Source organism: Ruegeria sp. D6, assembly GCF_056534365.1.
Genome location: NZ_JBQFPH010000002.1, coordinates 569,760 through 622,074, shown reverse-complemented (window position 1 = coordinate 622,074; position 52,315 = coordinate 569,760). Strand labels below are relative to the sequence as shown.

General features: G+C 59.6%; 71 protein-coding genes (2 of these 71 only partly in view). 40 read left to right on the top strand and 31 right to left on the bottom strand.

Annotated elements, in window-relative coordinates:
• From rimM to ACR0A1_RS10560, 10 genes are all read right to left on the bottom strand, one after another.
• Positions 1–389, bottom strand: the 5' portion of a protein-coding gene (gene rimM, locus ACR0A1_RS10605; protein WP_480867391.1) for a ribosome maturation factor RimM. Its footprint begins 115 nt before the window's first position; the window shows 389 of its 504 coding nt (coding positions 1–389); its start codon is at positions 387–389; its stop codon lies beyond the left edge, outside the window.
• Entirely contained in the window at positions 382–528 is a 147-nt protein-coding gene (locus tag ACR0A1_RS10600) for a hypothetical protein (protein WP_170392664.1), read from the bottom strand. The genes rimM and ACR0A1_RS10600 overlap by 8 nt, the downstream gene beginning before the upstream one ends.
• Before the next feature lie 2 nt (positions 529–530).
• A complete protein-coding gene (gene bluB / locus ACR0A1_RS10595; RefSeq protein ID WP_170402403.1) occupies positions 531–1,166 on the bottom strand; it encodes a 5,6-dimethylbenzimidazole synthase in 636 nt (211 codons plus the stop codon).
• 12 nt (positions 1,167–1,178) lie between these two features.
• Positions 1,179–1,568 carry a 30S ribosomal protein S16 gene (rpsP, locus tag ACR0A1_RS10590; RefSeq protein WP_010437590.1) on the bottom strand — a complete coding sequence of 130 codons (390 nt, stop codon included), beginning with the start codon at positions 1,566–1,568 and terminating at the stop codon, positions 1,179–1,181.
• 42 nt (positions 1,569–1,610) lie between these two features.
• Positions 1,611–1,907 carry a chorismate mutase gene (locus ACR0A1_RS10585; RefSeq protein ID WP_170392662.1) on the bottom strand — a complete coding sequence of 99 codons (297 nt, stop codon included), beginning with the start codon at positions 1,905–1,907 and terminating at the stop codon, positions 1,611–1,613.
• Positions 1,904–2,443 carry a GNAT family N-acetyltransferase gene (locus tag ACR0A1_RS10580; protein WP_170513361.1) on the bottom strand — a complete coding sequence of 180 codons (540 nt, stop codon included), beginning with the start codon at positions 2,441–2,443 and terminating at the stop codon, positions 1,904–1,906. Before ACR0A1_RS10580 ends, ACR0A1_RS10585 begins: the two co-directional genes overlap by 4 nt.
• Positions 2,440–2,991, bottom strand: a complete 552-nt coding sequence (locus ACR0A1_RS10575) for a GNAT family N-acetyltransferase (protein WP_170625087.1) — start codon at positions 2,989–2,991, stop codon at positions 2,440–2,442. Before ACR0A1_RS10575 ends, ACR0A1_RS10580 begins: the two co-directional genes overlap by 4 nt.
• Complete coding sequence (locus ACR0A1_RS10570; protein ID WP_170513367.1) at positions 2,988–3,500, bottom strand: GNAT family N-acetyltransferase; 513 nt, start codon at positions 3,498–3,500, stop codon at positions 2,988–2,990. Before ACR0A1_RS10570 ends, ACR0A1_RS10575 begins: the two co-directional genes overlap by 4 nt.
• A 41-nt stretch (positions 3,501–3,541) precedes the next feature.
• On the bottom strand, positions 3,542–5,050 hold the full coding sequence (gene ffh / locus ACR0A1_RS10565; protein WP_480867387.1) for a signal recognition particle protein: 1,509 nt from the start codon (positions 5,048–5,050) through the stop codon (positions 3,542–3,544).
• Positions 5,051–5,210: 160 nt separating this feature from the next.
• Entirely contained in the window at positions 5,211–5,729 is a 519-nt protein-coding gene (locus ACR0A1_RS10560; RefSeq protein WP_170392657.1) for a hypothetical protein, read from the bottom strand.
• A gap of 89 nt (positions 5,730–5,818) precedes the next feature.
• Here ACR0A1_RS10560 and ACR0A1_RS10555 point away from each other — a divergent pair, with 89 nt between their 5' ends.
• The gene (locus ACR0A1_RS10555; protein ID WP_480587635.1) at positions 5,819–6,349 is read left to right on the top strand and encodes a prolyl-tRNA synthetase associated domain-containing protein; all 531 of its coding nucleotides are present in this window, start codon (positions 5,819–5,821) and stop codon (positions 6,347–6,349) included.
• On the opposite strand, the gene ACR0A1_RS10550 is transcribed toward ACR0A1_RS10555, so the two are convergent.
• The gene (locus tag ACR0A1_RS10550) at positions 6,350–7,090 is read right to left on the bottom strand and encodes an aspartate/glutamate racemase family protein (protein ID WP_480616295.1); all 741 of its coding nucleotides are present in this window, start codon (positions 7,088–7,090) and stop codon (positions 6,350–6,352) included.
• Positions 7,091–7,154: 64 nt separating this feature from the next.
• Entirely contained in the window at positions 7,155–7,736 is a 582-nt protein-coding gene (locus ACR0A1_RS10545) for an NAD(P)H-dependent oxidoreductase (protein WP_170648517.1), read from the bottom strand.
• Positions 7,737–7,856: 120 nt separating this feature from the next.
• Between ACR0A1_RS10545 and ACR0A1_RS10540 the strand changes: the two genes are divergently transcribed.
• The 4 genes from ACR0A1_RS10540 to ACR0A1_RS10525 all read left to right on the top strand — a co-directional run bounded on the left by ACR0A1_RS10540 (position 7,857) and on the right by ACR0A1_RS10525 (position 10,474).
• Positions 7,857–8,735 carry a LysR family transcriptional regulator gene (locus ACR0A1_RS10540; protein WP_480867384.1) on the top strand — a complete coding sequence of 293 codons (879 nt, stop codon included), beginning with the start codon at positions 7,857–7,859 and terminating at the stop codon, positions 8,733–8,735.
• Positions 8,732–9,643 carry a DMT family transporter gene (locus tag ACR0A1_RS10535; protein ID WP_170392652.1) on the top strand — a complete coding sequence of 304 codons (912 nt, stop codon included), beginning with the start codon at positions 8,732–8,734 and terminating at the stop codon, positions 9,641–9,643. The genes ACR0A1_RS10540 and ACR0A1_RS10535 overlap by 4 nt, the downstream gene beginning before the upstream one ends.
• 57 nt (positions 9,644–9,700) lie before the next feature.
• Complete coding sequence (locus tag ACR0A1_RS10530) at positions 9,701–9,979, top strand: hypothetical protein (RefSeq protein WP_170625091.1); 279 nt, start codon at positions 9,701–9,703, stop codon at positions 9,977–9,979.
• Positions 9,980–10,060: 81 nt separating this feature from the next.
• Entirely contained in the window at positions 10,061–10,474 is a 414-nt protein-coding gene (locus ACR0A1_RS10525; RefSeq protein ID WP_170402365.1) for a universal stress protein, read from the top strand.
• On the opposite strand, the gene ACR0A1_RS10520 is transcribed toward ACR0A1_RS10525, so the two are convergent.
• Positions 10,471–10,803 (bottom strand): ArsR/SmtB family transcription factor, encoded by a 333-nt coding sequence (locus tag ACR0A1_RS10520; protein ID WP_170392649.1) that lies wholly within the window; start codon positions 10,801–10,803, stop codon positions 10,471–10,473. The genes ACR0A1_RS10525 and ACR0A1_RS10520 overlap by 4 nt on opposite strands.
• A 231-nt stretch (positions 10,804–11,034) precedes the next feature.
• Here ACR0A1_RS10520 and ACR0A1_RS10515 point away from each other — a divergent pair, with 231 nt between their 5' ends.
• The 5 genes from ACR0A1_RS10515 to ACR0A1_RS10495 all read left to right on the top strand — a co-directional run bounded on the left by ACR0A1_RS10515 (position 11,035) and on the right by ACR0A1_RS10495 (position 13,605).
• The gene (locus ACR0A1_RS10515; protein WP_170392648.1) at positions 11,035–11,367 is read left to right on the top strand and encodes an AtpZ/AtpI family protein; all 333 of its coding nucleotides are present in this window, start codon (positions 11,035–11,037) and stop codon (positions 11,365–11,367) included.
• A gap of 2 nt (positions 11,368–11,369) precedes the next feature.
• Positions 11,370–12,128: a F0F1 ATP synthase subunit A gene (locus tag ACR0A1_RS10510; RefSeq protein ID WP_480867380.1), complete on the top strand. Its 759-nt coding sequence runs from the start codon at positions 11,370–11,372 to the stop codon at positions 12,126–12,128.
• 48 nt (positions 12,129–12,176) lie between these two features.
• Positions 12,177–12,401, top strand: a complete 225-nt coding sequence (locus tag ACR0A1_RS10505; RefSeq protein WP_005981269.1) for a F0F1 ATP synthase subunit C — start codon at positions 12,177–12,179, stop codon at positions 12,399–12,401.
• 86 nt (positions 12,402–12,487) lie between these two features.
• Positions 12,488–13,039: a F0F1 ATP synthase subunit B' gene (locus ACR0A1_RS10500; RefSeq protein ID WP_170513389.1), complete on the top strand. Its 552-nt coding sequence runs from the start codon at positions 12,488–12,490 to the stop codon at positions 13,037–13,039.
• A 5-nt stretch (positions 13,040–13,044) separates the two neighbouring features.
• Entirely contained in the window at positions 13,045–13,605 is a 561-nt protein-coding gene (locus tag ACR0A1_RS10495; RefSeq protein ID WP_170392645.1) for a F0F1 ATP synthase subunit B, read from the top strand.
• Between the two features lie 81 nt (positions 13,606–13,686).
• Here the strand turns inward: ACR0A1_RS10495 and ACR0A1_RS10490 are convergent, their stop codons facing one another.
• Positions 13,687–14,457: a FadR/GntR family transcriptional regulator gene (locus ACR0A1_RS10490; protein WP_170392644.1), complete on the bottom strand. Its 771-nt coding sequence runs from the start codon at positions 14,455–14,457 to the stop codon at positions 13,687–13,689.
• A gap of 151 nt (positions 14,458–14,608) precedes the next feature.
• Between ACR0A1_RS10490 and ACR0A1_RS10485 the strand changes: the two genes are divergently transcribed.
• The 5 genes from ACR0A1_RS10485 to ACR0A1_RS10465 all read left to right on the top strand — a co-directional run bounded on the left by ACR0A1_RS10485 (position 14,609) and on the right by ACR0A1_RS10465 (position 21,170).
• Positions 14,609–15,802 carry an aminotransferase-like domain-containing protein gene (locus tag ACR0A1_RS10485; RefSeq protein ID WP_170625092.1) on the top strand — a complete coding sequence of 398 codons (1,194 nt, stop codon included), beginning with the start codon at positions 14,609–14,611 and terminating at the stop codon, positions 15,800–15,802.
• Between the two features lie 45 nt (positions 15,803–15,847).
• Positions 15,848–16,243 carry a hypothetical protein gene (locus ACR0A1_RS10480; RefSeq protein WP_170625093.1) on the top strand — a complete coding sequence of 132 codons (396 nt, stop codon included), beginning with the start codon at positions 15,848–15,850 and terminating at the stop codon, positions 16,241–16,243.
• 141 nt (positions 16,244–16,384) lie between these two features.
• Entirely contained in the window at positions 16,385–19,840 is a 3,456-nt protein-coding gene (locus tag ACR0A1_RS10475; RefSeq protein WP_480867378.1) for a chromosome segregation SMC family protein, read from the top strand.
• Positions 19,841–19,893: 53 nt separating this feature from the next.
• Entirely contained in the window at positions 19,894–20,247 is a 354-nt protein-coding gene (locus ACR0A1_RS10470; RefSeq protein ID WP_170625094.1) for a hypothetical protein, read from the top strand.
• 125 nt (positions 20,248–20,372) lie between these two features.
• The gene (locus tag ACR0A1_RS10465) at positions 20,373–21,170 is read left to right on the top strand and encodes a class II glutamine amidotransferase (RefSeq protein WP_480867376.1); all 798 of its coding nucleotides are present in this window, start codon (positions 20,373–20,375) and stop codon (positions 21,168–21,170) included.
• A 10-nt stretch (positions 21,171–21,180) separates the two neighbouring features.
• Here ACR0A1_RS10465 and ACR0A1_RS10460 read toward each other — a convergent pair whose 3' ends face one another.
• Genes ACR0A1_RS10460 through cobD form a run of 3 tightly spaced genes read right to left on the bottom strand, consistent with a single transcriptional unit; the run spans position 21,181 to position 24,239 of the window.
• A complete protein-coding gene (locus ACR0A1_RS10460) occupies positions 21,181–22,344 on the bottom strand; it encodes a lytic murein transglycosylase (RefSeq protein WP_170392638.1) in 1,164 nt (387 codons plus the stop codon).
• Positions 22,345–22,356: 12 nt separating this feature from the next.
• Positions 22,357–23,277: an adenosylcobinamide-phosphate synthase CbiB gene (gene cbiB / locus ACR0A1_RS10455; RefSeq protein WP_480867374.1), complete on the bottom strand. Its 921-nt coding sequence runs from the start codon at positions 23,275–23,277 to the stop codon at positions 22,357–22,359.
• Positions 23,274–24,239, bottom strand: a complete 966-nt coding sequence (gene cobD, locus ACR0A1_RS10450; RefSeq protein ID WP_480867372.1) for a threonine-phosphate decarboxylase CobD — start codon at positions 24,237–24,239, stop codon at positions 23,274–23,276. Before cobD ends, cbiB begins: the two co-directional genes overlap by 4 nt.
• A 181-nt stretch (positions 24,240–24,420) precedes the next feature.
• Between cobD and ACR0A1_RS10445 the strand changes: the two genes are divergently transcribed.
• A complete protein-coding gene (locus ACR0A1_RS10445) occupies positions 24,421–24,783 on the top strand; it encodes a response regulator transcription factor (protein ID WP_008756687.1) in 363 nt (120 codons plus the stop codon).
• Here ACR0A1_RS10445 and ACR0A1_RS10440 read toward each other — a convergent pair.
• Entirely contained in the window at positions 24,765–25,754 is a 990-nt protein-coding gene (locus ACR0A1_RS10440; protein ID WP_170597432.1) for a glutathione S-transferase family protein, read from the bottom strand. The two genes, ACR0A1_RS10445 and ACR0A1_RS10440, sit on opposite strands and share 19 nt — an antisense overlap.
• A 212-nt stretch (positions 25,755–25,966) precedes the next feature.
• Between ACR0A1_RS10440 and ACR0A1_RS10435 the strand changes: the two genes are divergently transcribed.
• Entirely contained in the window at positions 25,967–26,320 is a 354-nt protein-coding gene (locus tag ACR0A1_RS10435) for a hypothetical protein (RefSeq protein WP_170392635.1), read from the top strand.
• 91 nt (positions 26,321–26,411) lie between these two features.
• Here ACR0A1_RS10435 and ACR0A1_RS10430 read toward each other — a convergent pair whose 3' ends face one another.
• Both ACR0A1_RS10430 and ACR0A1_RS10425 read right to left on the bottom strand, forming a co-directional pair.
• A complete protein-coding gene (locus ACR0A1_RS10430) occupies positions 26,412–27,110 on the bottom strand; it encodes a fumarylacetoacetate hydrolase family protein (RefSeq protein WP_480814761.1) in 699 nt (232 codons plus the stop codon).
• Positions 27,111–27,138: 28 nt separating this feature from the next.
• On the bottom strand, positions 27,139–28,311 hold the full coding sequence (locus ACR0A1_RS10425) for a MalY/PatB family protein (RefSeq protein WP_480867369.1): 1,173 nt from the start codon (positions 28,309–28,311) through the stop codon (positions 27,139–27,141).
• A gap of 94 nt (positions 28,312–28,405) precedes the next feature.
• Here ACR0A1_RS10425 and def (ACR0A1_RS10420) point away from each other — a divergent pair, with 94 nt between their 5' ends.
• From def (ACR0A1_RS10420) to speB, 6 genes are all read left to right on the top strand, one after another.
• Positions 28,406–28,924, top strand: coding sequence for a peptide deformylase (gene def / locus ACR0A1_RS10420; RefSeq protein WP_170392632.1), 519 nt, complete (start codon positions 28,406–28,408; stop codon positions 28,922–28,924).
• A complete protein-coding gene (gene def, locus ACR0A1_RS10415) occupies positions 28,921–29,415 on the top strand; it encodes a peptide deformylase (protein WP_170513416.1) in 495 nt (164 codons plus the stop codon). The genes def (ACR0A1_RS10420) and def (ACR0A1_RS10415) overlap by 4 nt, the downstream gene beginning before the upstream one ends.
• Positions 29,416–29,438: 23 nt before the next feature.
• Positions 29,439–30,353 carry a methionyl-tRNA formyltransferase gene (gene fmt / locus ACR0A1_RS10410; RefSeq protein WP_480867366.1) on the top strand — a complete coding sequence of 305 codons (915 nt, stop codon included), beginning with the start codon at positions 29,439–29,441 and terminating at the stop codon, positions 30,351–30,353.
• 6 nt (positions 30,354–30,359) lie between these two features.
• Positions 30,360–30,596 carry a hypothetical protein gene (locus ACR0A1_RS10405; protein ID WP_170392629.1) on the top strand — a complete coding sequence of 79 codons (237 nt, stop codon included), beginning with the start codon at positions 30,360–30,362 and terminating at the stop codon, positions 30,594–30,596.
• A 1-nt stretch (position 30,597) separates the two neighbouring features.
• Positions 30,598–30,834 carry a GlsB/YeaQ/YmgE family stress response membrane protein gene (locus ACR0A1_RS10400; protein WP_170392628.1) on the top strand — a complete coding sequence of 79 codons (237 nt, stop codon included), beginning with the start codon at positions 30,598–30,600 and terminating at the stop codon, positions 30,832–30,834.
• A 62-nt stretch (positions 30,835–30,896) separates the two neighbouring features.
• Entirely contained in the window at positions 30,897–31,718 is an 822-nt protein-coding gene (speB, locus tag ACR0A1_RS10395; RefSeq protein ID WP_480867364.1) for an agmatinase, read from the top strand.
• On the opposite strand, the gene ACR0A1_RS10390 is transcribed toward speB, so the two are convergent.
• The 7 genes from ACR0A1_RS10390 to ACR0A1_RS10360 all read right to left on the bottom strand — a co-directional run bounded on the left by ACR0A1_RS10390 (position 31,715) and on the right by ACR0A1_RS10360 (position 36,180).
• The gene (locus tag ACR0A1_RS10390; RefSeq protein ID WP_170392626.1) at positions 31,715–32,314 is read right to left on the bottom strand and encodes a COG3904 family protein; all 600 of its coding nucleotides are present in this window, start codon (positions 32,312–32,314) and stop codon (positions 31,715–31,717) included. The two genes, speB and ACR0A1_RS10390, sit on opposite strands and share 4 nt — an antisense overlap.
• A 24-nt stretch (positions 32,315–32,338) precedes the next feature.
• On the bottom strand, positions 32,339–32,962 hold the full coding sequence (locus tag ACR0A1_RS10385) for a trimeric intracellular cation channel family protein (protein WP_170392625.1): 624 nt from the start codon (positions 32,960–32,962) through the stop codon (positions 32,339–32,341).
• Positions 32,959–33,426 carry a ribonuclease HI gene (rnhA, locus tag ACR0A1_RS10380; protein ID WP_170402325.1) on the bottom strand — a complete coding sequence of 156 codons (468 nt, stop codon included), beginning with the start codon at positions 33,424–33,426 and terminating at the stop codon, positions 32,959–32,961. The genes ACR0A1_RS10385 and rnhA overlap by 4 nt, the downstream gene beginning before the upstream one ends.
• Complete coding sequence (locus ACR0A1_RS10375) at positions 33,419–34,006, bottom strand: class I SAM-dependent methyltransferase (protein WP_170402322.1); 588 nt, start codon at positions 34,004–34,006, stop codon at positions 33,419–33,421. Before ACR0A1_RS10375 ends, rnhA begins: the two co-directional genes overlap by 8 nt.
• Complete coding sequence (locus tag ACR0A1_RS10370; protein ID WP_170402319.1) at positions 34,003–34,455, bottom strand: DUF3429 domain-containing protein; 453 nt, start codon at positions 34,453–34,455, stop codon at positions 34,003–34,005. The genes ACR0A1_RS10375 and ACR0A1_RS10370 overlap by 4 nt, the downstream gene beginning before the upstream one ends.
• The gene (gene ispH, locus ACR0A1_RS10365; protein WP_170402316.1) at positions 34,452–35,402 is read right to left on the bottom strand and encodes a 4-hydroxy-3-methylbut-2-enyl diphosphate reductase; all 951 of its coding nucleotides are present in this window, start codon (positions 35,400–35,402) and stop codon (positions 34,452–34,454) included. The genes ACR0A1_RS10370 and ispH overlap by 4 nt, the downstream gene beginning before the upstream one ends.
• A gap of 202 nt (positions 35,403–35,604) precedes the next feature.
• On the bottom strand, positions 35,605–36,180 hold the full coding sequence (locus ACR0A1_RS10360; RefSeq protein WP_039541714.1) for a LabA-like NYN domain-containing protein: 576 nt from the start codon (positions 36,178–36,180) through the stop codon (positions 35,605–35,607).
• Between the two features lie 126 nt (positions 36,181–36,306).
• Here ACR0A1_RS10360 and folK point away from each other — a divergent pair, with 126 nt between their 5' ends.
• The 15 genes from folK to ACR0A1_RS10285 all read left to right on the top strand — a co-directional run bounded on the left by folK (position 36,307) and on the right by ACR0A1_RS10285 (position 47,327).
• Positions 36,307–36,888: a 2-amino-4-hydroxy-6-hydroxymethyldihydropteridine diphosphokinase gene (folK, locus tag ACR0A1_RS10355; protein ID WP_480867360.1), complete on the top strand. Its 582-nt coding sequence runs from the start codon at positions 36,307–36,309 to the stop codon at positions 36,886–36,888.
• Positions 36,889–36,982: 94 nt separating this feature from the next.
• On the top strand, positions 36,983–37,336 hold the full coding sequence (rpoZ, locus tag ACR0A1_RS10350; protein WP_010437681.1) for a DNA-directed RNA polymerase subunit omega: 354 nt from the start codon (positions 36,983–36,985) through the stop codon (positions 37,334–37,336).
• A 25-nt stretch (positions 37,337–37,361) separates the two neighbouring features.
• Positions 37,362–39,494 carry a RelA/SpoT family protein gene (locus ACR0A1_RS10345; RefSeq protein WP_170392619.1) on the top strand — a complete coding sequence of 711 codons (2,133 nt, stop codon included), beginning with the start codon at positions 37,362–37,364 and terminating at the stop codon, positions 39,492–39,494.
• A 16-nt stretch (positions 39,495–39,510) separates the two neighbouring features.
• Entirely contained in the window at positions 39,511–40,209 is a 699-nt protein-coding gene (locus ACR0A1_RS10340; protein WP_170392618.1) for a DUF2062 domain-containing protein, read from the top strand.
• Positions 40,202–40,948: a pyridoxine 5'-phosphate synthase gene (locus tag ACR0A1_RS10335; RefSeq protein ID WP_170392617.1), complete on the top strand. Its 747-nt coding sequence runs from the start codon at positions 40,202–40,204 to the stop codon at positions 40,946–40,948. The genes ACR0A1_RS10340 and ACR0A1_RS10335 overlap by 8 nt, the downstream gene beginning before the upstream one ends.
• Positions 40,945–41,568 (top strand): LysE family translocator, encoded by a 624-nt coding sequence (locus ACR0A1_RS10330; RefSeq protein ID WP_170425202.1) that lies wholly within the window; start codon positions 40,945–40,947, stop codon positions 41,566–41,568. The genes ACR0A1_RS10335 and ACR0A1_RS10330 overlap by 4 nt, the downstream gene beginning before the upstream one ends.
• 16 nt (positions 41,569–41,584) lie before the next feature.
• Complete coding sequence (locus ACR0A1_RS10325; protein ID WP_170636242.1) at positions 41,585–41,911, top strand: Dabb family protein; 327 nt, start codon at positions 41,585–41,587, stop codon at positions 41,909–41,911.
• Positions 41,912–41,927: 16 nt separating this feature from the next.
• Positions 41,928–42,905: an NADPH:quinone reductase gene (locus ACR0A1_RS10320; protein ID WP_480867356.1), complete on the top strand. Its 978-nt coding sequence runs from the start codon at positions 41,928–41,930 to the stop codon at positions 42,903–42,905.
• 1 nt (position 42,906) lies between these two features.
• Complete coding sequence (acpS, locus tag ACR0A1_RS10315; protein ID WP_170392613.1) at positions 42,907–43,326, top strand: holo-ACP synthase; 420 nt, start codon at positions 42,907–42,909, stop codon at positions 43,324–43,326.
• Positions 43,327–43,385: 59 nt separating this feature from the next.
• Positions 43,386–44,225: a signal peptidase I gene (gene lepB / locus ACR0A1_RS10310; protein WP_170508480.1), complete on the top strand. Its 840-nt coding sequence runs from the start codon at positions 43,386–43,388 to the stop codon at positions 44,223–44,225.
• Positions 44,222–44,899 carry a ribonuclease III gene (gene rnc, locus ACR0A1_RS10305; protein ID WP_170402298.1) on the top strand — a complete coding sequence of 226 codons (678 nt, stop codon included), beginning with the start codon at positions 44,222–44,224 and terminating at the stop codon, positions 44,897–44,899. Before lepB ends, rnc begins: the two co-directional genes overlap by 4 nt.
• Before the next feature lie 19 nt (positions 44,900–44,918).
• Positions 44,919–45,431, top strand: coding sequence for an N-acetyltransferase family protein (locus ACR0A1_RS10300; RefSeq protein ID WP_480867353.1), 513 nt, complete (start codon positions 44,919–44,921; stop codon positions 45,429–45,431).
• A gap of 168 nt (positions 45,432–45,599) precedes the next feature.
• Positions 45,600–46,508: a GTPase Era gene (gene era, locus ACR0A1_RS10295; protein ID WP_170392609.1), complete on the top strand. Its 909-nt coding sequence runs from the start codon at positions 45,600–45,602 to the stop codon at positions 46,506–46,508.
• A 55-nt stretch (positions 46,509–46,563) separates the two neighbouring features.
• Entirely contained in the window at positions 46,564–46,893 is a 330-nt protein-coding gene (locus ACR0A1_RS10290) for a DUF1491 family protein (RefSeq protein WP_170402292.1), read from the top strand.
• A gap of 110 nt (positions 46,894–47,003) precedes the next feature.
• On the top strand, positions 47,004–47,327 hold the full coding sequence (locus tag ACR0A1_RS10285; RefSeq protein WP_170392607.1) for a SemiSWEET transporter: 324 nt from the start codon (positions 47,004–47,006) through the stop codon (positions 47,325–47,327).
• Positions 47,328–47,336: 9 nt separating this feature from the next.
• On the opposite strand, the gene ACR0A1_RS10280 is transcribed toward ACR0A1_RS10285, so the two are convergent.
• Positions 47,337–47,726, bottom strand: a complete 390-nt coding sequence (locus ACR0A1_RS10280; RefSeq protein ID WP_170402289.1) for a VOC family protein — start codon at positions 47,724–47,726, stop codon at positions 47,337–47,339.
• Between the two features lie 168 nt (positions 47,727–47,894).
• Between ACR0A1_RS10280 and recO the strand changes: the two genes are divergently transcribed.
• A complete protein-coding gene (gene recO, locus ACR0A1_RS10275; RefSeq protein WP_170392605.1) occupies positions 47,895–48,620 on the top strand; it encodes a DNA repair protein RecO in 726 nt (241 codons plus the stop codon).
• Here the strand turns inward: recO and ACR0A1_RS10270 are convergent.
• The 3 genes from ACR0A1_RS10270 to ACR0A1_RS10260 all read right to left on the bottom strand — a co-directional run bounded on the left by ACR0A1_RS10270 (position 48,604) and on the right by ACR0A1_RS10260 (position 51,459).
• Positions 48,604–48,996, bottom strand: a complete 393-nt coding sequence (locus ACR0A1_RS10270; RefSeq protein WP_170513456.1) for an META domain-containing protein — start codon at positions 48,994–48,996, stop codon at positions 48,604–48,606. The genes recO and ACR0A1_RS10270 overlap by 17 nt on opposite strands.
• A gap of 12 nt (positions 48,997–49,008) precedes the next feature.
• Entirely contained in the window at positions 49,009–49,551 is a 543-nt protein-coding gene (locus ACR0A1_RS10265; protein WP_223116928.1) for a hypothetical protein, read from the bottom strand.
• 216 nt (positions 49,552–49,767) lie between these two features.
• On the bottom strand, positions 49,768–51,459 hold the full coding sequence (locus tag ACR0A1_RS10260; RefSeq protein WP_480867349.1) for an acyl-CoA dehydrogenase family protein: 1,692 nt from the start codon (positions 51,457–51,459) through the stop codon (positions 49,768–49,770).
• A 144-nt stretch (positions 51,460–51,603) separates the two neighbouring features.
• On the opposite strand from ACR0A1_RS10260, the gene ACR0A1_RS10255 reads away from it, so the two are divergent.
• Positions 51,604–52,315: the 5' portion of a sulfite exporter TauE/SafE family protein gene (locus ACR0A1_RS10255; protein WP_170392601.1), read on the top strand. Its footprint extends 53 nt past the window's final position; 712 of the gene's 765 nt are visible here — the first part of the coding sequence; the start codon lies at positions 51,604–51,606; the stop codon falls past the right edge of the window.

Genomic DNA, 52,315 nt, shown 5'->3' with positions numbered 1-52,315 from the left:
AGTTCCAACAGATCCGCCGCACCGTGATTTTGCACCGATTTCACTCGGCCCAGCAGCGTGCCGCCGGTGTCATAAACCTCAAGCCCGATAAGGTCGGTGTGGTAAAACTCATCATCCGGCAGCGACGGCAATTGATCGCGCCGCGCATAAAGGCGCAGACCGTTCAGCGCATCCGCCGCTTCCTTGGTCTCAATGCCACCCAGCCGGGCGGCAAAGCCGTTCTTGATCGCGCGGGTCAGGACTACGGGATAGCGCTCTTTACCTTCTTCGTCTGTCAGCGGCGAATAGCCTTCGATATCCTCGGGGACGGCGCAGAAACTTTTCAGCCGCACCTCGCCGCGCACCCCATACGAGCCCGCGATGCTGCCTACGCAGATCAGATCACTCATTTCGACCATCCGTCACACATAGCCCGTCCCGCCATTGTCCGATCACCTCGCACGCCTCGCGCTGGTTCGAGCGTTCGAAGAATACGCCCACAATAAATGCGATCGCCAGCAGGATGGGAAGACGTAACAATCCGAACATGACTAACGCACCTCGATCGGCAGAGAGGTGTCTCTGCATTCCCAGCCGACCTGCTCCAGTTCCGGCGTATCGGATTGGGCCTCGGGCCAGCCCAAGCAGAAATATCCGATCAACCGCCAGTCCTCGGGGACATCCAGATCGCGCACCATCTGGTCCGGGTCGAGGATCGAGACCCAGCCCAGGCCCAAGCCTTCTGCCCGCAAGGCGAGCCAGAAGAGCGTGATGGCAGAGACGACGGAATAACGCCGCATTTCGGGCATAGTGCCTGCGCCGAGACCTTGACCTTTGTCGGTGGCATCGTCGCAAAACACGGCCAGCTGCACCGGAGCTTCTTTCATCCCGGACAGTTTCAGCTGGCTGTACAGCTGCGCCTTTTCGCCGGAATACCCGCTCAGCGCCCGCTCGTTGGCCGCTTGGAAATTCTTCAGCGCCGCGTCGCGCGCGGCCTGACTTTCGATGCGGATCACGCGCCAGGGTTCGCTGAGCCCAACAGAAGGGGCCAGTCGAAACGCGTCGAGGCAGCGCGTAAGCACTGCCTCGTCAATTGCATCGGTGCGAAACCGGCGCACATCACGCCGGAGCCGCATCAACAGATCGAACTGCGTACGAAAATCGTCGGAAAAGGCTTGATCCTGCACGCGCCTGACTGCTTATTCTTCTGCAGCAGCTTCTTCAGCCGGTGCTGCAGCCGCTTCGGCAGCTTCAGCAGCCTTGGCAGCTTTCTCTTCCGCGCGTTCCTGAGCTTTCTTGCCCGGAGTACCCTTGTTGGGGTTGTTGCGCTCGGCCTTGTCACGGGCGCCGGCAGCTTCCAGCATACGTGCGATCCGGTCGGTGGGCTGTGCGCCCTGATCCAGCCAGTACTGGATGCGCTCCATGTTCATTTTCACGCGCTCTTCGCTGTCTTTCGGCAGCAGCGGGTTGTAGGTGCCCAGTTTTTCGATGAAACGGCCATCGCGCGGCATACGGCTGTCAGCCGCAACAATGCGATAAAAGGGACGCTTTTTCGAGCCGCCGCGGGCGAGACGAATTTTCATTGCCATGGTGGTATCTCCTTTGAATGGCGTATCCGGTAATAGACCGGCTTAGTTCTGGTGTTTCTTGTGGTGTCGGATGACTTCCTGAATGATGAAATTCAGAAAAGCCTTGGCGAAATCGGGGTCCAGATCGGCCTCTTTCGCCAGGTCTTCTAACCGTGCGATCTGCGCAGCCTCGCGCGACGGATCGGACGGGGGAAGGTCGTGTGCGGCCTTGAGCTTGCCAACGGCCTGCGTGTGCTTGAACCGCTCGCCCAGCGTATAGACCAGGATCGCATCCAGCCGGTCGATGCTTTCGCGATGGTCTTTCAACAGCGCAGCAGCCTGTGTCACGGGGTTGTTCATTGGCCGGTCCTTTCGGTGGTCAAATCAATCTGCGGATGACGCCAGATCTGAGCGTGCTTGCCCAAAAGCTCGGCTCTCTCAATCTCCAGCGTTGCGCCCAGCCGTTCGGCCAGCGCGCGCGAGCGATCATTGGCATGGGCGATGTAAGAAATCACACCGTTCAGCCCCTGATGCCGCGCTGCATAGTCGCGTGCAGCCGCGGCGGCCTCAAAGCCCAGACCTTTGCCTTCGGCCTCTGCCATCAGCGTCCAGCCCAGCTCGGGCTCCGCCCAGCCGGGTACGTAGATCATGCCTGCCCATCCCACGAATGCGCCGCTGGCCTTTTCAGTCAGATGCCACAGACCATAACCGCGCAGCGCCCAATGACCCAATCTGTTCGAAAGAGAGCTCCAGCTTCCAAGCGCGTCCTTGGGACCACCAACCATATGGCTGCGCTCGGTCGCGTAGAACGCGGTCATCGCAGGAAGATCGTCCAGATGCGGCGCGCGAAGGATCAGGCGATCGGTTTCGACGGTGGGTATAGTGAACGAGGTCATGCATATGCCTCCACGCCACCATTTACCAGATCGGCAGGCGCAGAATGACGCCAGACCTGCATCGCCCCGAAAGCCGGGTGTTCGAACATATATTCAAACTGCGCGCCCAGCCGTTTCGCGACAGCCTTGCTGCCCAGATTATCCGGATCGATCAGCGAGATTGCGGTTTCCCAGCCCAGCACGTCATAGGCATGTGCGCGTGCAGCCAGTGCCGCTTCGGTCGCATAACCCTTGCCGGTGGCGTGGTTCATCAGGGTCCAGCCAATTTCGGGCTCGGGCCAGCCGTGAGGGTTCCACAAGCCAACATGGCCTACATAGGTGCCGGTGTCTTTTTCCTCGACACCCCAGAAGCCATAACCACGCATCGCCCAGTGGCCTAACAGCATCGCAACAGCGCGCCATGTCTCATCCGGGCGTTTCGGGCCGCCGACGAATTTCGAGGCGTCGCTGGCAAAAAACTCTGCCTCAGCCTCAAAATCGGCCTCGCAAGGGGCCCGCATGATCAGGCGTTCGGTTTCCAGCGTTGGTATGGCCATGGCAAGTGTCATGCCTGCACCTCGCCGTATCGCCAGACATGCTGGGTTGGGCCAAAGGCGCTTTCGGCAACGGCGTCGCGCGTTGCACCCAGACGCTGTGCCAATGCGTTCGAACGCGTGTTAGATTGCGAAACGTAACTTACGAACTGGCCGGATCCGAGCAGATCAAGCCCAAAATCGCGAACGGCGCTGCACGCTTCGGTCGCGTAACCTTGCATGCGGAACTTGCTATCGAACATATAGCCAAGCTCGGGCTCGTGGTCGTCCCATTCGAGGCCCAGAATGACGAAGCCAATGACCTGATCGTCGTCCTTTAGCGAGACCGTGAACAGGCCATGCCCATGCAAAAGCCAGCCCGATGTGTAGTAGGAAAACTCAGTCCAGGCGTCCTGTTCGGTATCGCCAAAGCTGTCCTTGCAGATCGATGTCCACACCGGCAGGTCGTCCAGAGTGGGTGCACGCAGAACCAGCCGCCGGGTCTCAATGACCGGCAGGGCCGCGCGATACTGCGCTGCTGCCATCGCCGCCTTTCCGGACGGGGGCTGGGTGCAGCGTGCTGACGTCACTTTTTCTTTCCAAAACCGCTCAACCCCGGGGGCAGGCCCATGCCGCCACCCAGTCCGGGCAGACCGCCGGGCATCTTACCGCCCATCGCTTTGGCGGCTTGTTCCAGCGCCTTGGGGTCCATGCCCGCAGCCATTTCCTCAGGCGAGGGGCCGCCTTTGCCGAACATGCCTTTCATGGCCTGTTTCAGCATCTTGCCTTTGCCCATCTTGCCCATCTTTTTCATCATGTCGGACATCTGCCGGTGCATCTTGAGCAGCTTGTTGAGGTCGCTGACCTCCATACCCGAACCGGCGGCGATGCGTTTCTTGCGGCTGGCTTGCAGCAGTTGCGGGTTGGCGCGTTCGCGTTTGGTCATCGACTGGATCAGCGCGATTTGCTGGCGCAGGATTTTATCGTCCAGACCGGCCTGATCCATCTGCTTGGCCATCTTGTTCATGCCCGGCATCATGCCCATCATGCCCTGCATGCCGCCCATCTGGATCATCTGCTCCAGCTGCATTTTCAGGTCGTTCATATTGAACTGACCTTTGACCATGCGCTTCATCATGCGCTCGGTCTGTTCCATCTCCATCGTTTCCTGGGCTTTTTCGACCAGAGCAACGATGTCGCCCATGCCCAGAATACGCCCCGCGATCCGGTCCGGCTCGAAGGTTTCGAGCGCGTCCATCTTCTCGCCCAGACCAACAAAGCGGATCGGCTTGCCGGTGACTGCGCGCATCGACAGCGCCGCACCGCCACGTCCGTCACCGTCCATACGGGTCAGGACCACGCCCGAGATGCCGACCTTGGCATCAAACTCTTCGGCCACTTCAACAGCGACCTGACCGGTCAGGCCGTCGACCACCAGCAGCGTCTCACGCGGGTCGACCACGTTACGAACCTGCTCGACCTCGTCCATCAGGACTTCGTCTATATGCAGACGGCCCGCCGTATCGAGCATATAGACGTCATAGCCACCCAGCGTTGCCTGCTGCTTGGCGCGCTTGGCGATATCAACCGGCGTCTGACCGGGTACGACCGGCAGCGTGTCAACACCAACCTGCGTGCCCAGAACCGCCAGCTGATCCATCGCCGCTGGGCGATAGACGTCGAGCGAGGCCATCAGGACCTTCTTGCCCTCTTTCTCTTTCAGGCGTTTCGCCAGCTTACCGGTGGTGGTTGTCTTACCGGAACCCTGCAGGCCGACCATCAGGATCGGGGCAGGCGGGTTGTCGATCTTCAGCGCGCCGGGGTCTTCTTCGCCACGCAGTGTATCTACCAACGCGTCGTGCACGATCTTGACGACCTGCTGGCCGGGCGTGATCGATTTGGTGACAGCTTGACCGGTCGCCTGTTCCTGTACTTTCTTGACAAACTCGCGCGCCACCGGCAGCGAGACGTCGGCCTCAAGCAGGGCAACGCGGACTTCGCGCAGGGCGGTTTTCACGTCTTCTTCAGACAGGGCACCCTGTTTGGTCAGCCGGTCAAAGACGCCGGAAAGGCGTTCGGATAGATTTTCAAACATGCCTTCGGCCTCCTTAGCCGGTTATCTGGTGGCGTGCCCTAGATAGGACGCGTCGGTTAAATGCACAAACGCCCCCACGGGCGAAACTCGCTGGTGGGGGGCGATCCCTGAACGACTCAAGGGACCGGAAGATCAAACGCTTCCGGATGTTGGCGGCGATTTAGGCCGATTGGCTGGCAGAGTCAACCTTGCGTGCCGGAAGCCAATCGTTGACCGCATCCACCAGCCGATGCGCACCGCGCCCGCTGGAATAAGCCTCGACAATGGGATGCCGCCCGGCGCTCATGCCTTCATCCAGTATCAGGACAGGGCGATAGAGTGTCGATGTGCCATTGTCGCTACGTGAGGTCGTGCTTTCGGTTTCCGCGTGCGAGAGGTGCGAGAGCTCATGTTCCACGGCATCATATCCAAAGACTGACTGTCTGCGGATCAGGATGCTGTTATTATTGCGATCCAGTATGACCTGCACGCGCCGGACAAAGGCGCAAAATGCACCAAAACCCATGCCTCCGCCGAATAGTGCGAAGAAAATGCCGAACAAGATACCCTCGCCACCTTCACTGGCCAAGAAGACGCCCGCGCCGACAAATGCCAGAATGAAGAAAACCAGCGTGATGCCGATGAACCATGGCGTATTGGACAGGATCAGTTGGCTCGGAGTGTTACGCGTGACTTTCATGGCGGCACGCTAGCACCGAATGCCGCGCCTGTCGTGGCTTGAATTTACCTGTCGGTTGGGCGATGAGCGCGCCATACGAGGAGGTTCCCATGGACGCATCATCTGCCTTTCAGGATACGTTGCCGCTCAGCTCGGATGCGCTTTTGGTGCAGTTGGATGAATGGGGGCTGCCCTATCGGTTGCATACTCATATCCCGCTGCGCACCGTTGAGGATGCCAAAGGGGTCGAGGGCCAGTTCATGGCGCCGGGTGAAAATACACTGCGGCTTAAGAACCTGTATCTGCGCGACAAGAAAAAGCGGAATTATCTGGTGACGCTGGAACAGAGCCGCGAGATCGACCTCAAGGCGCTGGGCGCGGAGTTGGGGGTTGGCAACCTGTCCTTCGGCTCGGCGGATCGGCTGTTCCAGAACCTCGGCATCCGCCCTGGCGCGGTCAGTCCGCTGGCGATGATCAACGGCGTTGAGAACAACGTTAAGTTCTTCATGGACGCCGCCGCGCAACAGGCCGATGTCATCAACATGCACCCTTTGGTCAACGACCGAACCGTCGTTTTGTCGCGCGATGATCTGATGGCGTTCTTTGATAAGATCGGGTGCGAGGTGACCTGGCTGCCGTGATCACCCTTCAAGCGCTTCGTTCAAAGCGGCAGCGACATGGGCGGCGGAGGGGTTGACGAACAGGTGACCGTCCGCCTCGAACACCGGATCGTCCAGATGATCGGGGAAGGCCAGAGGCAACTCGGTACAGGCCAGCAAGATCGCGGTTCCGGGTGTGGCGTGTTTGTTGCAGAAGGCCAGCAGGCGCGCATGTGCGGTGTCGGATGCGCCGCCGTAGAAATCACTGTCGATCATCGCCTGCATCTCGGCGATCTCAGGCTCGGGCAGGCGTGTGTTTGCCGTGATACCCTCGGCGGCCAGCCGGTCGGCATAGTTTGTGGCCTGCATAGTGACTGCGGTTCCAAGGACCAAAGCATTGGTGGCACCGGTCGAGGCGGTCGCGTCGGCGGTTGCGTCAAAAATGCTGAGAATAGGCATGGAGACGCCTTCGCGGATCGCGTGAAGCCGCGCGTGTGGCGTATTGGAGGCGATGATGCCGAAATCGCAGCCTGCGTGTTCCAAAGTCAGCAGTGCTTCGCGGAACACCGCGTCGAAAGCGGCCCAGCTGTCTTCGTCACCGGCCACGCCGCGCAAGGCGCGGGTTTTGGCTTGGGTGACGGATTCGATGGTCATGGGTGGGATGGGCAGCGGCGATCCGTGGCCGCGTTCAGCAAAATACCGACCCGCGCCTTCAGCGATCGCCCGGTAGTAGTCGACAGTTGAGGCCCAGCCAACACCGCCCAATATTCCAATCTTTTTCATGTGAAACGCCCAGTCTGCCGATTTGCCTCGGCGCAGACTGGACGGTTCAAGGGGGGCAGGTCAATCAGGCTGCCAGTTTGGTGACAGCTTTCTGCGCATTGGACAGGGTTGTTTCGGGGTCCAGTGCCATGCGATCTGCGGCGATGACTTCGACATCATGGATGCCGATGAAGCCCAGAACATGGCGCGCATAGGTGGTGGCAAAGTCGATCTCGGAGCCCACCGCCGTACCGCCTGATGCAACAGCAAGGATGGCGCGTTTGCCTTCCAGCAGACCTTTCGGTCCTTCTTCGGAATAGGAGAATGTCAGACCGGCACGGGCGACCAGATCAATCCAGGCCTTGAACGCGGCGGGAACTGAGAAGTTGTAGATCGGCAGGCCGATGACGATCGTGTCGGCCTTTTGCAACTCGGACACCAATTCGTCCGACAGGGCCAGCAGGTCTTTCTGTACCGCGTCACGCTGTTCGGCGGGGGTGAAATTGGCGCCGATCCAGTCTTCGGTCAGCAGGGGCAGGGGGGTGGCCAGATCGCGGCGGATGATGCGGCTGGCGTTCAGGTGGCGAACCACGCGGTCGGACAGATCGCGGGTGGCAGATCCAGTGCGGCGGGCCGAGGCGTCGATATGCAGGATGGTTTTGGTCATTTCGGGGCGTCCTTTGTTGCGGAATTAGCTTCTGTTGCCCCAATATGGCTGTTGCGTGCATGAACAAAACTCGGATATATCAACAAGCATTGTTAGAATTTGCACATTGGATCAGATGCAATGGACAATTGGGATGAAGTGAGAACCGCCTATCAGGTGGCGCGCATGGGAACGGTCAGCGGCGCGGCGGATGTGCTGGGTGTGCACCACGCCACCGTGATCCGCCATATCGATGCGATCGAGGCACGGTTGGGCGTCAAACTATTCCAGCGTCACGCGCGTGGGTACACACCAACCGAAGCGGGTGAGGACCTGTTGCGTGTCGCGCAGGCAACCGAAGATCAATTCAACCAGTTGGTTGGTCGCATGAAGGGGCGCGGAGACGATGTCTCGGGCGAGATCGTGGTCACCTCACTGGCCTCACTGGCCCCGCTCATCGTACCGACGCTGACCGAGTTCCAGCAGACCCACCCGGGATTGATTGTGCGCTATCTGACCGGCGACCGCCTGTTCCGGTTGGAATATGGCGAGGCGCATGTGGCGATCCGCGCCGGGGCCGCGCCGGATCAACCGGACAATGTGGTGCAGCCGTTCATCCCACAAGAGGTCGGACTATTCGCCAGCAAGGCCTATCTCGCGCGCCACGGCAAACCCGCAAACGTTGCAGATTTCGCCAATCACTACTTCGTGGGCAATGATGACGAAAACAGCCGCGCGCCGTTTTCCCGCTGGCTGCGTGCCAACGCGCCGGAGCAGGCGATCACTTTCCGCTGCACCAATAATTTCTGTATGCGAGAGGCTGTTCTGGCCGGTGCAGGCATCGGCTTTATGGCCCGTTGGGAGGCCGCGCGCGATCCCGATCTGGTCGAGGTGATGGCACCGTTGCCCGAGTGGTCTGGCAGGCTGTGGTTGGTGACTCATGTGGATCTGCACCGGACCACTAAGGTGCAGGCTTTCCTATCCTTCCTGAAAGATCAATCCAAGGGCTGGCTGCCGTGACACCGCAGGCGCGCGGCCATCTGGCCATGCTGACATTCTCGGCTTTGGTGGCGGGCAGTTTCTCGCTTGGCTCAATGGCGGCAAATGAGATCGCACCGTCGGCGATCACGGCAGCGCGCTTTGCGATTGCGGCGGTTGTGATCGGCATCGCTGCGATTGCCACAACGGGCATTCCGCGCAGCGCGGCTCGGGCACCATGGCGCTATCTGGTGCTTGGCGGATTGTTCGGAGCCTACTTTGTCCTGATGTTCTACGGATTGAAAACAGCTCCCCCGGTCAGCGCGGCGGCGGTCTTTACGCTGACCCCGGTCATGTCGGCGCTGGCCGGGTGGGTGCTGCTGCGCCAGATCACCACCCCACGCATGGCGCTGGCCCTGACGGTCGGTGCGGTCGGTGCGCTGTGGGTGATCTTCAGAGCGGATTGGCAAGCCTTTCAGGTCTTCGAGATCGGAGGCGGCGAGATCATCTATTTCTGGGGTTGCGCCGCGCACGCCGTCTATACGCCGATGATACGGCGATTGAACCGGGGCGAGCCTGCGGTGGTGTTCACCTTCGGTACGTTGGTTGCGGGGTGTTTGATCCTGACGGTCTGGGGCTGGTCCGATATACGTGCAGTAGATTGGGGCAACCTTCCCGGGATTGTCTGGGTGACGCTGCTTTATATCTCGTTGTTTGCGACCGCCGCCAGTTTTGTACTGGTTCAGTTTGCAGCCCTGCGTTTGCCCGCGGCAAAGGTCATGGCCTACACTTACCTGACGCCCAGCTGGGTGATCCTGTGGGAAATCGCCCTGGGACGTCCTGCGCCGACGGCATTGGTGTTGGTTGGTGCCGGGCTCACCGCTGTTGCGCTGTTGTTGCTGCTGAAAGGAGAAGACGCGCCTGCAAACACTCCGGTACGCTCGAATTGAAGCTTGTGATTTCTTCCTGATGTGGCAGCCTGCCTGTCACCACCAAGGAGCTGGGCCATGAAAACACTGTCACTTATTCCCGCATTGCTGGCGCTGTCCGCCTGTGCCCCCGGTGGCGCGAAAGACGCTGCAGAGGTGGACCTGCAAGCCAGCTGCGAAGCTCTGGTGGGCGCCGAAACCGGCACAGGGCCTGATGGTGTCAAAGCGATGTCGACCCAGTCCAGCCCGACAGGCTCGGTCACCAGTGTATTCGTGGCAGGGGCCGAGGCTCCGTGGCTCTGTCGTGCCGACCCAACGGGGGTTGTGACCGGGGTGGAATATAGCCGCGAGGGCTGAGCCTGCCGTTTGGATCGTCCCGACGGGTCAGACTGGCGAACCGCCCGGGTTGACATATCTCAGGATCAGGAGGACGCCAATATGTTCAAACACATCATGGTCCCGGTCGACCTGCACTTGCCGCCCGAGGTCAAGAAAGCTACCGAGGTTGCGGCGCAATTGGCCAAATGGCAGGGCGCCAAAGTGACCATCGTCAGCGTCACCGGCCCGCAGCCTGGGGATAGCCACCTGACAACAGACGCGATCAAACAAGAATTGCTGACATGCGCCAATGAAATCGCGATGCAAAGCGGGGCGCAGGTGGACACACGCAACATTCATTCGGTTGATGTCGCGGTCGAGATCGACAAGGACCTGACCCACGCAGCAGAGGAAATGGGGGCCGATCTGATTGTTGTGGGAACCCACGCACCCCGGATCACAGACTATATCCTGTCCAGCCACGCGGGATATCTGGCCAAACACGCCAGCATGTCGGTCTTAGTTGTGCGTTAGGCCTCATCCGGGGGCAGTTCAACTTCTAGAAACCGCTCGAACGCATCCAGATTGACCGGTTCGAACTGTCCGAACCCCTGCATCCAAACCGAGGCCGCACGAAGCGCGTCGGGTTCAAGTTTGCACCACTTCACCCGTCCGCGTTTTTCCTGAGAAATCAGACCTGCTTTGGTCAGGATCACCAGATGCTTTGAAATCGCGGCCAGCGACATTTCGAACGGTTCGGCCACGTCGGTGACGGCCATGTCATCTTCCAGCAGCATCGCTAAGATGGCGCGGCGGGTGGGATCGGCGAGGGCTGCGAAGACAGTGTCGAGGTCGTTGGACATGGTTCCGCTGAACCATAGCCTGTGAGTTTGGTCAACCATTTGGTTGAATATGCGGATTCAGGCTTATCCGCCCGGTCAGCGAATTATACGCCATCGGCAGGTTTCGCGTGGTCTGTAATATTATTATAAAAATCATATACTTAGCGATGTTCATGCTGCGGCTTCATTGCCGTTGACTCTGCGCCTTCAGCCCCTTAGCACCCTACCCAAGACTGTGCGAGGGAAACGCCCGTGACCGAAGATGACCAAAAGCAGCGTATGGCGCAGCTGGAGGCCAAGATCGAAGCGGCGAAAAAGGCCAAAGCGCCGAAACCTCGTGCGGATGCTGACGTATCCGGAGGCGAGCTTGCCTGGAGGATGGTCATCGAAATGGTTTCCGGTCTGGGGATCGGATTTGGCATCGGATACGGGCTGGACAGCCTGCTCGGGACGATCCCGATCTTTCTGGTGCTGTTCACATTGCTGGGCCTTGTCGCGGGCGTGAAGGTTATGCTCCGCAGCGCGAAAGAGGTTCAAGAGAAACAAGCGGCCGCAAGCGCGACCGAGAAGGACGAGAGGGACTGAACGTGGCAACCGAGACCACCGCAGAAAAAGGCAGCAGCCTGGCTTTCCATCCAATGGACCAGTTTATCGTCAAGCCGTTGTTCGGCGACGGTGCGATTGCCTGGTACACGCCCACAAACGTGACCCTGTGGCTGTTCCTGGCGATTGCGGCGATCTTTGCCCTGCTGGTCCTCAGCACGTCCAAGCGCGCCATTGTTCCGACGCGGATGCAGTCGGTGGCCGAGCTGGCCTATGGTTTCATCTACAAGATGCTGGAAGACATCTGCGGCAAGGAAGGCGTAAAGTACTTCCCCTATGTCATGACCCTGTTCATGTTCATCGTCTGCGCGAACTTCCTGGGCATGTTGCCCATGTCCTTCACCACCACATCGCATTTCGCCGTGACCATCCCGCTGGCGCTGGCCGTGTTCCTGACCGTGACCGTTTTGGGTTTCATCAAGAACGGCGCTGCGTTCCTGGGCTTGTTCTGGGTCTCCAGCGCGCCGCTGGCGCTGCGCCCTGTTCTGGCGATTATCGAGCTGATCTCGTACTTCGTACGCCCGGTCAGCCACTCCATTCGTCTTGCCGGTAACGTCATGGCAGGCCACGCGGTTATCAAGGTGTTCGCAGGCTTTGCCGCGATTGCCGTGATCTCGCCCGTGTCGGTTCTGGCGATCACCGCAATGTATGGCCTTGAGGTCCTCGTGTCCTTCATTCAGGCCTACGTCTTCACCATTCTGACCTGTGTGTATCTGAAAGATGCGCTGCATCCGTCGCACTAAGGTCCGAACCCCCAACATCGAAACTTCCAAATCGTAAGGAGAATTCTCATGGAAGGCGATCTCGCACACATCGGCGCAGGCCTGGCAGCAATCGGTTCCGGCGCAGCCGCAATCGGGGTGGGCAACGTTGCAGGCAACTTCCTGGCCGGCGCCCTGCGCAACCCTTCGGCGGCTGCTTCGCAGACCGCAACCCTGTTCATCGGTATCGCGTTCGCAGAAGCGCTGGGCATCTTCGCATTCCTGGTCTCGCTGCTGCTGATGTTCGCCGTATAATCTGCGGAACCTGATCCTTACGCGCAGGTGGGCCCAAGCCATAGCGGCCCATCTGTTGTAAAGACAACGTTCCGACGGAGGACATCATGGCGACTGAACCCATTGCTGAAGAAGTAGTAGGCACATGCGTTGATTCCAGCGGCTACGCCGTCGGGATGCCGCAGCTCTGCTTCGATTGGTTCCCCAACCAGATTTTCTGGCTGGTCATCACGCTGGTCGTCATCTTTCTGGTCCTGTCCCGCGTGGCTCTGCCCCGCATCGCGGCAATCCTGGCTGAACGCCAGGGGACCATTACAAATGACCTGGCTGCGGCCGAAGATCTGAAGGCCAAAGCGGTCGAGGCCGAAGAGGCCTATAACAAAGCGCTGGCCGATGCCCGTTCTGAGGCTCAGCGTATCGCAGCGGAAGCCCGCGCCGAAATCCAGGCCGGTCTGGATGACGCGATTGCCAAGGCGGATGCGGAAATCGCTGCAAAGGCGACTGAATCGGAAAAGGCAATTGCCGAAATCCGTGCAGGTGCGCTGGAAAGCATTCAAGTGGTTGCCAAGGATACGGCGGCTGAACTGGTCACAGCACTGGGCGGCGAGGCGGATGCCAAAGCCATCAACAGTGCAGTAGATGCGCAGACGAAAGGATAAGTGACATGCGGAACACTCTTGCCCTTATCCTGACCGTTGGTGCCGCCAGCCCCGCGCTGGCCGCAAGCGGCCCGTTCTTCTCGCTTGCCAACACTGACTTTGTCGTCACTCTGGGCTTCATCGTCTTTATCGCGGTCCTGTTCTACTTCAAGGTCCCCGGTATGATTGGTGGTGCGCTGGACAATCGCGCCGAAGGTATTCAAGCCGAGCTGGACGAAGCCCGCGCCCTGCATGAAGAAGCACGCAGCCTGTTGGCCTCGTACGAGCGCAAGCAGCGCGAAGTTCAGGGTCAGGCCGAAGCTATCGTTGCCGCGGCCAAGGAAGACGCGGTTCTGGCAGCTGAACAGGCTAAGGTGGATCTGGAAAAATCCATCGCGCGCCGTCTCGCGGCAGCGCAGGATCAGATCGCATCGGCTGAGGCATCTGCTGTCAAGGAAGTCCGCGATCAGGCCATCACCGTAGCGGTTTCGGCAGCCAACGCCGTGCTGGCCAAACAGATGACCGCAACGCAGGCGAACAAGCTGATCGATGCATCCATCGCGGATGTGGGTGAAAAGCTACACTGATCGCCTGGATCATATGATTTGAAAAACCCGAGGGCTTCAGGCTCTCGGGTTTTTTCTTTTCGTGGCTTCCAGTTTGAAGGATCAGACCTCTCCAGTCTCGTGCTTCAAACGCTGTTGCGCGATCTCTTCATTGCGCAGGGCCTTCTGCTGATCGGCCATGCAGCTTTTGACAAAGTTCAGATGATCTTCGACCGCCTTCCGTGCCCCTTTCGGGTCGCGGTCCTGCAGGGCTGTGTTGATGGCTCGGTGCTGGTCCAGAATTGCGTCGCGGGTGGTGCGTTGCTGGAACATGATCTGTCGGTTGTAGAATACGCCCTGCCGCAGCAGATCGAACATCGACCGCATCATATGCAGCATCACCACGTTATGACTGGCCTCGATGATCGCCATATGGAACTGGGCGTCCAGATGCGCCTCTTCTTCGGCTGCATTGCGGGCGTGGGCGTCTTCCATCTTGTCCAGTATGGTCTGCACCACCTTCAGATCGCTGCCCGAGCCCATGCGGGCGGCACGCTCAGCCGCTAGACCTTCCATGTCACGCCGGAATGAGAGATAGTCGAACACTGCCTCGTCGTGATTGCCGAACAACCGGATCAAAGCCGGCGCGAAGGCCGAGCCCAGCACCTCGGCCACATAGATGCCCGATCCGGCCTTGGCAGTCAGCAACCCCTGCTCCTGGAGGTCCGAGATTGCCTCGCGCAGCGACGGGCGCGACACGCCCATCCGCTCGGCCAGCTCCCGTTCCGAGGGCAGGCGTTCTCCGGGGCGCAGAATGCCGCGCAGGATCAGCAGTTCGATCTGGCGCACAACAGCCAGTGACAGTTTTTCGGTTTGAACTTTTTGAAAAGGCATCTGGCTACCACTTGGAATTGGTCAAATCACTTGACCACGTTTGTAAGGGGCGTTCAAGTCGCTCACAGAGGTTGAAACATTAGGTCAGAATTATTGACATAAGAGGCGCATTGCCTAATCTGCGACCCAAGGGCGGAGGAGGCCCCCTACGATGGATCAGCTCTACGCCACCCGAACCGCTCGGATGAAGGCTTCCGAAATCCGCGAATTGCTGAAACTGCTGGGCGAGCCCGGTATCATTTCCTTCGCAGGCGGTATTCCCGACCCCGCTTTGTTTCCAGCAGAGGCTTTCGCCGAAGCGTTTCAAAATGCGCTTGGCCCAGATCAACAGGCGCAGGCGCTGCAATATTCGGTCAGCGAGGGCTATGCCCCGCTGCGTGAATGGCTGGCCGACCATATGCGTGGGATCGGCGTTACGTGCGGCATCGACAACATCCTGATCACCTCGGGCTCGCAGCAAGCGCTGGATTACTTGGGTAAGTTGTTCTTGTCACCGGGTGATACTGCGTTGGTTGGGTGGCCCACATATCTGGGCGCGCTCAATGCGTTTGACGCTTATGAGCCGCGCTTTGACCAGCTTAGCATCAATGGCAATCGTGGGGCTGCCGAATACCAGGCCGCCGCCGGCAACAGCCCGATCAAATTCGCTTATCTCTCCGCCGATTTTGCAAATCCGACTGGTGAGACGGTCGATCTGCGGGGCAGGGAGGCGCTGCTAGATCTGGCAGATGAATTGGATTGCGCAGTGATCGAGGACGGAGCCTATCAGGCGCTGCGCTATGACGGCGATCCGATCCCTCCGATCCTCGCGTTAGAACAGGCGCGCAAGGGATCGATCGAGAACTGCCGGACGATCTATTGCGGCAGCTTCTCGAAAACTCTTTCACCGGGGTTGCGGCTGGGTTGGGTGGTTGCAGCAAAACCGGTGATCTCGCAACTGGTGCTGCTGAAACAGGCGGCTGATCTGCATTCTTCTACGATCAACCAGATGGCGGTGTATCAGGTGGCACGGGATCGCTTCGACACTCATGTCCCCATGCTACGCCAGACCTATGCCGCGCGCCGCGATGCGATGCTTGAGGCGCTCAACCAGCACATGCCCAATGGCGTCGACTGGACCCGACCCGAGGGTGGCATGTTCATTTGGGTCACTCTGCCCAAGGAAATGAACGGCGCCGACCTGCTGGCGAGGGCGCTGGAAACGGTCAAGCTGGCCTTTGTACCCGGTCAGGCTTTCTATCCCGACGACACCGGGTCGAATACCATTCGACTGAGTTTTTCCAACTCGGATGAGGACACGATCCGCGAGGGTATACGCCGGTTAGGAGAAGTGTTGCGCGCCTGAACCGGGGAAAGGTTTCATTAACCATATTGTCGCTAATAAAGCAGCATGATCCGCGTGCTCGCTTTCCTGTGCCTCGCCGCCTGCTCGGGTGGTACACCCTATTTTCGCGACTTGCCCGCAACGCGCGTCGCGGTGAATGGCAGTATCTTCGACGTCCGCGTCCGCAATGAACTGGCCGAGGCCGTCCGCGTGAACCCGCAATACGCGCCGCGTCTGGGTCCGATCCGTGACCGGGCCGCGCTGGCCATGGCGCAGGTCTCGGGCTGTCCGCTTCTGGACGTTCTTGGCGATGCGGCCGTCACTGTGGGCGTGCTGGGCTGCGACCAGGAACTGGGGAAAAAACTGATTTTCGGCGCACTCCTTCGCCGTCCCTATGAATGCGTTGATTACGGATATTACGAAGACTACGGATATCAGGTCTTTGAATGCTCGCCTTACTGAGATACGCGAGACTCCGCGTAGTTTTGCCAAGATGTTGTGGATAACTTGGTCCAATCTCCCATATCCTGCGCAATCACGTTGACACCTCCCCCATCCGTTGCGCAGACTTCTTACCCATAGGAATCATACCAAGAGCAGCCATTGCGCTTTAGCAAACTCAAACTGACAGGCTTCAAAAGCTTCGTGGACCCGACCGATCTGATCATCGCGGACGGGCTGACCGGAGTGGTTGGTCCGAATGGCTGCGGCAAGTCCAATCTGCTGGAAGCGTTGCGCTGGGTGATGGGTGAAAACCGTCCCAAATCCATGCGCGGTGGCGCGATGGAGGATGTGATCTTTGCGGGCGCTGCCACTCGGCCTGCGCGCAACTTTGCCGAGGTGGTCCTGACGATGGACAACTCGGAACGTTTGGCGCCATCCGGCTTCAACGACAGCGACCAGTTGGAAATTGTCCGCCGCATCACCCGCGATGTGGGCAGTGCCTACAAGACCAACGGCAAGGATGTGCGCGCCCGCGACGTTCAAATGCTGTTCGCGGACGCCTCGACCGGTGCGCATTCGCCTGCGCTGGTGGGGCAAAATCGCATTGCCGAACTGATCAACGCCAAACCCCGCGCACGACGTCGCATTCTGGAAGAGGCCGCCGGCATCTCCGGGCTTTATCAACGCCGCCACGAGGCAGAACTGAAACTGAAAGGCACCGAGGCCAACCTGACCCGCGTGGATGACGTGCTGGAACAATTGGGCGGGCAGTTGGCACAACTCGCCCGTCAGGCCCGGCAGGCGGCGCGGTATCGCGAGATCGGCGAGCTGTTGCGTCAGGCCGAAGGGATGCTGCTCTATCGCCGTTGGAAAGAGGCCGACATGGCCCGTCAGGCGGCCGAGGAAAAGCTACGCGACCGGATCACCGAAGCCTCTCGCGCCGAGGCATCCGCCCGTGAATCCGCCGCCAAACGCGCTGAGATCGAGGAAACCCTGCCGCCCTTGCGTGAGGAAGAGGCCATCGCCGCAGCCGTCCTGCAGCGCCAGCAGGTGCAGCGCGATCAGCTGTCGGATCAGGAAACCCGCGCACGCCAGACGATCGAGACTCTGACCAACCGTATCCAGCAATTGGGCAACGACATCGAACGCGAATCCGGTCTGAACCGGGACGCGGGTGAGATGATCGAACGGCTCGAATGGGAGGCCCGCGAGCTTGCAAAAGCCGCCGATGGCTATGACGAAAAGGTCGCTGAAGCTGCTGAAGTTGCGCGCGAGGCCGCGTCGGTGTTGCAGGATCGCGAAGATCACCTGTCGCAGGAAACCGAAGACATGGCCCGTCTGGTGGCTCGCCACCAATCGGCGCAACGACTGGTTGAAGACAGCCGCAAGACACTGGTTCGTTCCGAGGGCGAGGAAGAAAAGGCCCGCGCCGCCGTGGACGAGGCGCGCAATGCCCTTTCCCGTGCCAGCGAGGCGTTCGAGACCGCGCAAGAGGGTGAGGAAGAAGCCCGCGAAGCTGCTGAGGCAGCGGAAGAAGCACTGGCCGCCGCCGACGAGCTGCGCAACGATACACAGGCGCGTGAGGCCGAGGCGCGCGCCAAACGCTCCGAGGCCGAGGGTGAACTGGGCGCGATAAGGGCCGAGACCACCGCGCTGGCCAAGCTGGTCGAACGCGACACGGCTGAGGGTGGGCAAGTGCTCGACATGCTGCGGGTGGCAACGGGCTTTGAAAAGGCATTGGGGGCTGCGCTGGCGGATGACCTGCGTGCACCGTTGGTCGAGGGCGACGGACCTTCAGGTTGGGTGCAGGTAGCGGGCTATGACAGCGACCAGCCCTTGCCCGACGGGGCCGAGCCGCTGGCGTTGCATGTGTCCGGCCCCGACCGCCTAAGTCGCCGTATTGCGCAGATCGGTCTGGTCGATGCGGATCAGGGCGCGCGCCTGCAGGCGTCGTTGAAACCGGGTCAACGCTTGGTCTCACGCTCGGGAGATTTGTGGCGCTGGGACGGATTCCGCGCCTGGGCCGAGGATGCACCAAGCGCTGCCGCCCTGCGACTGGAACAGCTCAACAAGCTGGAAGCGCTGAAACAGGAACTGACACGCACCGAGGCACAAGCCGACGGCGCGCGCGCCGCGCATGAAGCGCTGTCGCAGCAACTGGCCGACGTCACCGAAGCCGACCGCCGCGCCCGCGAGGCCCGCCGTGCCGCGGATCAGCGCATGGCGGAAACCGCGCGGATGCTCAGCCGGGCTGAGGCGGATCGAAATCTGGCGCAGGGCAAGCTGGAAACACTGACACTCGCGGTCGACCGTCATAAGGAAGACGCCATGTCCGCCCGCGCACAACTGCGTGAGGCTGAAGGCGCGTTGACTGGCCTGGGCGATCTCGACAGCGCCCGCGCGCAGGTCGAGGACATCAAGCAGACTGTCGAGGCGGCGCGGATCACCATGCTGACCCACCGCTCAACGCATGATGAATTGCGCCGCGAGGGCGAGGCGCGCACCCGGCGCACGCAGGAGGTGACTAAGGACCTCAGCGGTTGGCGGCATCGTCTGGAAACGGCGGAAAAGCGGATATCGGAACTGGCCGAACGCAAGGAAAGCTCGGAAGAAGAACTGACCGAGGCGATGGCGGCCCCCAGCGAAATCGCCGAGGCACGGGAAGAACTGAACGAGCTGATCGAAACCGCTGAGTCTCGGCGCGCCGAAGCCGCCGACAAGTTGGCCGAGGCCGAGACCCAGCAGCGCGAGGTGGTTCTTGCCGAGCGCGAAGCCGAACGTCTGGCCTCGGAGGCGCGCGAAAGCCGCGCGGCGGCTGAGGCGCGTTGCGACGCCGCCAAGGAAAGCGTAGTCGCCGCAGCAGAACGCATTGCCGAGGATCAGCAACTGACGCCGAACCAGCTGCTGAACCAACTGGACGTGAACCCTGACCAGATGCCCGCCGCCGACGCACTTGAAGCCGAAGTGAACCGCCACAAGCGTCAGCGCGACGCCATGGGCGCAGTGAACCTACGGGCTGAAGAGGACAGCAAAGAAGTTCAGGAAGAATTCGACACGCTGAACGGCGAAAAGGCCGATCTGGAGGAGGCGATCAAGGCCCTGCGCAGCGGCATCGCCAGCCTCAACCGCGAGGGTCGCGAACGCTTGCTGACCGCGTTCGAGCAGGTGAATTCCAACTTCGCCATGCTGTTCAAGCACCTGTTTGGTGGCGGTGAGGCCAATCTGGTCATGGTCGAAAGCGACGATCCGCTGGATGCGGGCCTTGAGATCATGTGCCAGCCGCCGGGCAAAAAGCTCTCGACTCTCAGCCTGCTTTCGGGCGGCGAACAGACCCTGACCGCGACGGCGTTGATCTTTGGCGTGTTCCTTGCCAACCCCGCCCCGATCTGTGTGCTGGATGAGGTCGACGCCCCGCTGGACGATGCCAACGTCACCCGCTTCTGCGACTTGCTGGACGAGATGTGCCGCCAGACCGATACGCGTTTCCTGATCATCACCCACCACGCGGTGACCATGGCGCGGATGGATCGGCTGTTCGGTGTGACGATGCAGGAACAGGGTGTCAGCCAACTGGTTTCGGTCGATCTGAAAAAGGCCGAGCAGATGGTCGCCTGAGCGATCACCGCAACGTTATGACCCATTCCCGGCTTGCCGGGTTAGGGTAGCGTATGACCCGATCACTGATCTTTTTTCTGCTATGCGCCACCCCACTTGCGGCCGCCGAATGGGCCACCAAACCCGGAGACCAGCCGCTTTCTCCGCAGGAGCTTGAGGCTTTGGCAGGCCAGACTCTGACATTCTATGATGACGGTCAGTCCAAATACTCGGCCGGAGGGGCCTATTCCTATACCTATGCCAGCGGAGAATCCGCCTTTGGCACCTATTCCATCGCCGGGGACGGCAGTGTTTGCATCGCGTATCGCAATGGGTTCAGTCGATGCGACCTATATGTCCGCAGTGGTGAGCGGTTGATCCTGATCGACGAGAAAGGCGATCGCTATCCGGTCAGAGCGAGTAATTGATCTGTTATTCCCGATCAATTGGTAAATTTGATAGAGGCTTTGAGTAAAAACGGAAGAAAACGGGATAATCATCGTCAAATCAAGTTGTAGAATGCCCTGGATCGAAAAACTGATGGGGATGCCAAATGTGCCGATTTTTGGCTTGGGTTGGGGAGCCGCGATATCTGGATGAATTGATTCAGGAGCAAGAGCAATCGCTTGTCATTCAAAGCCGCAACGCGTTGATCGGGAAGACACCAATCAATGCCGACGGGTTTGGACTGTCTTGGTATTCTGATCGCGAAACGCCCTGTTTCTACAAGGACACTCATCCCGCATGGTCCGATGCAAATCTCAAACAACTGGCTCATCACACACGATCACGACTGTTTTTGGCCCATGTAAGAGCGTCGACAGGCACTGCGACCTCGCGCAACAACTGTCACCCATTTGGATTTGGCAAATGGAGCTTCATGCACAATGGCCAGGCTGGAGGGCATGACCAAATCCGGCAGCAGCTCGATGCTATGATCCCGGCACATTTATACGGGCACCGAATGGGTGCGACAGAAAGTGAAGCGATCTTTTTGATTGCTCAAGGCGAAGGTCTGGATTCAAATCCGATCGACGCAATGGCACGGGCCGTGGGGCGGGTGGAAGCGTTGTCCCGACAATGCGGATCGTTGCCTTATATGCGGTTTGCTGCGTGCTGGTCAGATGGCAGCCGTGTATTTGCAGCGCGCTATGCGTCTGATCGTTATGCACCCAGTCTGCATTACCGGACCTCTGAAGACGGGATAGTGATATCTTCCGAACCGCTTGATGCAGACAGTGACGGCTGGGTTGAAATACAGCCCAATACCGCCATCGTCACAGAAAGCTCGCTGGTATCTATCCATGCGTTTGATCCGTCAGTGAAACGTGAACCTGCAAAGGTTGCCTAGGCGCTGACCCTTATAGCTGCTTCAGCAGCTGTGTCGTTGGCCACGCATCCGCTGGCAAACCCAGACGCAATTGTTCAGCCTGCACAGCCGCACGGGTTCCGGCCCCAAGGATGCCGTCGATCTTGCCTACATCATAACCCCGTGCCTGTAGCTTGCTCTGCAACTGCTTCATCTGTGCGCCCGTCAGCCCCGGCGCGGGGTTGCCTGCGTCGTAGATCTGCGCGCCTTCCAGCCGTGTGCCGAAATAGGCGGCGGTTAGGACGTAAACGAAGCTCTGGTTCCATTCGAAATAGACATCGAAATTCGGGTAAGCCAGAAAGGCGGGTCCTTTATGCCCTTGTGGCAGGATCAGCGAGGCAGGCAGATTTGCCAAAGACCCACTGCGCGCCTGCACGCCCATCGCCTGCCATTCGGACACCGAGCGGGGCTTGCCGGGGCCAGAGAGAGACCAGTCCATCTGCGCGGGCACGGTGACCTCTTGCAGCCATGGCTGACCCGGTTGCCAACCAAGATGCGACAGCATCTTGGCCCCGGACATCAGTGCATCCGGTGCCGAGGTTTTTAGCGAAACCTTGCCGTCTCCGTCCCCATCCACGCCGTTTTCCAGAATGTCGCGGGGCAGCATCTGGACCATGCCGATTTCACCGGCCCAAGCCCCGGTGGTGCGGGCGGGGTCAAAATTGCCCTGGCTGTACAGCTCGATCGCGGCGAAAATCTGCGGGCGGAACAACTCGGGGCGGCGGCAGTCGTGGGCCAGCGTCACCAGCGCGTTGCGGGTGTTGAAATCGCCCTGAAAGGACCCGTAGTCGGTCTCGAACGCCCAAAATGCCAGTAGCACACCGCGCGAAATGCCGTATTCCTGCTCAATCCGGTCAAACACCGCGTCGTATTTGCCCGACATGGCCTTGCCCCGGTCGATCCGGTTCTGTGAAATCAGGCGCCGCGAGAAGTCGATGAATGGTTTCTGGAATACGCCCTGCGCGCGGTCGGCTTTCAGAACGGCTCCGTCCTGCTGCACGCCCTTGAAAAAGCTGTTGACGGTGGATTTGTCGTAACCCTGCTGAATGGCTTCGGCTTTCAGCCCTTTGACGAAGGTATTGAACCCACCGCCGCATTGGGCGAGTGCAGGCGAGGCGAAGAGGGCGGCGGCAATAAGGCCGGAAAGGAAACGCATAAGGCTGATCCGTCAGAATATGAAGTTGAACCCAACCCACACCGACACGAGCCCAAGCGCAAGCCCCCATACCTGCCAGAGCATGTCTGATGCGCGAAAAACCTCCGCCGCGTCGATATTCTGCCGCGCATTCCCGTTCACCCAAGCAAGATCCCGCATCTGGCCATCATAGCTGCGCGGTCCGGCCAGTGCGATATCAAGCGCACGTGCCATCGCGGCCTCGGGCCAGCCTGCGTTGGGTGAGATATGGCGGCGTGCATCCTCAACCATCTCTCCCCAGAGCGACCATTGGCTGGACAGCGCGACGATCATTACGAAGGTCAGGCGTGCTGGGACAAGGTTCAGCACATCATCCAGCCGCGCCGCTGCCCAGCCGAAGGCGCGGTATTTGTCGTTGCGATAACCGATCATACTGTCGGCGGTGTTGACGACCTTGTAAACCAGCAGCCCCGGCAGACCTGCGACCAGAAACCAGAAGGCTGGGGCAATCACCCCGTCGCTCAGGTTTTCGGCGGCGCTTTCGATGGCCGAGCGCGCCACCTGCGCCTCGGTCATATCTCGCGTATCGCGCGAGACAATCATGGCGACCTGCGCGCGCCCTTCGGCAAGCGAGGTCAACAGGCCTTCGCCAACTGCGCGAACATGGGTGATCAGGGATTTCTGGGCCAGAAGGATGGCGCAGACCACGATCTCGACGATCGGACCAAGCAGCTCCAGCAACCGGCCAAGGATGAGTGCCACCGCAACCAGGATGAGCACCGTCGCAACCCCTTTGAGGCGGCGATACGCCCCATGGTTCAGCCGGTTGTCCAGCCAGCCAATCGCGTTGCCCATCAGTACGGCAGGGTGGCGAATCCGCGACCACAGCCAATCCGGCTCACCCAATGCTGCGTCCAGACACACAGCGCAGACCAATAGGAACGCGGTGCTCACAGCGCTGCTTCCAACCGGGCCCAACCATCTGCTGGCGGTAATCCAAGGCGCAGGTAGGTCCGGGAATAGGGGAAAATTCGGCTCCAGATATGCGCCCGCGCCAATCGGTCTTGCCAGGCGGTCGCGTCATCAACGTCGTAGAGGCGGAACAGGCTGGTGCCGCCAATCAGCCGCGCACCTTTGGACGTTAAAAGCTGATCCAACCGTGTTGCTTCATTTGCCAGACGCATGCGAGTTTCATCAGCCCATTTTACATCGTGCAACGCTTGCGCGCCGACCCGCAGTGCCGGGCCGGATACGGCCCATGGTCCGGTCAGGTCGTTCAATCGTGCAATCAGATCGGGATGGCCGATTGCAAAACCCAGTCGCAACCCGGCCAACCCCCAAAATTTGCCAAAGCTCTTCAGCACCACGATGCCGGGCCGCTGGGCCAGATGAATCAGCGAGGCTTCGGGCGTTACGTCGCAGAAGCTTTCATCGATCACCGTCAGCGGCGCGTCGACATCCGCGTCCTGCCAGATGCGCCCATCAGGATTGTTGGGGTTTACGATGACACGTGCCTGAGCCGGGCCGCTCTCGTGCACCGTCCAACCCTGAGCGGTGAATGCAGCGGCATGTTCGTTATAGGTGGGCATCGTGATCTGCACGCGGCCGGCTTTGGTCAGCGCGGGCACGCGGGCAATCACCGCAGAGGCACCAGGCGATGGCAGAATCTCGGCCCCATCAGGCACGTTCCAAAACACCCGCGCCGCGTCCGAGAGGCGTTCGAACGCGCCATGATCCGGCAGTTCCATCCAGTCCGGAGGCTGCAGGCCCGAGACCTCATAAGCATGCGGATTGATCCCCGTGGACAGATCGATCCAGTCTGCGCGCGTGCCCCCAAACCGCGTCATCGCGCCATCCAGCCCTCCGCCATGATCGCGCGCAGCCCGAGGGTTCAATCTGTCATCCTGTCCAACCATCTGCCCCAGCCGGAATCGCCTATTTCTCATGCTTCAAGCGGATTTTTGCCGTTCTTACAAGCGAATCCGCCCGATCACGGCGCTGTGCGGGCCTTGTTAACACTTTGTTAAGGAAATCGCGTGATCACGGACAACAGGGGTCGGCACCACTCACCCATATCACGTGCCGAGGTTGTTGCAAATGAAAGTACTGATTGTTGAGAGTAACCCCGATCTAGGTCGGGTCTGGCAGCGGCATCTGCAAAGGCAGGAGGCCGAAGTCACGCTGGTCGAAACGCAAGAGGCCGCGATCCTCGCGCTCTATGGCACTGCCTTCGATATCATCGTGTTGGATCTGGTTCTGGAAACCGGCAGCGCCTTGGCGGTTGCCGATTTCGCAAGCTATCGCAGGCCCGAGGCTCGGGTGATCTTCGTCACCAACACTACCTTCTTCTCGGACGGGTCAATCTTTGCCCACAGCGCCAATGCCTGCGCTTATGTCCAAAGCTCGACCCCGCCCGAGGATCTGGCGGCCATGGTCGAACACTACGCGGCGGGGCGCTGATCCCGCCCATGAGGTTCTGAATAGTCCAACGTTGGATTCACTGGAATAATTCGGTGCGGATTGATGCTGTCATGGCTGAAGTGATAGTGGCGCACGATGTGGTTCATGTTCACTGTCTGCGCCACGCCGGGCCATTGATATAGCTCCCGCGTAAAGGCCCAGAGGTTCGGGTAGTCCACCAACCGACGCTTGTTGCACTTGAAATGTAAATGATAAACCGGGTCGAACCGGATCAATGTGGTGAACAGGCGCCAGTCGGCCTCGGTCACGCGGTCACCCATAAGATAGCGGTTCCGGGCCAGACGATCCTCAAGCCAGTCCAGCGTGTCGAACAGAGGGCCAACCGCGGCGTCATAAGCTTCTTGCGAGGTGGCAAAGCCGGATTTGTAGACCCCGTTATTGACATCGGAATAGATGCGCGCGTTGACCTCTTCGATCTCGTCCCGCATTGCCTCGGGCCAGTAGTCGTCTGTGTTGCCGGTGATCCCGTTGAAAGCCGAGTTGAACATGCGGATGATTTCCGAGCTTTCGTTCGACACGATCGTTTTCTCAACTTTGTCCCACAGGATCGGAACCGTAACGCGGCCCGAATAGTGAGGGTCGGCACGGGTGTAGATTTGATGGGCAAATTCTGATCCGAACAGTTTGTCGCCGGTCGCGCCATGGTCGTCGGTCTCAAAGGTCCAACCTTTATCCAGCATATCCGGATGCACGACCGAGACCGAGATGTGGTCGCTCAGCCCTTTCAACTCACGAAAGATCAGTGTGCGGTGCGCCCAAGGGCAGGCGTGCGAGACATAAAGGTGATAGCGCCCCGATTCCGCCTCGAACCCGCCGCGCCCCGAGGGGCCGGGCGCGCCATCGGCGGTGATCCAGTTGCGAAACTGTGCGGCCGAGCGTTTGAACGCCCCGCCTGTGGATTTGGTGTCATACCAGGTGTCATGCCATTCGCCGTCGACAAGCAGGCCCATCGTTATTCCTTTCGCATTGCGATTGGGTCAAAGATAGGCCGTCTTGCGTCACGATCCTATTTCACCGGGCGCGCATCAGGCCTGCATGCGCGCACAGGTGGGGTGCGGTGTCTGGGCACCAGAACCGCAATGCCAAAACTTATGTGACGCCGTTCACTGGATTTTTACAGGAATCGCGTCAGACTAATGAGTGTTAAGGGGGGAAGTTTATTATGAGTACCTATGTTTCCAAGGAAATTCGCGCCGAATTGGATGCGGCCCGAATCGCTACCCTCAAGAAATCCAGCCGTTTGCGGGTGGAGGTTGGCGACAATAGCTTCAAAATTTTGACATTGTGGAAGGATGGTTTCACCGTCGAGGCCGAAACCACGCCGCGCCTGCGTGGGCTCGTCGATATCTATGACGGTGCCAACCACATGTATCAGTGCCTGATAATCGCAGACGAAGAAGCGGTGGGTGAAATGCGCTATGAGTTCAAGCGTAACACTGTGGCGACGGACAAGGCTCCACTGGATTTCTACCGCGCCCCGGATGCACCGATCGCATTGCTTGAAAACCGCGACTGACGCGCGCACCGATTGATCTTTGGCACCGACGCGCCACCGGCGCTCGGGCGGTAATGGGGCCTCAAGATTCTCAGGGATCAGGCCGGACGGTTTAGTCGGAGGCCGTCAGGGTCAGGTGCACAGGAGCCAAACCATCGATGCCGCCTTCAATTCTGTCTCCGGCGACCACAGGCCCGACCCCGGCGGGTGTGCCGGTCAGGATCAGATCGCCGGGGCGCAAATGGTAGAAACCCGATAGATGGGAGATCAGTTCATCGATCTTCCAGACCAGCTCAGACAATGTGGCGTCTTGTGCGACCCGCTCATTGACGCTCAGATAGATGCGCTTGTCATCAGATGGGCTCCAGTCATCGGCGCGGGTCAGCGGAGCGAAGACCGCGCCGTTTTCCACATCCTTGCCCAGATCCCAGGGGCGCTGCTTGTTGCGCTCGCGGATCTGCAGGTCGCGGCGCGTCATGTCCAGCGCACAGCCATAGCCAAAAATCGCGTTGCGGGCCTCAGTGGCTGTGGCCCGAAAAACCGGTTTGCCGATTGCAACGGCCAGTTCCATTTCGTGATGATAATCCTCGGTGCCTGCCGGATACGGCACATGCGCTCCGGTCAAAACCGCGTTGGGCGCGGATTTGGTGAAGTAAAACGGCGCCTGACGATCCACCTCATGCCCCATCTCGGCAGCGTGGGCGGCATAGTTGCGGCCGACGCAAAAAATCCGCCCGATCGGATAGGTCGCCTGTTCCCCCTGCACCGGGATGCTTGGGATGTCCGGAAGCGTAAAAAGGTGGTTGGGCATGACGTGCCTCCGTTTTTTTGAACGGGGTTCATTGTAAATCGCCAAAGGCTGCCTTCAATCGCGCACAGGCTTCTTCAACCCGCTCGCGTTGGGTGGCCAGATTGAAGCGCTCGAAGGTTTCTCCACCGGTGCCAAAACCGGGGCCTGAGGATGTCGCGATCCGCGCATCTTCGCGTAGGCGGCGGACAAACTCATCGTGGCTCATACCCGTGCCCGAAAAATCGACCCATGCCAGATAGGTCGCCTGCAGAGGCATCGACCACAGGCCCGGTATCTCGGCGATGGCAGCATCAAACAGCTTCCGGTTCGCGTCCAGGTGGGCAATTTGTTCATCGACCCATTTTGCACCTTCCGGCGAATAGGCGGCAGTGATCATCGCCACACCCAACGCACTGGGGTCATAGTCCAGCGTGGTGATCCGGTGCCGCATCTCGGCCCGCAGCTTGGCGTCGGGAATGATCATGTTGCCGGTACGCTGACCGGCGATGTTGAATGTTTTCGACGCCGCGGTCAGTGTCACCGTCCACGGGCGCGCATCAGGGGCGGCCGTATCCATCGGTACGAAGGTGTTGCCCGGATAAACCAGATCATGGTGAATCTCGTCCGACACAAGGATCAGCCCGTTGCGCTCCGCAAACGCCGCTACAGCGCGCAGTTCATCCGGCGTCCAGACCCGACCTGACGGGTTCTGCGGCGAGCACCACAGCAGCAGCTTTTCTGATCCGTCCAACCGCGACTGCGCATCGTCCAGATCAAGCCTATAGCTGTCGCCATCGCGTACCAGCGGGCATTCCACCACGCGGCGGCCGGATTTGTTCACCTTATGGGCAAACTCATGGTAGACGGGTGTGAAGATCACGACGCCATCTCCCGGTTCACTCCAAACATCCAGACACAGGGCAATCGCATTGCCCAACCCTTGCGAGGTCAGAATCCAATCGGTGTCGATCTCCCAGCCATGGCGAGTCTTCATCCACCACTGGATCGCGTTCAGATAATCCGGGTGCATCCATGAATATCCAAACGCGCCATGATCGGCCGCTTCCCGCACCGCCTCGATCACGCAAGGGGCCGTGGCATAGTCGGAATCAGCCGTCCACATGGCCAGCCCATCCTCGGGGGCGACACCGTAAAGCTGCTCCATCTTGTCCCATTTTGAAGAGTTGGTGCCCCGGCGGTCGATCAGGTCGTTGAAAGTCATGTCATCTCCATCTGTCGAGGCGAAAGCTAACCACAAATCCATAAGGTGCAAGGGGGCCGTTGCGGAGGCGGGCGCGATGGCCTAAATCAGCCCCATGAAACGCAATATCCTGATCCATCCCGATCCCCGCCTGAAAAAGGTCTGCGCGCCGGTGGCTGACATCACCGATGATCTGCGCAAACTGGCCGATGACATGCTGGAGACGATGTATGACGCGCCCGGTATTGGCCTTGCTGCGCCGCAGATCGGTGTGCTCGACCGGCTGATCGTGGTGGACTGCGTCAAAGAAGAAGGTGAGGCCCCACGCCCACTGGTGATGTTCAACCCCGAGGTCATCGCCTCCTCGGATGAGACCAACGTCTACGAAGAAGGCTGCCTGTCGATCCCTGAGCAATATGCCGAAGTCACGCGCCCGAAGACGGTTGATGTCACCTGGCTGGACCGTGACGGTAATCTGCAGCAGGAAACCTTTGATGATCTCTGGGCGACTTGTGTGCAGCATGAGATCGACCATCTGAACGGTAAGCTGTTCATCGACTATCTCAAACCGCTCAAGCGTCAGATGATCACGCGTAAGATGCAAAAGCTCAAGCGCGAAAAGGCCCGCACATGACGGTGCGGACCTGCCTGCCATGGCCCGACAAACGTCTGCGCACCAAGGCCGAGGACGTCCCCGAGATCACCGACGACATCCGCACCATCTGGGATGACATGATCGATACGATGGAGGCGATGCCGGGCGTTGGCCTCGCTGCGCCGCAGATCGGAGTGATGCTGCGGCTGGCTGTCGTGGATGGCTCGACCCAGCGGGGCAAAGCTGTGCGACTGGCCAACCCCGAGATTCTGCACAGCTCGGTTGAGCTGCGTGAACATGACGAGGCCAGCCCGAACTTGCCCGGCGTGTCTGCCAAGGTGAAGCGCCCGCGCGCAGTGACCGTGAAATTTCTCAACGAACAGGGCCAGATCGACCGCCGTGATTTTGTCGGCATCGAAGCCACCAGCGTGCAGCATCAGATCGACCACCTGAACGGGCGGATGTATTTCGACCGGCTCAGCAAGGTCAAACGCGACATGCTGCTGCGCAAAGCACAGAAGATGGGGTGAAACCCCATCCTACGGAGGGACGGATGCGTATCATCTTCATGGGAACGCCAGATTTCTCGGTGCCGGTGCTGGATGCGCTGGTCCGTGCCGAACACGAAATCGCCGCCGTCTATTGCCAACCGCCACGCCCCGCCGGTCGCGGTAAAAAAGACCGTCCAACCCCGGTGCACGCGCGTGCCTTGGCGCTGGGCTTAGACGTTCGCCACCCCACCTCGCTGAAATCGCCCGAAGAACAGGCCAGCTTTGCCGCGCTGAACGCCGATATCGCGGTCGTCGTCGCTTATGGCCTGATCCTGCCACAACCCATTCTGGACGCGCCGACCCATGGCTGCCTGAACATCCACGCCAGCATGCTGCCCCGCTGGCGCGGGGCCGCCCCGATCCACCGCGCGATCATGGCAGGCGATGTGCAAACCGGTGTTTGTATCATGCAGATGGAGGCCGGGTTGGATACAGGCCCCGTTCTGCTGCGCGAGGCCACCGAGATCGGGATTGAGGAAACCACGGCGGAACTCCATGACCGCCTGTCGGGCATGGGTGCGGCGCTGATCGTTGAGGCGCTGAACACGCTGCCGAGCCTGACCCCCGAACCGCAGCCCGAGGTCGGCGTAACCTACGCCGCCAAGATCGACAAATCCGAGGCGCGGATCGATTGGTCGGCCCTCGCGTCCGAAGTCGATAGAAAAATCCGCGGTCTCTCCCCGTTCCCCGGCGCATGGACCGAGGTCGAGGGTCACCGGATCAAACTACTGGCTTCGCGGCTGGCCGAAGGACGGGGCACTCCGGGCGAGGTGCTGGACGACCACCTGCGCGTGGCTTGCGGCGAAGGCGCGGTTGAGCTGCTGCGCTTGCAACGGGCAGGCAAGGGCGCGCAGGATAGGGAAACTTTTCTGCGGGGATGGCCCATGCCGGCCGGGACCCGCCTGTCATCGGAGTAGGCGTATATGATCATGATCATGATGGGCACGGTCGTGATTGCCGGGATCGTAGGCTATCTGTCTGAACAGACTGGCTTTACCCATAACGGCTATCTGCAGTCGATCATCATCTGCGTGGGTGGTGCTTTCCTGTTCTATTTCGTGCGCATCATGTTCGGCATCAGCTTTGGCCCGCCGGGGTTGGACGCGGTGCTGTCCTCGATCGGTGCGCTGATCATCGTGCCCACGCATTGGAGGAAATGATATGCCGATCATCGCCCTGATCATCGTCGGAGCCGCTGCAGGTTTCCTCGCCACCCGCCTAATGCGGATCGAGGCCGATATTCCAACCACCATGCTGATCGGCATTGTCGGCGCTTTGGTGGGCGGTTTGGTGCTGCGCACGCTCATCACTGTGATGGGCTGGCTCTCAGGGTTTATCGGCGCCGTTCTGGGGGCGCTCTTGGTGATCTGGATCTGGCAGACATATATCCGCCGCTGATCGCTTGACCCGACCGTGATCTGCGACCAATGTCCCGTCAATTCTTTGTTGAAAGGCCTCTCATGTCGCATGATCTGACCGCCGGAGACGTCGCGCTGATGGGCGTACCGTTGGACCTGCATTCCTCATTCCTGCAAGGCCCCGCCTTTGCGCCGGGTCGCATCCGCGAGGCGTTGCATTCCGGCGCGGCCAACCTGACCGCCGAGGATGGCACCGATCTGGGCGCAACCGACCGCTTCAAAGACACCGGCGATCTGGATGTGTTCGAGATGATGGGGCAGGAACCCATCGACCGGATCGAGGCAGGGGCCGCCGCCCGGATTGAAACCGGCGCACGGCTGCTGTCATTGGGCGGTGATCACTCGGTGGCCTTTCCGCTGATCAAGGCGCATGCGGACCGGTATGAGGGGCTGAATATCCTGCATATCGACTCACATCCCGACCTCTATGACAGTCAGCAGATCGGCCCGCTGGGTCATGGCTGTCCGTTTGCCCGCGTGATGGAAACCGGCAAGATCAGTCGCCTCGTTCAGGTCGGGATCCGCACCATGAACAAGCACCAACAGGAACAGGCCGACAAGTTCGGGGTCGAGGTGATCGACATGCGCAACTGGAGCCCCGATCTTGAGATCAGCTTTGACGGCCCGGTCTATCTGTCACTGGACCTTGACGCGCTGGACCCCGCCTTTGCCCCCGGGGTGTCGCATCACGAACCCGGTGGCCTCAGCACGCGTGAGGTGATCGACCTGATCTACCGGTTCAAGGGCCAGTTGATTGGCGCGGACATTGTCGAGCTGAACCCGCATCGCGATCCCTATGGCATGACCGCCATGGTGGCGGCGAAATTCGTCAAGGAAATCGGCGCGCGGCTGCTCAGTCGCTAACGTTCGTCGCAGATTGCGGCAGTGCCAAGGCGAGGGGCGGACCGTGTAGTCATGTCGAACCGGTTCGCCTCGGACGCCGTCATCCAGTGCATCTCTTCCTCGGATGCTGCATCCAGCGTGAACCAGTAGAAGTCGGGATCGACGCCGATATCTTCGAAATAGTTCAAATACCGGTCATGCTCGGGGTGATCTTCGGGTAGCTCCGCAGCGACATAGCCGCCGCCGCCCCAGCTGTGGACCCCCACGCAGGCGCCGGGTTCCAGCACGCGTCGGTTACCCGCTAGAAACAAATCGGTGCCGCCCGAGGCCACCAGCCCGTTTGACGGAACCACCGTGTCGAACCCTTCCTCACGCACTACGCGACTGAAGACCACATTCGAGTCATCATCGACCGAACCTTCGATATTTTGCAGCACCAGCGTCTTAATCTCGGGGTTCTCGTCCATCACTTCTTCAAACGCGCTGAGCGTTGTATGGTCGATCGTTCCGGACGCGACGATCTGATTGCCCACTGCCGTGAAGCTGACCGGGGCGTATTGCTCTGCACATGCCGTTAGCAGCAGTGCCGTGGCCAGAAACGAAAGTCTGTAGGTCATCGCGATCTCTTGTCCGTTTCTACCCTATTGCCGAGGCGGTCGGGCCTTGTAAACCGGCAACTGCCAACCGAACAGCAGAGATCCGGCGCGCAACGCCCAGCAAATCAATGCACATAAGCCCAATGCCAGCAGGCCTTCCAGCCCGAGGCGGGTGGCAAACACAGCGGTCAAGGCTCCGATAAAGGCGCAGGATACATAAAGCTCACCCTGTTTCAGTACCAGCGGCACCTCGTTGCACACCACGTCACGCATCAAGCCGCCCAAACAGCCCGTGGTCACCCCCATCAGCACTACGATTATACCGGATTGATCCAGTGACAACGCTGCACCCGTGCCAGCAGCGACCGCGATGGACAGGGCGAAACTGTCCAACCAGACCAGCCAATTATACCGGCTTTCGACCAGATGAGCGGTAAAAAACACCAGCACCGCAGCGCCGCAAGCGATCAGGATATAAGCGGGCTGACCGACCCAGAAGATCGGATGTCGGTCCAGCAGCAAGTCGCGTACGGTACCACCGCCCACTGCCGTCAGACATGCGATGAAGGCAAACCCGACCAGATCAAGCTGCGCTCGGCTGGCCACCAGCGCACCGGTCAGCGCAAAGACCAAAACCGAGGCGTAATCCAGCAGGGCAAGCCCGCTCACGCCTGCGCCTTCTTAGGTTTGAACGGGGCCATGCCGGCGCGTGCCAACTCATCCGCGCGTTCATTTTCGGGATGGCCCGCATGACCCTTGACCCATTCCCATGTCACCTGATGCCGCTCTTGCGCCTCATCCAGCCGCTGCCACAGATCGACATTTTTGACCGGCTTCTTGTTCGACGTCTTCCAGCCGTTCCGCTTCCACCCGAAAATCCATCCCGTAACGCCGTTCTTCACATAAGCGCTGTCGGTGACGATAGTCAGCTTCGAGGGCCGCTCCAGCGTCTCCAAAGCACTGATTGCAGCCAGCAGTTCCATCCGGTTGTTGGTTGTCTCGGCTTCGCCTCCGCTCAGCTCGCGTTCTTTCAGGATGGTCTCGCCATCCATCGCGCGCAGCAGTACGCCCCAGCCGCCGGGGCCGGGATTTCCGGAACAGGCACCATCGGTATAGGCAAAGAGATCAGGCATGAGCGAATACCAGAATGAACCCGTCGTAAGACCCGGCCAAACCCTTCCCCATTCCTTGCACGGTACGATCAATGGTGAAACCTGCCGAGGTCAGGGCGTCCTTGATCTGGGTCTCTGAATAATAGGTATAGTAACGGTCCAAATCATCGCGATGCTCGCCCGTGCCCAGCTTCATTCCCAGAAACAGCTGCCCGCCCGGCTTCAGTGCGGTGTGGATCGCGTCCAGATGACGCGGGAAATCGACGCGCGGGGCGTGCAGCAGGCAGAAACTGGCATAGACGCCGTCATACTCTGCCACCTCGGTGACGTCTTCGAAGGTGCCAAGGTGGGCGTCAACACCGTTGCTCCGCGCATGTTCAACAAAGGCAGGGGTTGCATCCAGCGCCCGTACCTTCAGCCCTTGCCGCATCAGAAACGCGCTGTCTGATCCGGGACCCGAGCCCAGATCCAGCACATATCCACCCTCGCGGACCGCATCTACAAAAGCCTGACGCGCCTCTAGCTGCTCGGCGGGCAGGGGGATCCTTAGGTAATCCGCAACGCGATCCGTGTAGGCCTTGATGGTCCGTTCATCACTCACAGGTAAACTCCCACAGCAAGACAGGTCAGCACGACAGCGGTTAGCAGGACGCGCAGCCGCATCCACCAGACCGGGGTCAACCGCCAATATGAGAACATGGCGTCCAGCAAAAGCAAGCCCGCAAACCCATACATCAGGTTGGTGCCCGCATTCACCGGACCGCCGCCGGTCGTGAAAAATGCCCAAAGTGCAGGCAACACCGACAAAGTGTAACAGGCCGCAGCTTTGCTGCCTGAGGTTTTGGTGGCGAAGCCCCACAGCACGCCCGACATGAAACTCAGGATCACCGAGCCATAGAATAGCTGAATATACGGCCCCACGAAGCGCGACCCCAGCGTCTGCCGACCCCAATCGTTCAAATCACCGTTCAGATAAGTCAGCGCGCCCCAGACAAACGGGATCAGCCCAGTCAAACCAAGGAATAACGGCGCGCGGGGGATGCCGCTCATGCTGGTTCCCGCAATACGCGGGGAACTTTGAACTCGACATTCTCGACAGCGGTTTCGACCAGCTCGACGGTGACATCGTAGTGGTCGCGGAATGCATCGATCACCTCGTTCACCAGCACCTCGGGCGCGGATGCCCCGGCGCTAACCGCAATGCTGGAAATTCCTTCCAGCGCACGCCAGTCGATCTCGGTCGCGCGCTGCACCAGCTGCGCATAACTGCATCCGGCGCGCGAGGCGACCTCGACCAGACGACGTGAATTCGATGAGTTCGGCGCACCCACCACCAGCAAGGCATCGGCTTTCGGAGCGACGGCTTTCACCGCTTCCTGCCGGTTGGTGGTGGCATAACAAATGTCTTCCTTGTGCGGCCCGACGATGGCGGGGAAGCGGGCCTCAAGCGCGGCAATAATGTCCTTGGTGTCATCCACCGATAGGGTTGTCTGGGTGACAAAGGCCAGCTTTTCGGGGTTACGCACAGCGACCTGCGCCACATCTTCGACCGTTTCAACCAGCAGCACCTCGCCCTCGGGCAGTTGCCCCATGGTGCCGATGGTTTCGGGGTGGCCCTTGTGACCAATCATGATCATCTGCAGCCCGGCATCCGCGTGGCGCTGCGCTTCGACATGCACCTTGGACACAAGCGGGCAGGTGGCGTCGACATATATCATCTCGCGCTGGGCTGCTGTGGCGGGTACCGATTTGGGTACACCGTGGGCCGAGAAGATCACGGGGCGATCATCAGGGCATTCGTCCAGCTCCTCGACAAACACGGCACCCTTGGCGCGCAGACCGTCGACGACGAATTTGTTGTGAACGATCTCATGGCGCACATAGACAGGCGCCCCCCATTTTTGAAGGGCCATTTCCACAATCTTGATGGCACGGTCCACACCGGCGCAGAACCCGCGCGGGGCGGCCAGATATAATGTCAGCGGCGGCTTTGTCATTCGGCGATCTCCTGGACCGAACACCTAGGTCTTTTCATTGCCATGGTCCAGACAGCACTGCGTCATTTCACTGACATGAATCGCTGTTAGCACAAGGGTGTTTTCAGCACCTATACCTTTAAAGTCGCGCGGCCAGGGCTTCTGGCCCTGGCCGCGCATATTCTTGCCAACCCCCATTGGTGAGTGGTGGGGTTTGGTGGGGTCAGTGCCCGCCTGCAGCTGCGACGCTGCGGGGTTCAGTCGGCATCTCGCGCGGAGGGCGGCCGATCACGTCGCGCAGATCCTCCAACTCGATGAAGTTATCGGCCTGGCGGCGCAGTTCGTCCGAGATCATCGGCGGCTGGCTACGGATGGTCGAAACAACGGAAACACGTACGCCCTGCCGTTGCAGGCTTGCGATCAGCGGGCGGAAATCCCCATCGCCCGAAAACAGTACGATATGATCAACGCGTGGTGCCAGTTCCATGGCATCGACGGTAAGCTCGATATCCATGTTTCCCTTGACCTTCCGACGCCCCATGCTGTCGGTGTATTCCTTGGCCGGTTTGGTGACCATGGTGAAGCCATTATAGTGCAGCCAGTCCACCAGAGGCCGGATCGGGGAATACTCGTCATTTTCCAGTAGCGCTGTGTAGTAGAAAGCTCTAAGCAGTTTGCCTCTGCGCATAAATTCCTGACGCAGCAACTTGTAGTCGATGTCAAACCCCAGTGCTTTGGCGGCTGCATAAAGATTCGAGCCGTCGATGAACAGCGCTAGCCGTTCGTCCTTGTAAAACATAAAATGGTCCTTCCGGTATAAGCCACCGCACCGTGAGCTCCGTGAGTGATAAAGTAATAGGTCAGTGCAATGGTGTCCTTAAAATAGGTGTTTTAGGCTTTATCGCAAGTATTCTCTGGTCCGAATATGGGGTCTGAAGTGGACAAAACCTTGTCAAAAGCGGTCATTGCCCTAGGGGCAAATCTCAGTCTGAGAGGTTGTGGGCCCAAGGTGACACTTGAGCGGTCGCTGATCGCGATGGCCGAGGCGGGCTTGGTGATTCGCAAGACAAGCCAGTTTTTTGCCACCCCATGCTTTCCGGCAGGGGCAGGGCCGGACTATGTCAACGCAGCGGTTTTGATCGAATCGGACCTCACGCCACAGGGTGTTCTGGACCTGCTGCACCGCATCGAACATGATTTTGAGCGCGCCCGTGAACAGCGTTGGGGCATGCGCACTCTGGACCTCGATCTGGTCTGTTGGGATGAACTTGTGCTGCCGGATAACGCCGAATTTCAGCGCTGGCTGACCCTTCCCCCCGAAGATCAAACCAAATCTGCGCCGGAACACCTTATCCTGCCCCATCCGCGCTTGCAGGACCGCGCTTTTGTGCTTGTTCCCATGATGGATGTCGCCCCCGATTGGCGCCATCCCGTTCTGGACCGGACAGTGACGCAGATGGTTGCAGCCTTGCCGCCCGATGAGGTGGCAGAGGTCAAGCCTCTGTGATCCTCGCATTTGCGGCATTTCTTGCTTGTCAAGGCGGGGATTCGCGCTTAGATAAACCCCTTCCTGCCACGGATTCATTTACGGAGAGCGCCCCATGGCCCGCGTTACGGTCGAAGATTGTGTAGACAAGGTCCCGAACCGGTTCGAACTGGTGATGCTTGCAGCCCACCGGGCACGCGAGATTTCTGCTGGTGGCCCGATCACCGTTGACCGCGATAACGACAAGAACCCTGTCGTCTCGCTACGCGAAATCGCCGACGAAACCCAAAGCGCTGATGAGCTGCGCGAGCGTCTGATCGAAGCCAACCAGACCCAGATCGAGGTTGATGAGCCCGAAGAAGATCAGATGGCCCTGCTGATGGGTGCGGAATCTGACAAGCCTGCGGATGACGACATGTCGGAAGAAAAGCTCCTGCGCGCTCTGATGGAGGCCCAGGGCCAGGGGTAACCCAAGCGACAAAGGTGCGGACCGGATGATTTCAGAAGAAGACCTGATTGCGCTGGTCCGCAATTACAATCCCAAGACAAATGCCGACCGCATCGAAAGGGCCTATGAATTTGGCCAACAGATGCATGAAGGCCAGTTCCGCCATTCCGGCGAGCCCTATTTCTCTCATCCCGTTGCCGTTGCCGCCATCCTGACCGAACAGCGTCTGGATGATGCGACCATTATAACGGCCCTGTTGCACGACACGATCGAAGACACCAAAGCCAGTTATGGCAAGGTTACCGAACTGTTCGGGGATGAGGTCGCCAAGCTGGTCGATGGCGTCACCAAGCTGACCAACCTGCAGCTGTCCAGCCGTGAGACCAAACAGGCCGAGAATTTCCGCAAGCTGTTCATGGCCATGTCCAAGGATCTTCGAGTTATTCTGGTCAAGCTCGCCGACCGTCTGCACAACATGCGCACGATCAAGGCGATGCGCCCTGAAAAGCAGGTGCAAAAAGCGCGTGAGACAATGGATATTTACGCGCCGCTTGCGGGCCGGATGGGGATGCAATGGATGCGCGAGGAACTCGAAGACCTTGCCTTCCGCGTCCTAAACCCCGAAGGCCGCCAGTCGATCATCCGCCGCTTTATCACTCTGCAACGCGAAACCGGCGACGTGATCCATCGCATTACCGGCGACATGCGGCACGAATTGGAAAAGGCGGGCATTGAAGCCGAAGTCTTTGGCCGTGCCAAGAAACCCTATTCGATCTGGCGCAAGATGCAGGAAAAGGATCAGGGTTTCTCACGTTTGTCCGACATCTACGGGTTCCGCATCATCACCCAGACCGAAGAAGACTGCTATCGCACACTCGGTGCCATCCACCAGCGCTGGCGCGCGGTGCCAGGGCGATTCAAGGACTATATCAGCCAGCCGAAATCGAACGGTTATCGCTCGATCCACACAACAGTTTCGGGGCGCGACGGCAAACGGGTCGAGGTTCAGATCCGCACCCGCCAGATGCACGATGTGGCCGAAACCGGCGTTGCAGCGCACTGGTCCTATCGCGACGGTGTGCGGTCCGAGAACCCCTTTGCGGTCGACCCGGCAAAGTGGATCGCAAACCTGACCGAGCAATTCGACAGTGAGGATGATCATGAGGATTTCCTCGAAGCTGTGAAGCTCGAGATGTATTCGGACCAGGTGTTCTGCTTCACCCCCAAGGGCGATGTGGTGAAACTGCCGCGTGGGGCGACGCCGATTGATTTTGCTTACGCAATCCACACCCGCATTGGTCATGCCTGCGTGGGGGCCAAGGTTGATGGCATTCGTGTGCCGCTTTGGACCCGGCTCAAGAACGGGCAGTCGGTGGACATCATCACCGCCGATGGCCAGAGCCCGCAGGTCACTTGGCTTGAGATCGCAGTCACCGGCAAAGCCCGCACCTCGATCCGCCGCGCCTTGCGCGAGGTCGACCGGGAACGCTTCATCAAGCTGGGTAAGGAACTGGCCCGCGCCGGGTTCGAAAACCTGGGCCGCAAAGCCACCGACAAGGCGCTGGAAACCGCTGCCAAACACCTGCGTTTAAAAGATCGGGACGAGTTGCTGGCCCGTCTGGGCAGTGCCGAGTTGACCGCCCATGAGGTGGTCGAAGCGGTATATCCCGAACTCACCAAGGATGATGGCGACGCGATCTCGCCCCGCCGTGCTGTGATCGGGCTTGAACCGGGCCAGAAATTCGATCGTGCCCCCTGTTGCCAGCCACTGCCAGGCGAGCGCATCGTCGGAATTACATATCGCGGCAAGGGTGTTGTCGTGCACGCCATCGACTGCGATCGCCTGACCGAGTTTGAAAATGAACCCGAGCGCTGGGTTGATCTGCACTGGCATTCGGGCACCCACCCCGCCGTCTATGGCGCGACGCTGGATTTGACCATCGGCAATGATGCCGGGGTGCTGGGGCGTATTTGCACATTGATCGGCGAGAAAAAGGCCAATATCTCGAACCTCGAATTTGTCGACCGCAAACCGGATTTTTATCGGCTGATGATCAATGTCGAACTTCGCGATCTTGAACAGCTGCATTCGCTGATGCTGATGCTCGAGGCTGAAAGCGACGTTGCTGCGGTCGAACGGTACCGGGAAAGTGCGAAACCCGCCGTTGCGGCTGGCTGAGAAGGGGTGATCACGAGTGGTTTTCAAGCGCCGAGATCGCCGCTCGCCTGTCCAAGTCGCGTCAGAGTTCGTCTATCCGCGCGGCGGATGGACCCGTGCCTTTCACTATGTCAAACATCGGGTTCGGCGCCTGCCTGACAGCCCGGAACGCATCGCGCGTGGCATCGGGGCAGGGGTGTTTGCCTCGTTCACGCCTTTCTATGGCTTGCATTTCCTGGTCGCCGCCGTGCTGGCGCGGCTGCTGAACGGCAACATTCTTGCCGCGCTCAGCGGCACGTTCTTTGGCAATCCCCTGACCTATGTGCCGATCGCGGTCATCAGCCTGCAAACCGGGCATTTCCTGCTGGGGACCAAGTTCCGCAAAGACGATACCGATGGGTTGATGGGGAAATTTGCGGATGCGATGGGCGATCTCAAGGACAATTGCATCGCCATGTTCACCCATCGCGAGGCGGACTGGCACGGGCTTAGCCGGTTCTATGACGATGTGTTCTTTCCTTATATGATCGGCGGCGTCATTCCAGGCATCGTGGCCGGAGTGATCTGCGCCTATCTTAGCCTGCCGCTTATCCGTACTTATCAGCAACGCCGCCGCGCCAGAATCAAAGCGAAGTTTGAACAAATCAAACGCCTTGCTCAGGCAGAGGCTGACGTTCCCCCGACAAAACCACTAGGCTCGACCTCAGGGACAATGAAGGATTCGAAAGATGTCTGACAACCGTTTGCGTCTGGGCGTGAATATCGACCACGTAGCCACCGTGCGGAATGCGCGCGGCGGGGCCTATCCGGACCCACTACGCGCCGCCCGGATCGCGGAAGAGGCCGGGGCCGACGGCATCACAGCACATCTGCGCGAAGATCGCCGCCACATCTCGGACGCCGATATCGACGGGTTGATGGAGATCCTGTCGGTGCCGCTGAACTTCGAGATGGCCGCAACGGACGAGATGCAGAAAATCGCCCTGCGCCACAAGCCGCACGCTGTCTGCATCGTTCCCGAAAAGCGCGAGGAACGCACAACCGAGGGCGGGTTAGAAGTTGCGCGCGAGGAAAATAAGCTGGCCCATTTCATTGCGCCCTTGCGCGATGTGGGCTGCCGCGTGTCCATCTTTATCGCCGCCGACCAGCGCCAGATCGACGCCGCCCACCGCATTGGGGCCGAGGTGATCGAACTGCACACCGGTGCCTATTGCGATTTCCACGCCGAAGGCAAACTGGACGACGCCGCGCGCGAACTGGAAGCCCTGCGCGAGATGTCCGCCTATGCCCATTCGCTGGGTCTTGAAGTTCATGCGGGTCACGGGCTGACTTACGACACCGTACAACCGGTGGCAGCCTTCCCTGAAGTGCGAGAGCTGAATATCGGCCACTTCCTGATCGGCGAGGCCATCTTTCGCGGCCTCACCCCGGCGGTTCACGAAATGCGCCGCCTGATGGACGAGGCGCGAGCATGATCACACCCGGCTTTGTGGCGATCTGGTTTGCATGGCTCATGGCCGGGGGCTCTCCGGGCCCTGCCACCATGGGCATCGCCGGAACCGCCATGAACGAAGGCCGCACCGCCGGTCTGGCCTTTGCGCTGGGCATCTGCGCCGGGTCCGCCGCGTGGGGCATCGCCGCCGCACTGGGGCTGTCGGCGATCATGCTGGCCAATGTCTGGGTGTTCGAGGTGATCCGCTATATCGGCGTCGCTTATCTGGGCTGGCTGGCGCTCAAGGCGCTGCGCCGCGCGCTGACTTCGGATGAGGTCGCGCTAGGCAATCCGGTCACCGGCTCATTGGGCACGATATTTGCCAAGGGTGCAGCGATCCACCTGACCAACCCCAAGGCGATCCTCAGCTGGGGCTCGATCTACGCCATCGTTGCGCCAAATGACGCCAGCCTTGCTATGCTGCTGGGTTATTTCGCCATGCTCTATGCGGGTTCACTGCTGATCTTCATCGGCTACGCCTTCCTGTTTTCGTCTGCGCGCATGGTCAACGCCTATCGCCGCGCCCGCCGCTGGTTTGATTTTGCCTTCGCGGGTTTCTTTGGCGTGGCCAGCTACAAGATCCTCACGGTGCGCCTGTCATGACCTCTGAGGTGCAAGGATGATCCGACATTGCGTGATGCTGCGACTCAAGCCCGATCACGACACTGCAGAGCTTGCAGCTGTGATGGATGGGCTGGGCGCGGTCGCAGACCGTTTGTCTGGCTGCGGTGGCTTCATCCACGGCCCCAACCGCGATTTTGAGGCAAAATCCCCAAGCTATCCCTACGGCTTCACGCTGGATTTCGCGGCTCAGGCCGACCTACAGCGCTATGCCAGTGACGAAACCCACCAGCAACTTGGCGCACGGCTTGTCGCGCTGTGCGTGGATGGGGCCGAGGGCGTCTTGGTGTTCGATCTGGAAACGCCCGACGCGGCTGACCAATAGGAGACGAGGGACTGTCATGAAAGCAATCACCTATCGCGGATTTGGTGCGGCGGCGGATGTCCTTGAGTTGGTCGACCTGCCCACGCCCAACCCCGGCCCAGGCGACGTTCTTGTCCGGGTCCATGCCAGCGGCATCAACCCCTCAGACGTCAAGCTGCGCGGCGGCGCGCGCCCTGGCGCTGTGATGCAATACCCGATGGTTGTTCCCCACTCGGACGGGGCCGGAGTGATTGAGGCCGTAGGCGAAGGGGTCGATCCCGCGCGCGTCGGCGAACGTGTCTGGATCTGGAACGGCCAATGGCAACGCGCTTTTGGCACTGGGGCCGAATACATCGCGCTACCCTCCGAACAGGCCGTATTCCTTCCAGATACGACCGGCTTCGCCGAGGGCGCGTGTTTTGGTATCCCCGCCTTGACTGCATGGTACGCGCTCTATTGTGACGGACCGATCACTGACCAGACTGTGCTTGTGACCGGCGGCGCAGGCACGGTCGGACGCTACGCCTGCCAGATGGCCGCACTGGGCGGCGCACGCGTTATCACAACGGTCAGTTCAGATGAAAAAGCCGCCCATTCCGGTGCGTCCGAATGGATCAACTACCGCACGCAAGACGTGGCCGAGGCGGCGATGGACATGACCAACGGCGCAGGCATAGACCGCATTGTCGAGGTTGATTTCGCCGCCAACCAACCCGCTTCCCTTTCTATGATCCGCCCCTGTGGCACCATCGCCAGCTATGCCTCGGCTTCGCAAATGAAGCCCGAACTGGATTTCTATGGCTTCATGTTCAAGAACATCCGCCTGCATATGCTGATCGTCTACCAACTCGACGCCGCGGCCCGCCGTCGCGGCGAGGCGCAGTTGGGCCAGTGGCTGGAACAAGGCGCACTGTCCCACGCCGTCGTCCCTGGCGGAGGGCTGATGGATGCGGCAAATGCACACGCAATGGTCGAGGCGGGGCAAAAGCTCGGGACCGTTGTGTTGGAGGTCTGACATGATCCTCGGCATCGGCACCGACCTCGCAAATATTGATCGCATTCAGGGCACGCTCGACCGGTTCGGCGACCGCTTCCGTAACCGTGTCTTCACTGAAACCGAACAGCGCAAGGCTGAGCGTCGCGCCGATACTGCGGGCACCTACGCCAAACGCTGGGCCGCGAAAGAGGCGTGCTCGAAGGCGTTAGGCACCGGCCTGCGGATGGGGATCGCGTGGAAGGACATGGCGGTGACCAACCTGCGCACCGGCCAGCCCGTCATGCATGTCACCGGCTGGGCCGCAGAGCGACTGAAAGAAATGACTCCCGAAGGCCACGAGGCGATCATCCACGTCACCCTGACCGATGATCACCCCTGGGCGCAGGCCTTTGTGGTGATCGAGGCCCGCCCACTTCAAGAAGCGCCCGCGCAGCCTTGACTTGCCCCCAACTGACCCGCATGTAGCACCCCAACCACGCAGAGACTGGAGAGAGCAGTATGGCCGAGGAAGCCAAATCCGGAAACGCCATTTGGGAGACGATCAAAACCATCGTCTATGCCCTGCTGATCGCGGGCATTTTCCGCACGCTTTTCTTTCAGCCGTTCTGGATTCCTTCCGGGTCGATGAAGCAAACCCTACTGATCGGGGATTTCCTCTTCGTCAACAAGATGGCCTATGGCTATTCCTATGCCTCGTGCCCCAGCCTTATCATCCCCAGCGTTGGCCTCAACATCGATGCCGAAGACATCTGTGGCTGGATGCAGAGCGATGACAACTCGCGTCTGATCGGCGGCGACCCTGATCGCGGCGATGTCATCGTCTTCCGCCATCCGGTGACAGGGCGCGACTATATCAAGCGACTGATCGGCCTGCCGGGTGATCGTATCCAGATTCGTGAAGGTCAAATCATCCTCAACGACACTCCTGTGCCGCAGCAACCCGATGGTGTGTTCACCGAAGTTGCTGAACCGCAGGGCCCACAAGGCCTGCGCCCGCGCTGTTCCAACGGTCCCGTCGGGATCGGCGGTGTTTGCGAAAAGAACCGCCTGATCGAGACCCTGCCAAATGGCGTGTCCTACGACGTGCTGAACATCGGCAATCAGGGCTCCGACAATACCGGGGTCTATACCGTACCCGAGGGCCACTATTTCTTCATGGGCGACAACCGCGACAACTCGGCCGACAGCCGCTTACCGCAATCCGCTGGTGGCGTGGGCTATGTACCTTACGAAAACCTGATCGGTCGCGCCGACAGGATCATGTTCTCCTCCGCTGGCCGTTCCATGCTGTTCTTCTGGACATGGCGCGGTGACCGCTTCTTCAAGGCGGTCAATTGAAGCTATCGGCTGAGATAAGGGCGTTCCAGCAGCGCTTGGGGTATGAGTTTTCCGACCCTGAACTGCTGGTGCGTGCGCTGACCCACGGCTCGGTGTCCTCTGCCACGCGCCCCGACAATCAGCGTCTTGAATTTTTGGGCGACCGCGTCCTGGGCCTCGTCATGGCCACTGCTTTGCTTGAGGCCGACAAGAAAGCTTCCGAAGGCCAACTGGCCCCCCGTTTCAACGCGCTGGTGCGCAAGGAAGCCTGCGCCGATGTGGCCCGCCAGATTGATCTGGGTGCGGTGCTGAAACTGGGCCGGTCCGAGATGCTGTCCGGAGGTCGTCGCAAGCAGGCCTTGCTGGGCGACGCGATGGAGGCGGTCATCGCGGCCATCTACCGCGACGCAGGGTTCGAGGCTGCCCGAGACGTGATCCTCGCCCTCTGGGGCGATCGCATCCACAAGGTCGAGGCCGACGCCCGCGATGCAAAAACCGCCCTGCAGGAATGGGCACAGGCCCGCGGCCAGAAACCACCCAGCTATGTCGAGGTCAAACGCACCGGCCCTGACCATGCCCCGATCTTCACGATCGCCGCTCGTCTGCAGAATGGTACCGAAGCTCAGGCCACCGCAGGCTCCAAGCGACAGGCCGAACAGGCAGCGGCAAAGGCTCTGTTGGAACAGTTGTCTTGATCCGTTTTGCGGCCAGATCATGAAGATCAGACCCGCCCAAAAAACCGACGCCGCCAGCCTTGCGGCCCTGTCGATTGAGGTCTGGATCGGAACCTATCTAAAGCGAGGTGTGAACGCCTTCTTTGCCGAGTTCGCTCTGTCCGAGTTCACGACCGCCCGGTTCGAAGCCATATTGGACGACGGCCAAGATCTCTTGATGGTTTCTGAAAACGAAGACGGGATCGACGGCTATATTCGGCTTGCGGAAAGTCGCGCCGCACCTGTGGACGGGCTTTCTGACCTAGAAATCGTGACGTTCTACGTCCAGCACCGCCATCAAGGTAAAGGCATCGGCTCAGCGCTGCTGGACGTCGCGGTCGACTACATGCATGAAAAAGGGCGCCCGTCGATTTGGCTGACAACCAATTCCGAGAACACGCCCGCAATCGACTTCTATCTAGCCAAAGGGTTCCGGCAGGTCGGAGTCACAGATTTTCGGATCGGGGACCAAGCCTATCCGAACCAAGTTCTGGCGTTGAACACTACAACCTGATCGCGCGATCAAGCCCGGCCAATGCCGGCACCGGCCGACCGGGCAGCGTCGCCCTATGGGCCGCAGACTGGCCTTCGCTCACAGATATCCGCGATGCGACAAATCCCTCTGGCCCGTCCGCGCATTCTGCTATAGGGGTGCGCACTTGCAAACAGGATCGCAGGACACATGAGCACACGCGCCGGATTTATCGCCCTGATCGGAGAGCCCAACGCAGGCAAATCCACCCTTCTGAACCGCATGGTCGGAGCCAAGGTCTCGATCGTGACGCATAAGGTGCAAACCACCCGTGCTCGTATCCGTGGCGTGGCGATGGAGGGCGATGCGCAACTGGTCTTTGTGGACACGCCGGGCCTCTTCAAACCGCGCCGCCGTCTGGACCGTGCCATGGTAGCCGCCGCTTGGGGCGGGGCTGCAGATGCGGATGTGGTCGTGCTGATGATCGAGGCGCATCGCGGTATCACCGAAGGTGTCGAACGCATCCTCGAAGGCCTGGAAGAGATCGGACAGGGCCGCACCATCGCACTTGCGATCAACAAGATCGACAAGGTGCCCTCGGAAAAGCTGCTGGCGCTGACCAGTGACCTGAATGCGCGTTATCCCTTTGCCGAGACCTTCATGATCTCGGCCGAAAAAGGCCATGGTGTCGACGACCTGCGCAAATGGCTCGCCTCGGAACTGCCCGAAGGACCGTGGCTCTACCCCGAAGATCAGATCGCCGATCTGCCCCTGCGCATGATCGCCGCCGAGATGACCCGCGAGAAACTGACACTGCGCCTGCATCAGGAACTGCCCTATCAGCTGACCGTCGAGACCGAGAACTGGGAAGAGCGCAAAGACGGCTCCGCTAAGATCGATCAGGTCATCTATGTCATGCGCGATGGCCACAAAGGGATTGTGCTGGGCAAACGTGGTGAGACCATAAAGGCCGTCAGTCAGGCGGCGCGTGCCGAGCTGGAAGAGTTTTTGGACCGCAAGATTCACCTGTTCTTGCAGGTGAAAGTCCGGCCAAACTGGCTGGAGGAGTCCGAGCGCTACTCGGAAATGGGTCTGGATTTCAAAGACGGCAACGCATGACCCGGGCCAAGAATTTTCGTCGAAAATTCTCAACCCCTACGGAAAGGTCAGAACCATGACCCGGCTGACGGCTGAATTCTGGGTGCATGCCTATCTGGCGCGGCTGCGGTTTCAGGAAATACCGGCTTTTGTTGTGGCGCATGGGGATGACACCGCTGGGGCGGTGCTTATCAAACTCAACACACTCAACGGGCGGGCCGCAGCCTTTCAGCGCAGTTTTGATCTGATGAGCGGCGAGCGCAAATGGGTGGAGCTCTCATCCGGCGAAGAGGCAGACGTAGATGCCGCCATCACCCGCCAACGCAGTTTTGACCCCGACCTTTGGGTGATCGAGGTGGAAGACCGCCAAGGCAGGCACCTGCTGGGTGAAGAAGGTCTGGACTAACCCGCGCCAAATGATCTTGGACGTACGGCGCAAAGCGACTATTTTGCTTTGCAACCGGCTGAATGAAACGGCCCAATCTTCCGGGGGCCGCAGGAACAGGAGGGGGTTGAGTGGCTGAAACGCTTGCCCAGAAACTGGAAAACTCAAATCTCGGTCACTGGATGCAGCGGTTCGAGGGGTTCATGGTCTTCATCGGCGTCGTTGGCCCCTTCGCCACGCTTCCACAACTGATTAAGCTTTATTTCACCCACTCCGAACACGCGACCGGACAGTCGCTGCTGTCCTGGTCTCTGTATGCTGGGCTGTCGTTTTTGTGGTTCGCCTATGGGCTGGTGGTGGGCAAGTTGCCCATCTATGTGGGCAACGGTATCTCAATGGTGCTGAACCTGCTGATGGTTATCGGCATTCTGATTCACGCAGGTATGACGTTCTAGGGCGCGCGATCAGCCTGCATCGCTAAAATAGACAAAGCTCATCTTGTTGCCATCAGGATCGCGCGCATAAGCGCCATAGAAGTTCGGGCCATATTGAGGTCGATCTCCGGGGTCACCTTCATTTGTTCCGCCATTGGCAAGAGCCTCCGCATGCACCTCGCGAACTTCCGCTTCACTTTCGCAAAGCAAGCCAACCATGTTACCGTTTCCAACCGTCGCGGCCTCTTTGTCAAAGGGCGTCGCGACCCACATGGACCCACCGCCCCGCAGCTCGTAACAAACAGCGTGGGGCATATATTCAGCAATAACCTTGCCGCCGATTTTGGGTACAACCGCATCGTAAAAGCTTCTCGCTTTGACGACATCATTTGAACCGATCATGACATAGTTAAGTGACATTTCTTAAATTCCTCCGTGCAGAACATAAAGTGAACACTATTGAGTGAACAGATATCACGCAACGTGTTTTTGGTGTTCCACAGGGTCAACCTAACGCGTTTCTACCTTGAACCTGCAACGGCCATAAGATTTCCTGCGTATATATCTGGTGACCTGACGAGGCCAAACTTGGACTGGCGTGATCACGGCATTCTTCTGACTTCTCGCCGTCATGGTGAGACAGCGGCGATCATCGAGGTCTTTACCGAAGCCCATGGTCGTCACGCCGGAATTGTGCGCGGTGGCACCAGCCGCAAGATCGCCCCGATCCTGCAACCCGGCGCGCAACTGGACGTGCTTTGGCGCGCGCGGCTCGAAGAACATCTTGGCACCTTTCAGGTCGAACCCCTGCGTTCGCGCGCTGCAGCGGCGTTTTCAGGGCGGCTGGCGCTCGCCGGATTAAATGCGGTGGTGGCGCTGCTGTCCTTTTGCCTGCCCGAACGCGAGCCTCATCCGGCGATCTATCAGCAAACAGAACAGTTGATGGACCTGCTGGGTCAGGATGAGGTCTGGCCACTGGCCTATCTGCGCTGGGAACTGGCGCTGCTGGAAGAGCTGGGCTTTGGCTTGGATCTTTCGGCCTGCGCAGTGACAGGGGCGACCGAGGGGTTGGTCTATGTCTCTCCGAAAACCGGCCGCGCGGTCAGTGCGGCGGGGGCAGGGGACTGGGCCGATAAGCTGCTGCCTTTGCCCCCCTGCCTGCGCGGCGAAGGCGCGGCTCCGGATACCGAGATTGCTGAAGCCTTACGCACAACCGGGTATTTTCTGGAAAACCATCTGGCTCCGTCGCTGGGTCATACGCCGTTGCCGGACGCACGCGCGCGATTTGTGGCGCAGTTTACTCGGCGGCTTTGAACACCATTTCGTGCCCGTCCTCATTGCGCAGGATCAGCACATCGCCGGACACCTCGGACTGGGTCATCGCCATCAGTGCGGCGAAATAAAACCCCTCGGCTTCAAGCCCTGCGCAAGCCGCGCGGGTGGCGACAAGATCGGTGATCTCAAACCACGGGTAGGGTGCATTCAGTGTACCTGAATAGGTGTTGCACGGGGCATTGCCCTCAATCCTACCCTCTTCGGGGAATCGCAAAAGGGTGCTGGCCTCAAAAGGCTGCCCGTCGATCTCTTGCAAAGCCCATGTCTGATCCGCTGCACCATAGGCGGCGACAGTCTCATCCTTGTCGCATTGGAACAGGGTTAAAAGGGGCAGGAACAAGGCCAGACGTAACATCGCAATATCCTGTCAGTAGGGGTTCACACCGCTGATTAACTCTTCGCGCACTTCAAGGCGGGGGCGCCAGTTGTATTTGATGTCCTCGCGCACCTGATCCCAATAAAGCACCCCGCTGTTGCGCCACGGGTCAAGGATGATGCCTTCATACATTGAATCTCCCTTAGCGCTGATCAGAGCCGAATGGTGGATGATCCGGAACGCAGTTGGAGGCGACGTGGCCCAGTGCAAATCCAGAGTGCGAAAGTTCTCTTGCTTCAAACGCGTGGTCATGGCCTGCGCCCAATCATTGCACAGACCTTTTTCGCGAAATCCGTTGATGACCTTTGCGTTGTGGATGATGGCTGGATCGGTGACGTTCCAGTCCTGTTTCAGTTGATTGGAATAGGCATAAGATATCTCGGCTGCACGCCGCGCCTCGGCAGGGTCAACCTTGGGGTCAAGCTGCTGGATCGCTTGTGCCAACTGGTCCACATCATCGGGCCCGGTGTTTGGTGCCATGGCGCATCCGGCAAGGGCCATGCAGGTGGCCAAAACTGCGATGATGATCTTCACGCTCGATTCTCCTCTGGCCAGCTTGGGCGCTGGGTTTGGTTGACGCCCTTTACCCGATTTCTGCGCTCGATCCGAGGGGGAAGTTTCGCCCATTAAGCCCTGAAACCGAGTTGTACAACTCGGAAGAAATAGGCCTGAAGGCCCGTACAACACAGAAGAAAAAGAAAACCCGGCGCAAGGCCGGGTTCAGTTGGGGAAACCGCGTCGCTTCGGGCGTCAGCCCAGCAATCGACGCGCGATGACTTGCGCCTGTATTTCTGCGGCGCCTTCAAAGATATTTAGGATGCGCGCGTCACAAAGCACGCGGCTAATTTTGTATTCCAGAGCGAAGCCGTTGCCGCCATGAATCTGCAGCCCGTTATCCGCCGCAGCCCAAGCAACTCGAGCGCCCAGCAGCTTGGCCATCCCGGCCTCAAGGTCGCAACGTTGACCGTGATCTTTTTCCCAAGCAGAATAATAAGTTAGCTGTCGCGCGATCATGATCTCGACCGCCATCATCGCCAGCTTGCCCGAGACGCGAGGGAAATTGATCAGAGATTTGCCGAACTGCTTGCGGTCTTGTGCATATTGCATGGCAATGTCCAAAGCACTCTGCGCTACGCCGATGGCGCGGGCAGCCGTTTGGATGCGGGCAGACTCGAAGGTTTCCATTAACTGCTTGAAACCTTTGCCTTCTTCGCCGCCCAGCAGGTTTTCGCCCTTCACTTCGAAGCCGTCAAATCCCAGCTCGTATTCCTTCATGCCACGATAACCCAACACCTCAATCTCACCACCAGTCATGCCGGGCGTGGGGAAGGGGTTCTCGTCGGTTCCAGGTGTCTTTTCAGCCAGGAACATGGACAGCCCACGGTGATCGGTACTGTTGGGATTAGTCCGCGCCAACAAGGTCATCACATGGGTGCGCGCCGCGTGCGTGATCCATGTTTTATTTCCTGTTATCTTATAGTTACCATCTTCACCCTTGACGGCCCGCGTGCGCAGGCTGCCCAAATCCGATCCGGTATTGGGTTCAGTGAAAACAGCGGTTGGCAGGATCTCGGCGCTGGCCAGTTTTGGCAGCCAGTTGGCCTTTTGTTCATCCGTACCGCCCGCGATGATCAGTTCTGCGGCGATTTCGGACCGTGTGCCCAGAGAACCCACACCGATGTACCCGCGCGAAAGCTCTTCCGAGACCACACACATTGAGGCTTTGGATAGGCCGAACCCGCCGAATTCTTCGGGGATGGTCAGACCGAACACGCCCATCTCGGCCAGTTCCTCGATAATCTCGATTGGGATCAGTTCGTCCTTCAGGTGCCATTCATGGGCATTAGGCTCAACCTTTTCAACGGCATAGCGGCGAAACTGGTCTCGGATCATCTCCAGTTCTTCGTCCAGACCAGACGCACCAAACATGGTGGCACCGGACTGGTCCTGCATCAACTCAACCAGACGCGTGCGCGCGGCCTGAGAGTTGGCTTGCGCCATCAGTGTCTGCACTTCGCTGCATTGGAATCCCGACAGAGCATCCCAGCCAAGGCCAAGATCCTGCAAACGTACAACCTCGCCCTGGTTCATCGGAATACCACCGGCGATCTGATGCAAGTATTCCCCAAAGGCGATCTGATGCAAAAGCTGCTCCATCTCGCCGAATTTTCCCTCGGCCTGAAGCGCCTCGGCCCAGCGCTGCATCTGCTGCAGCGACTGGTGGTATGTGGCCAGCCAAGCCAGCCCATGGGCGGCTGTCTGATTGGCCTCGATCAGTGCGCCCGATATGCGCCCTTCGCTAGTCACCTGCGCGCGAACCGATTCGACCGCCTTATCGAACACCGCTTGAACGCCGGGCAGGGCGGCTGCGCTGAGTGTTAGAAGATCGGGCAAAACCGCTGGCTGCGTCATGTTCGTCACATCCTGTCCGTCATGGGCCATGAATCACGTCCTCTGCTGGGTTGTCTGGTCATATCATGCTGCACATGCAGCGCAACAAAAATACGCAAATCATCCATAAAAAGTTCAAAAATTGCTTAGTGACTTTTGCAGTGCAGAAATTTTTTGGACTGGTATGAAGGGTCGATGGGACTGTTTTCACTTATGTCGCCGCAGGATTTCTGTCTGGCTTTGGTCGTTGCCTTCGTCGCGGGCTGGGTCAAAGGCATGGTCGGTTTTGCCATGCCAATGGTGCTTGTTTCTGGTCTTAGCATGATGCTGCCGCCTGAGCTGGCGCTGGCAGGTCTAATCTTGCCCACGCTGGTGACCAATGGGGTGCAGGCCTTGCGGGAAGGTTTACCTGCGGCGGCGGCGTCAGTTCGAAAGTTCAAGGTATTTCTGAGCGTTGGACTGGTCTGTCTATTGGCCAGCGCGCAGCTGATCAACATCTTGTCGCCCAAGGCATTTCTGCTGATCTTAGGCGCACCAGTTTCGTTCTTCGCTCTGATGCAACTACTGGGGCTGAAACTGACGCTGCAAGCGCCCTCAATGCGGGTTGAGGCTATGGTGGGTGCGGTGGCCGGTGCTGTCGGCGGCATCTCGGGCGTGTGGGGACCACCAACCGTGGCCTATCTGACAGCCTTGAATACACCGAAGAAGGATCAGATGCGGGTACAGGGCGTGATATACGGTCTGGGCGCCGTGGCGCTTATTGTGGCGCATCTGGGTTCGGGTATTCTAAGGACTGACACAGCGGTGTTCTCAGCGCTGCTGATTATCCCTGCCTTGGTGGGAATGCGCGGGGGTCAGTTTCTGCAGGATCGTATCGATCAGGCACAGTTCCGTAAACTCACTCTGC

Bases quoted from the DNA above. Each gene is read 5' to 3' on its own strand.
- ACR0A1_RS10300 (WP_480867353.1), top strand. From the start codon at position 44,919: ATGAAGATCAGACCCGCCCAAAAAACCGACGCCGCCAGCCTTGCGGCC.
- ACR0A1_RS10485 (WP_170625092.1), top strand. From the start codon at position 14,609: ATGGATCAGCTCTACGCCACCCGAACCGCTCGGATGAAGGCTTCCGAA.
- ACR0A1_RS10390 (WP_170392626.1), bottom strand. From the start codon at position 32,314: ATGACCTACAGACTTTCGTTTCTGGCCACGGCACTGCTGCTAACGGCA.
- ACR0A1_RS10330 (WP_170425202.1), top strand. From the start codon at position 40,945: ATGATCACACCCGGCTTTGTGGCGATCTGGTTTGCATGGCTCATGGCC.
- ACR0A1_RS10470 (WP_170625094.1), top strand. From the start codon at position 19,894: ATGACCCGATCACTGATCTTTTTTCTGCTATGCGCCACCCCACTTGCG.
- ACR0A1_RS10345 (WP_170392619.1), top strand. From the start codon at position 37,362: ATGATTTCAGAAGAAGACCTGATTGCGCTGGTCCGCAATTACAATCCC.
- ACR0A1_RS10370 (WP_170402319.1), bottom strand. From the start codon at position 34,455: ATGAGCGGCATCCCCCGCGCGCCGTTATTCCTTGGTTTGACTGGGCTG.
- ACR0A1_RS10260 (WP_480867349.1), bottom strand. From the start codon at position 51,459: ATGGCCCATGACGGACAGGATGTGACGAACATGACGCAGCCAGCGGTT.
- ACR0A1_RS10550 (WP_480616295.1), bottom strand. From the start codon at position 7,090: ATGAAAAAGATTGGAATATTGGGCGGTGTTGGCTGGGCCTCAACTGTC.
- fmt (WP_480867366.1), top strand. From the start codon at position 29,439: ATGCGTATCATCTTCATGGGAACGCCAGATTTCTCGGTGCCGGTGCTG.
- ACR0A1_RS10335 (WP_170392617.1), top strand. From the start codon at position 40,202: ATGTCTGACAACCGTTTGCGTCTGGGCGTGAATATCGACCACGTAGCC.
- ACR0A1_RS10525 (WP_170402365.1), top strand. From the start codon at position 10,061: ATGTTCAAACACATCATGGTCCCGGTCGACCTGCACTTGCCGCCCGAG.
- rpsP (WP_010437590.1), bottom strand. From the start codon at position 1,568: ATGGCAATGAAAATTCGTCTCGCCCGCGGCGGCTCGAAAAAGCGTCCC.
- ACR0A1_RS10460 (WP_170392638.1), bottom strand. From the start codon at position 22,344: ATGCGTTTCCTTTCCGGCCTTATTGCCGCCGCCCTCTTCGCCTCGCCT.
- ACR0A1_RS10530 (WP_170625091.1), top strand. From the start codon at position 9,701: ATGAAAACACTGTCACTTATTCCCGCATTGCTGGCGCTGTCCGCCTGT.
- ACR0A1_RS10580 (WP_170513361.1), bottom strand. From the start codon at position 2,443: ATGACCTCGTTCACTATACCCACCGTCGAAACCGATCGCCTGATCCTT.
- ACR0A1_RS10520 (WP_170392649.1), bottom strand. From the start codon at position 10,803: ATGTCCAACGACCTCGACACTGTCTTCGCAGCCCTCGCCGATCCCACC.
- ACR0A1_RS10545 (WP_170648517.1), bottom strand. From the start codon at position 7,736: ATGACCAAAACCATCCTGCATATCGACGCCTCGGCCCGCCGCACTGGA.
- ACR0A1_RS10560 (WP_170392657.1), bottom strand. From the start codon at position 5,729: ATGAAAGTCACGCGTAACACTCCGAGCCAACTGATCCTGTCCAATACG.
- ACR0A1_RS10585 (WP_170392662.1), bottom strand. From the start codon at position 1,907: ATGAACAACCCCGTGACACAGGCTGCTGCGCTGTTGAAAGACCATCGC.
- ACR0A1_RS10495 (WP_170392645.1), top strand. From the start codon at position 13,045: ATGCGGAACACTCTTGCCCTTATCCTGACCGTTGGTGCCGCCAGCCCC.
- ACR0A1_RS10320 (WP_480867356.1), top strand. From the start codon at position 41,928: ATGAAAGCAATCACCTATCGCGGATTTGGTGCGGCGGCGGATGTCCTT.
- folK (WP_480867360.1), top strand. From the start codon at position 36,307: ATGGGGTCTGAAGTGGACAAAACCTTGTCAAAAGCGGTCATTGCCCTA.
- def (WP_170392632.1), top strand. From the start codon at position 28,406: ATGAAACGCAATATCCTGATCCATCCCGATCCCCGCCTGAAAAAGGTC.
- ispH (WP_170402316.1), bottom strand. From the start codon at position 35,402: ATGACAAAGCCGCCGCTGACATTATATCTGGCCGCCCCGCGCGGGTTC.
- ACR0A1_RS10270 (WP_170513456.1), bottom strand. From the start codon at position 48,996: ATGTTACGTCTGGCCTTGTTCCTGCCCCTTTTAACCCTGTTCCAATGC.
- ACR0A1_RS10570 (WP_170513367.1), bottom strand. From the start codon at position 3,500: ATGGCAGCAGCGCAGTATCGCGCGGCCCTGCCGGTCATTGAGACCCGG.
- ACR0A1_RS10445 (WP_008756687.1), top strand. From the start codon at position 24,421: ATGAAAGTACTGATTGTTGAGAGTAACCCCGATCTAGGTCGGGTCTGG.
- ACR0A1_RS10360 (WP_039541714.1), bottom strand. From the start codon at position 36,180: ATGTTTTACAAGGACGAACGGCTAGCGCTGTTCATCGACGGCTCGAAT.
- era (WP_170392609.1), top strand. From the start codon at position 45,600: ATGAGCACACGCGCCGGATTTATCGCCCTGATCGGAGAGCCCAACGCA.
- ACR0A1_RS10465 (WP_480867376.1), top strand. From the start codon at position 20,373: ATGTGCCGATTTTTGGCTTGGGTTGGGGAGCCGCGATATCTGGATGAA.
- ACR0A1_RS10405 (WP_170392629.1), top strand. From the start codon at position 30,360: ATGATCATGATCATGATGGGCACGGTCGTGATTGCCGGGATCGTAGGC.
- ACR0A1_RS10500 (WP_170513389.1), top strand. From the start codon at position 12,488: ATGGCGACTGAACCCATTGCTGAAGAAGTAGTAGGCACATGCGTTGAT.
- speB (WP_480867364.1), top strand. From the start codon at position 30,897: ATGTCGCATGATCTGACCGCCGGAGACGTCGCGCTGATGGGCGTACCG.
- ACR0A1_RS10600 (WP_170392664.1), bottom strand. From the start codon at position 528: ATGTTCGGATTGTTACGTCTTCCCATCCTGCTGGCGATCGCATTTATT.
- ACR0A1_RS10555 (WP_480587635.1), top strand. From the start codon at position 5,819: ATGGACGCATCATCTGCCTTTCAGGATACGTTGCCGCTCAGCTCGGAT.
- ACR0A1_RS10575 (WP_170625087.1), bottom strand. From the start codon at position 2,991: ATGACACTTGCCATGGCCATACCAACGCTGGAAACCGAACGCCTGATC.
- ACR0A1_RS10430 (WP_480814761.1), bottom strand. From the start codon at position 27,110: ATGCCCAACCACCTTTTTACGCTTCCGGACATCCCAAGCATCCCGGTG.
- ACR0A1_RS10400 (WP_170392628.1), top strand. From the start codon at position 30,598: ATGCCGATCATCGCCCTGATCATCGTCGGAGCCGCTGCAGGTTTCCTC.
- lepB (WP_170508480.1), top strand. From the start codon at position 43,386: ATGGCCGAGGAAGCCAAATCCGGAAACGCCATTTGGGAGACGATCAAA.
- ACR0A1_RS10435 (WP_170392635.1), top strand. From the start codon at position 25,967: ATGAGTACCTATGTTTCCAAGGAAATTCGCGCCGAATTGGATGCGGCC.
- ACR0A1_RS10425 (WP_480867369.1), bottom strand. From the start codon at position 28,311: ATGACTTTCAACGACCTGATCGACCGCCGGGGCACCAACTCTTCAAAA.
- ACR0A1_RS10440 (WP_170597432.1), bottom strand. From the start codon at position 25,754: ATGGGCCTGCTTGTCGACGGCGAATGGCATGACACCTGGTATGACACC.
- ACR0A1_RS10480 (WP_170625093.1), top strand. From the start codon at position 15,848: ATGATCCGCGTGCTCGCTTTCCTGTGCCTCGCCGCCTGCTCGGGTGGT.
- ACR0A1_RS10280 (WP_170402289.1), bottom strand. From the start codon at position 47,726: ATGTCACTTAACTATGTCATGATCGGTTCAAATGATGTCGTCAAAGCG.
- acpS (WP_170392613.1), top strand. From the start codon at position 42,907: ATGATCCTCGGCATCGGCACCGACCTCGCAAATATTGATCGCATTCAG.
- rnhA (WP_170402325.1), bottom strand. From the start codon at position 33,426: ATGCCTGATCTCTTTGCCTATACCGATGGTGCCTGTTCCGGAAATCCC.
- ACR0A1_RS10290 (WP_170402292.1), top strand. From the start codon at position 46,564: ATGACCCGGCTGACGGCTGAATTCTGGGTGCATGCCTATCTGGCGCGG.
- def (WP_170513416.1), top strand. From the start codon at position 28,921: ATGACGGTGCGGACCTGCCTGCCATGGCCCGACAAACGTCTGCGCACC.
- ACR0A1_RS10325 (WP_170636242.1), top strand. From the start codon at position 41,585: ATGATCCGACATTGCGTGATGCTGCGACTCAAGCCCGATCACGACACT.
- cobD (WP_480867372.1), bottom strand. From the start codon at position 24,239: ATGGTTGGACAGGATGACAGATTGAACCCTCGGGCTGCGCGCGATCAT.
- ACR0A1_RS10540 (WP_480867384.1), top strand. From the start codon at position 7,857: ATGGACAATTGGGATGAAGTGAGAACCGCCTATCAGGTGGCGCGCATG.
- ffh (WP_480867387.1), bottom strand. From the start codon at position 5,050: ATGTTTGAAAATCTATCCGAACGCCTTTCCGGCGTCTTTGACCGGCTG.
- ACR0A1_RS10505 (WP_005981269.1), top strand. From the start codon at position 12,177: ATGGAAGGCGATCTCGCACACATCGGCGCAGGCCTGGCAGCAATCGGT.
- rpoZ (WP_010437681.1), top strand. From the start codon at position 36,983: ATGGCCCGCGTTACGGTCGAAGATTGTGTAGACAAGGTCCCGAACCGG.
- ACR0A1_RS10490 (WP_170392644.1), bottom strand. From the start codon at position 14,457: ATGCCTTTTCAAAAAGTTCAAACCGAAAAACTGTCACTGGCTGTTGTG.